This is a genomic window from uncultured Kluyvera sp. (genome assembly GCF_902485085.1).
Taxonomy (GTDB): Bacteria; Pseudomonadota; Gammaproteobacteria; order Enterobacterales; family Enterobacteriaceae; genus Kluyvera; species Kluyvera ascorbata.
Map to the genome: position 1 here is coordinate 57055 of NZ_CABTJS010000123.1, position 57671 is coordinate 114725.

Annotated in this window: 57 protein-coding genes (2 of these 57 only partly in view); 29 read left to right on the forward strand and 28 right to left on the reverse strand. The window is 55.2% G+C overall.

The annotated features are described in order from the left end of the window. The 4 genes from clpX to bolA form a co-directional block, all read right to left on the reverse strand. Nucleotides 1-1155: the 5' portion of an ATP-dependent protease ATP-binding subunit ClpX gene (clpX, locus tag RDN66_RS14300; protein WP_035894304.1), read on the reverse strand. It extends 120 nt beyond the left edge of the window; only the first 1155 of its 1275 coding nucleotides appear in the window; it begins with the start codon at nt 1153-1155; its stop codon lies beyond the left edge, outside the window. A 134-nt stretch (nt 1156-1289) separates the two neighbouring features. Continuing rightward, the gene (gene clpP / locus RDN66_RS14305) at nt 1290-1913 is read right to left on the reverse strand and encodes an ATP-dependent Clp endopeptidase proteolytic subunit ClpP (protein ID WP_035894303.1); all 624 of its coding nucleotides are present in this window, start codon (nt 1911-1913) and stop codon (nt 1290-1292) included. Nucleotides 1914-2154: 241 nt separating this feature from the next. Next, on the reverse strand, nt 2155-3453 hold the full coding sequence (tig, locus tag RDN66_RS14310; RefSeq protein ID WP_308537940.1) for a trigger factor: 1299 nt from the start codon (nt 3451-3453) through the stop codon (nt 2155-2157). 346 nt (nt 3454-3799) lie between these two features. Then, nucleotides 3800-4117, reverse strand: a complete 318-nt coding sequence (gene bolA / locus RDN66_RS14315; RefSeq protein ID WP_035894301.1) for a transcriptional regulator BolA — start codon at nt 4115-4117, stop codon at nt 3800-3802. A 297-nt stretch (nt 4118-4414) separates the two neighbouring features. Between bolA and RDN66_RS14320 the strand changes: the two genes are divergently transcribed. The 8 genes from RDN66_RS14320 (at nt 4415) to RDN66_RS14355 (ending at nt 12251) form a co-directional block, all read left to right on the forward strand. Then, nucleotides 4415-4993: a lipoprotein gene (locus RDN66_RS14320; RefSeq protein ID WP_035894299.1), complete on the forward strand. Its 579-nt coding sequence runs from the start codon at nt 4415-4417 to the stop codon at nt 4991-4993. Nucleotides 4994-5038: 45 nt separating this feature from the next. Continuing rightward, a complete protein-coding gene (gene ampG, locus RDN66_RS14325) occupies nt 5039-6514 on the forward strand; it encodes a muropeptide MFS transporter AmpG (RefSeq protein ID WP_202216334.1) in 1476 nt (491 codons plus the stop codon). 472 nt (nt 6515-6986) lie between these two features. Continuing rightward, the gene (cyoA, locus tag RDN66_RS14330) at nt 6987-7934 is read left to right on the forward strand and encodes a cytochrome o ubiquinol oxidase subunit II (RefSeq protein WP_035894297.1); all 948 of its coding nucleotides are present in this window, start codon (nt 6987-6989) and stop codon (nt 7932-7934) included. Nucleotides 7935-7953: 19 nt separating this feature from the next. Next, nucleotides 7954-9945, forward strand: a complete 1992-nt coding sequence (gene cyoB, locus RDN66_RS14335) for a cytochrome o ubiquinol oxidase subunit I (RefSeq protein ID WP_123650010.1) — start codon at nt 7954-7956, stop codon at nt 9943-9945. Beyond that, the gene (locus tag RDN66_RS14340) at nt 9935-10546 is read left to right on the forward strand and encodes a cytochrome o ubiquinol oxidase subunit III (RefSeq protein WP_035894295.1); all 612 of its coding nucleotides are present in this window, start codon (nt 9935-9937) and stop codon (nt 10544-10546) included. Before cyoB ends, RDN66_RS14340 begins: the two co-directional genes overlap by 11 nt. Beyond that, the gene (locus RDN66_RS14345; protein WP_035894294.1) at nt 10546-10875 is read left to right on the forward strand and encodes a cytochrome o ubiquinol oxidase subunit IV; all 330 of its coding nucleotides are present in this window, start codon (nt 10546-10548) and stop codon (nt 10873-10875) included. Before RDN66_RS14340 ends, RDN66_RS14345 begins: the two co-directional genes overlap by 1 nt. Before the next feature lie 11 nt (nt 10876-10886). Next, entirely contained in the window at nt 10887-11774 is an 888-nt protein-coding gene (cyoE, locus tag RDN66_RS14350) for a heme o synthase (RefSeq protein WP_035894291.1), read from the forward strand. 321 nt (nt 11775-12095) lie between these two features. After that, nucleotides 12096-12251, forward strand: coding sequence for a Hok/Gef family protein (locus RDN66_RS14355; RefSeq protein WP_202216335.1), 156 nt, complete (start codon nt 12096-12098; stop codon nt 12249-12251). Between the two features lie 76 nt (nt 12252-12327). Here the strand turns inward: RDN66_RS14355 and RDN66_RS14360 are convergent, their stop codons facing one another. Continuing rightward, the gene (locus RDN66_RS14360; RefSeq protein ID WP_202216336.1) at nt 12328-13086 is read right to left on the reverse strand and encodes an IclR family transcriptional regulator C-terminal domain-containing protein; all 759 of its coding nucleotides are present in this window, start codon (nt 13084-13086) and stop codon (nt 12328-12330) included. Between the two features lie 152 nt (nt 13087-13238). Here RDN66_RS14360 and RDN66_RS14365 point away from each other — a divergent pair, with 152 nt between their 5' ends. From RDN66_RS14365 to RDN66_RS14400, 8 genes are all read left to right on the forward strand, one after another. Then, a complete protein-coding gene (locus RDN66_RS14365; RefSeq protein WP_202216337.1) occupies nt 13239-14060 on the forward strand; it encodes a shikimate dehydrogenase in 822 nt (273 codons plus the stop codon). After that, nucleotides 14057-15751 carry an FAD-dependent oxidoreductase gene (locus tag RDN66_RS14370; RefSeq protein WP_308537941.1) on the forward strand — a complete coding sequence of 565 codons (1695 nt, stop codon included), beginning with the start codon at nt 14057-14059 and terminating at the stop codon, nt 15749-15751. Before RDN66_RS14365 ends, RDN66_RS14370 begins: the two co-directional genes overlap by 4 nt. Beyond that, nucleotides 15748-16068: an NIPSNAP family protein gene (locus RDN66_RS14375; RefSeq protein ID WP_035894285.1), complete on the forward strand. Its 321-nt coding sequence runs from the start codon at nt 15748-15750 to the stop codon at nt 16066-16068. The genes RDN66_RS14370 and RDN66_RS14375 overlap by 4 nt, the downstream gene beginning before the upstream one ends. Before the next feature lie 10 nt (nt 16069-16078). Further along, nucleotides 16079-17773: an FAD-dependent oxidoreductase gene (locus RDN66_RS14380; RefSeq protein ID WP_202216339.1), complete on the forward strand. Its 1695-nt coding sequence runs from the start codon at nt 16079-16081 to the stop codon at nt 17771-17773. A 73-nt stretch (nt 17774-17846) separates the two neighbouring features. Then, nucleotides 17847-18650, forward strand: a complete 804-nt coding sequence (locus RDN66_RS14385) for a sugar phosphate isomerase/epimerase (protein ID WP_202216340.1) — start codon at nt 17847-17849, stop codon at nt 18648-18650. Between the two features lie 13 nt (nt 18651-18663). Continuing rightward, nucleotides 18664-20028 (forward strand): aromatic acid/H+ symport family MFS transporter, encoded by a 1365-nt coding sequence (locus RDN66_RS14390; protein ID WP_308537942.1) that lies wholly within the window; start codon nt 18664-18666, stop codon nt 20026-20028. Next, nucleotides 20025-21044, forward strand: coding sequence for a Gfo/Idh/MocA family oxidoreductase (locus tag RDN66_RS14395; protein WP_308537943.1), 1020 nt, complete (start codon nt 20025-20027; stop codon nt 21042-21044). Before RDN66_RS14390 ends, RDN66_RS14395 begins: the two co-directional genes overlap by 4 nt. 158 nt (nt 21045-21202) lie before the next feature. Then, nucleotides 21203-22567, forward strand: a complete 1365-nt coding sequence (locus tag RDN66_RS14400) for an MFS transporter (protein WP_202216342.1) — start codon at nt 21203-21205, stop codon at nt 22565-22567. Between the two features lie 42 nt (nt 22568-22609). Here the strand turns inward: RDN66_RS14400 and RDN66_RS14405 are convergent, their stop codons facing one another. Continuing rightward, the gene (locus tag RDN66_RS14405) at nt 22610-23101 is read right to left on the reverse strand and encodes a YajQ family cyclic di-GMP-binding protein (RefSeq protein ID WP_308537944.1); all 492 of its coding nucleotides are present in this window, start codon (nt 23099-23101) and stop codon (nt 22610-22612) included. Between the two features lie 159 nt (nt 23102-23260). On the opposite strand from RDN66_RS14405, the gene panE reads away from it, so the two are divergent. Continuing rightward, entirely contained in the window at nt 23261-24172 is a 912-nt protein-coding gene (panE, locus tag RDN66_RS14410; protein ID WP_035894276.1) for a 2-dehydropantoate 2-reductase, read from the forward strand. Next, nucleotides 24135-24728: a protein deglycase YajL gene (gene yajL / locus RDN66_RS14415; RefSeq protein ID WP_202216343.1), complete on the forward strand. Its 594-nt coding sequence runs from the start codon at nt 24135-24137 to the stop codon at nt 24726-24728. Before panE ends, yajL begins: the two co-directional genes overlap by 38 nt. A gap of 73 nt (nt 24729-24801) precedes the next feature. Here the strand turns inward: yajL and thiI are convergent, their stop codons facing one another. Next, nucleotides 24802-26250 carry a tRNA uracil 4-sulfurtransferase ThiI gene (gene thiI / locus RDN66_RS14420; RefSeq protein WP_202216344.1) on the reverse strand — a complete coding sequence of 483 codons (1449 nt, stop codon included), beginning with the start codon at nt 26248-26250 and terminating at the stop codon, nt 24802-24804. A gap of 189 nt (nt 26251-26439) precedes the next feature. Between thiI and xseB the strand changes: the two genes are divergently transcribed. From xseB to RDN66_RS14440, 4 genes are all read left to right on the forward strand, one after another. Beyond that, complete coding sequence (gene xseB, locus RDN66_RS14425; RefSeq protein WP_035894270.1) at nt 26440-26682, forward strand: exodeoxyribonuclease VII small subunit; 243 nt, start codon at nt 26440-26442, stop codon at nt 26680-26682. Next, nucleotides 26683-27582 (forward strand): (2E,6E)-farnesyl diphosphate synthase, encoded by a 900-nt coding sequence (gene ispA / locus RDN66_RS14430; protein ID WP_123650006.1) that lies wholly within the window; start codon nt 26683-26685, stop codon nt 27580-27582. Nucleotides 27583-27600: 18 nt separating this feature from the next. After that, nucleotides 27601-29463, forward strand: coding sequence for a 1-deoxy-D-xylulose-5-phosphate synthase (gene dxs / locus RDN66_RS14435; protein ID WP_202216345.1), 1863 nt, complete (start codon nt 27601-27603; stop codon nt 29461-29463). Nucleotides 29464-29526: 63 nt separating this feature from the next. Then, a complete protein-coding gene (locus RDN66_RS14440; RefSeq protein WP_123650004.1) occupies nt 29527-30501 on the forward strand; it encodes an aldo/keto reductase in 975 nt (324 codons plus the stop codon). 145 nt (nt 30502-30646) lie between these two features. Here RDN66_RS14440 and pgpA read toward each other — a convergent pair whose 3' ends face one another. The 6 genes from pgpA to nrdR form a co-directional block, all read right to left on the reverse strand. After that, on the reverse strand, nt 30647-31180 hold the full coding sequence (gene pgpA / locus RDN66_RS14445) for a phosphatidylglycerophosphatase A (RefSeq protein ID WP_202216347.1): 534 nt from the start codon (nt 31178-31180) through the stop codon (nt 30647-30649). Beyond that, nucleotides 31131-32102, reverse strand: a complete 972-nt coding sequence (gene thiL, locus RDN66_RS14450) for a thiamine-phosphate kinase (RefSeq protein WP_308537945.1) — start codon at nt 32100-32102, stop codon at nt 31131-31133. Before thiL ends, pgpA begins: the two co-directional genes overlap by 50 nt. Before the next feature lie 74 nt (nt 32103-32176). After that, the gene (gene nusB / locus RDN66_RS14455; protein ID WP_035894262.1) at nt 32177-32596 is read right to left on the reverse strand and encodes a transcription antitermination factor NusB; all 420 of its coding nucleotides are present in this window, start codon (nt 32594-32596) and stop codon (nt 32177-32179) included. A 19-nt stretch (nt 32597-32615) separates the two neighbouring features. Then, a complete protein-coding gene (ribE, locus tag RDN66_RS14460) occupies nt 32616-33086 on the reverse strand; it encodes a 6,7-dimethyl-8-ribityllumazine synthase (protein WP_001021161.1) in 471 nt (156 codons plus the stop codon). An 85-nt stretch (nt 33087-33171) separates the two neighbouring features. Further along, nucleotides 33172-34275, reverse strand: a complete 1104-nt coding sequence (ribD, locus tag RDN66_RS14465; RefSeq protein ID WP_035894260.1) for a bifunctional diaminohydroxyphosphoribosylaminopyrimidine deaminase/5-amino-6-(5-phosphoribosylamino)uracil reductase RibD — start codon at nt 34273-34275, stop codon at nt 33172-33174. 3 nt (nt 34276-34278) lie between these two features. Beyond that, complete coding sequence (gene nrdR / locus RDN66_RS14470; RefSeq protein WP_052283888.1) at nt 34279-34728, reverse strand: transcriptional regulator NrdR; 450 nt, start codon at nt 34726-34728, stop codon at nt 34279-34281. Between the two features lie 151 nt (nt 34729-34879). Between nrdR and RDN66_RS14475 the strand changes: the two genes are divergently transcribed. Next, complete coding sequence (locus RDN66_RS14475) at nt 34880-35422, forward strand: DUF3251 domain-containing protein (protein ID WP_202216349.1); 543 nt, start codon at nt 34880-34882, stop codon at nt 35420-35422. Nucleotides 35423-35720: 298 nt separating this feature from the next. Beyond that, nucleotides 35721-36584 carry a nucleoside-specific channel-forming protein Tsx gene (locus RDN66_RS14480; RefSeq protein WP_035895152.1) on the forward strand — a complete coding sequence of 288 codons (864 nt, stop codon included), beginning with the start codon at nt 35721-35723 and terminating at the stop codon, nt 36582-36584. Nucleotides 36585-36673: 89 nt separating this feature from the next. Here RDN66_RS14480 and RDN66_RS14485 read toward each other — a convergent pair whose 3' ends face one another. From RDN66_RS14485 to queA, 7 genes are all read right to left on the reverse strand, one after another. Then, nucleotides 36674-36781, reverse strand: coding sequence for a type I toxin-antitoxin system toxin Ldr family protein (locus RDN66_RS14485; RefSeq protein WP_035895150.1), 108 nt, complete (start codon nt 36779-36781; stop codon nt 36674-36676). Between the two features lie 289 nt (nt 36782-37070). Next, entirely contained in the window at nt 37071-37418 is a 348-nt protein-coding gene (gene yajD, locus RDN66_RS14490) for an HNH nuclease YajD (RefSeq protein ID WP_035895149.1), read from the reverse strand. A 116-nt stretch (nt 37419-37534) separates the two neighbouring features. After that, entirely contained in the window at nt 37535-38506 is a 972-nt protein-coding gene (gene secF, locus RDN66_RS14495; protein WP_202216350.1) for a protein translocase subunit SecF, read from the reverse strand. A gap of 10 nt (nt 38507-38516) precedes the next feature. Then, on the reverse strand, nt 38517-40364 hold the full coding sequence (secD, locus tag RDN66_RS14500) for a protein translocase subunit SecD (RefSeq protein WP_072011411.1): 1848 nt from the start codon (nt 40362-40364) through the stop codon (nt 38517-38519). 27 nt (nt 40365-40391) lie between these two features. Next, on the reverse strand, nt 40392-40724 hold the full coding sequence (gene yajC, locus RDN66_RS14505; protein WP_123649994.1) for a preprotein translocase subunit YajC: 333 nt from the start codon (nt 40722-40724) through the stop codon (nt 40392-40394). 22 nt (nt 40725-40746) lie between these two features. After that, the gene (gene tgt, locus RDN66_RS14510; protein WP_123649993.1) at nt 40747-41874 is read right to left on the reverse strand and encodes a tRNA guanosine(34) transglycosylase Tgt; all 1128 of its coding nucleotides are present in this window, start codon (nt 41872-41874) and stop codon (nt 40747-40749) included. A gap of 55 nt (nt 41875-41929) precedes the next feature. Continuing rightward, entirely contained in the window at nt 41930-43000 is a 1071-nt protein-coding gene (gene queA, locus RDN66_RS14515) for a tRNA preQ1(34) S-adenosylmethionine ribosyltransferase-isomerase QueA (RefSeq protein ID WP_202216351.1), read from the reverse strand. Between the two features lie 91 nt (nt 43001-43091). Between queA and acpH the strand changes: the two genes are divergently transcribed. After that, nucleotides 43092-43673 (forward strand): ACP phosphodiesterase, encoded by a 582-nt coding sequence (acpH, locus tag RDN66_RS14520; RefSeq protein ID WP_035895141.1) that lies wholly within the window; start codon nt 43092-43094, stop codon nt 43671-43673. Between the two features lie 169 nt (nt 43674-43842). Further along, nucleotides 43843-44445 carry a peroxiredoxin gene (locus RDN66_RS14525; RefSeq protein ID WP_064547849.1) on the forward strand — a complete coding sequence of 201 codons (603 nt, stop codon included), beginning with the start codon at nt 43843-43845 and terminating at the stop codon, nt 44443-44445. A gap of 125 nt (nt 44446-44570) precedes the next feature. Here RDN66_RS14525 and RDN66_RS14530 read toward each other — a convergent pair whose 3' ends face one another. Genes RDN66_RS14530 through RDN66_RS14540 form a run of 3 tightly spaced genes read right to left on the reverse strand, consistent with a single transcriptional unit; the run spans nt 44571 to nt 47703 of the window. Next, nucleotides 44571-46439: an amidohydrolase gene (locus RDN66_RS14530; protein WP_035895139.1), complete on the reverse strand. Its 1869-nt coding sequence runs from the start codon at nt 46437-46439 to the stop codon at nt 44571-44573. A 20-nt stretch (nt 46440-46459) separates the two neighbouring features. Beyond that, the gene (locus tag RDN66_RS14535; protein WP_035895138.1) at nt 46460-47002 is read right to left on the reverse strand and encodes an antibiotic biosynthesis monooxygenase; all 543 of its coding nucleotides are present in this window, start codon (nt 47000-47002) and stop codon (nt 46460-46462) included. A 59-nt stretch (nt 47003-47061) separates the two neighbouring features. Then, nucleotides 47062-47703, reverse strand: a complete 642-nt coding sequence (locus RDN66_RS14540) for a hydrolase (RefSeq protein WP_035895136.1) — start codon at nt 47701-47703, stop codon at nt 47062-47064. 250 nt (nt 47704-47953) lie between these two features. On the opposite strand from RDN66_RS14540, the gene RDN66_RS14545 reads away from it, so the two are divergent. Next, nucleotides 47954-48856: a LysR family transcriptional regulator gene (locus RDN66_RS14545; protein ID WP_202216352.1), complete on the forward strand. Its 903-nt coding sequence runs from the start codon at nt 47954-47956 to the stop codon at nt 48854-48856. Here the strand turns inward: RDN66_RS14545 and malZ are convergent. From malZ to phoB, 5 genes are all read right to left on the reverse strand, one after another. After that, complete coding sequence (gene malZ / locus RDN66_RS14550; RefSeq protein ID WP_202216353.1) at nt 48850-50670, reverse strand: maltodextrin glucosidase; 1821 nt, start codon at nt 50668-50670, stop codon at nt 48850-48852. The genes RDN66_RS14545 and malZ overlap by 7 nt on opposite strands. A gap of 201 nt (nt 50671-50871) precedes the next feature. Further along, complete coding sequence (gene proY / locus RDN66_RS14555; RefSeq protein WP_202218156.1) at nt 50872-52224, reverse strand: proline-specific permease ProY; 1353 nt, start codon at nt 52222-52224, stop codon at nt 50872-50874. A 128-nt stretch (nt 52225-52352) separates the two neighbouring features. Further along, nucleotides 52353-53672 (reverse strand): branched-chain amino acid transporter carrier protein BrnQ, encoded by a 1320-nt coding sequence (gene brnQ, locus RDN66_RS14560; RefSeq protein ID WP_035895133.1) that lies wholly within the window; start codon nt 53670-53672, stop codon nt 52353-52355. A gap of 409 nt (nt 53673-54081) precedes the next feature. Next, nucleotides 54082-55377: a phosphate regulon sensor histidine kinase PhoR gene (gene phoR / locus RDN66_RS14565; RefSeq protein ID WP_035895132.1), complete on the reverse strand. Its 1296-nt coding sequence runs from the start codon at nt 55375-55377 to the stop codon at nt 54082-54084. Between the two features lie 21 nt (nt 55378-55398). Beyond that, complete coding sequence (gene phoB / locus RDN66_RS14570) at nt 55399-56088, reverse strand: phosphate response regulator transcription factor PhoB (RefSeq protein ID WP_035895131.1); 690 nt, start codon at nt 56086-56088, stop codon at nt 55399-55401. 191 nt (nt 56089-56279) lie between these two features. Here phoB and sbcD point away from each other — a divergent pair, with 191 nt between their 5' ends. Together sbcD and sbcC are read left to right on the forward strand one after the other, a co-directional pair. Continuing rightward, on the forward strand, nt 56280-57482 hold the full coding sequence (gene sbcD, locus RDN66_RS14575) for an exonuclease subunit SbcD (protein WP_202216355.1): 1203 nt from the start codon (nt 56280-56282) through the stop codon (nt 57480-57482). Further along, nucleotides 57479-57671 carry the 5' portion of an exonuclease subunit SbcC gene (sbcC, locus tag RDN66_RS14580; RefSeq protein ID WP_308537946.1) on the forward strand. The gene runs 2948 nt beyond the window's last position, so the window shows 193 of its 3141 coding nt (coding positions 1-193); its start codon is at nt 57479-57481; its stop codon lies beyond the right edge, outside the window. Before sbcD ends, sbcC begins: the two co-directional genes overlap by 4 nt.

Sequence of the window (57671 nt, forward strand, 5' to 3'; positions counted from 1 at the left end):
GTACATGGTTTCGAGCAGCGCGGCTTCTACGATGGAGCGCAGACCACGAGCACCGGTTTTACGCGCCATCGCTTTCTTGGCGATAGCATCCAGCGCTTCGTCACGGAATTCCAGATCCACGCCTTCGAGGTTAAACAGCGCCTGATACTGTTTGGTCAGGGCGTTTTTCGGCTCTTTAAGGATCTGAATCAGCGCTTCTTCGCTCAGCTCAGTCAGGGTTGCGACCACCGGCAGACGGCCGATGAACTCAGGGATCAGACCAAATTTGATCAGATCTTCTGGCTCAACCTGGGTCAGCAATTCACCTTCGCTGGCTTTGTCGGATTTTGCTTTTACCGTTGCGCCGAAACCAATGCCGGAGCCAGTTTCAACACGGTTAGCAATCACTTTATCCAGACCAGCAAATGCACCACCGCAGATAAACAGAATCTTCGAGGTATCAACCTGCAGGAACTCCTGCTGCGGATGTTTACGGCCACCCTGCGGCGGAACGGCCGCCACGGTGCCTTCAATCAGCTTCAACAACGCCTGCTGTACGCCTTCACCGGAAACGTCGCGGGTGATTGACGGGTTATCGGACTTACGAGAAATCTTGTCGATTTCATCGATGTAAACAATACCGCGCTGTGCTTTCTGTACGTCGTAGTCGCACTTCTGCAGCAGCTTCTGAATAATGTTTTCAACGTCTTCACCCACGTAACCTGCTTCGGTCAGGGTGGTCGCATCGGCCATGGTGAACGGTACGTCCAGCAGGCGCGCCAGCGTTTCTGCCAGCAGGGTTTTACCTGAACCGGTCGGGCCAATCAGCAGAATGTTACTTTTGCCGAGCTCAACACCGTTGTTGGTATCACCGTTACGCAGACGTTTGTAGTGGTTGTAGACCGCAACGGCCAGCACCTTTTTCGCCTGTTCCTGACCGATAACGTAGTCATCTAAGTGGTGGCGAATTTCGTGTGGCGTCGGCAGAGCACTGCGTTCACGATGCGGCGCCACTTCTTTAATCTCTTCGCGAATGATGTCGTTACATAAGTCGACGCATTCGTCGCAGATATACACGGATGGGCCGGCGATGAGCTTACGCACTTCGTGCTGGCTTTTGCCGCAAAAAGAGCAGTACAACAGTTTGCCCGAGCCATCTTTGCGTTTATCTGTCATGAGTCAAAACCTCTTTTTAAGTTCTTTGTGCCGCATATGACGACGCAAATGCCATTCTTAAGCGCAAGCTGCTACGCAAGCGTTGTGCCGCCCTTAGTAGTATATACCGTGCAGCGGCACGTGCCGTCATGACATTAGTTACGCTGGCTCAAAATTGAGTCAACCAGACCATACTCGACAGCTTCAGAAGCAGACAGGAAACGGTCACGTTCAGTGTCGCTCTCAATCTGCTCCAGCGATTTGCCGGTATGGTGCGCCATAAGCTCATTCATGCGTCCTTTCACCTTCAGGATCTCACGGGCATGGATTTCGATATCCGTTGCCTGGCCCTGATAACCGCCCAGCGGCTGGTGAATCATTACGCGGGAGTTTGGCAAGCAGAAGCGCTTACCTTTTGCGCCTGCGGTCAGCAGGAACGCGCCCATAGATGCCGCTTGCCCCATACAAATGGTGCTGACATCCGGCTTGATAAACTGCATGGTGTCATAAATAGACATCCCTGCTGTAATCACGCCACCTGGGGAGTTGATGTATAAATAAATGTCTTTTTCCGGGTTTTCCGCTTCCAGAAACAGCATTTGCGCCACAATCAGGTTTGCCATGTGGTCTTCGACCTGACCGGTCAGAAAGATTACGCGCTCTTTAAGCAGACGGGAGTAGATATCAAAAGAACGTTCGCCACGTGAGGTCTGTTCAATGACCATCGGCACCAGGGCCATGTGGGGTGCAAAATTATCTCGTTCGCCACTGTATGACATTTCCGTCTCCTGGATAATAAATAAAATAGCCACAGCTTGCTAATTATAGAGATGCGGCGAGTGATTCGTTCCCTCAGTTATGGGTACGATCCTACCCTATTTCAAGCATAACAATATTTTGTTGATACGCTAACACCGAAAAGCCGTTTTATCACGCAAGCTTTGGTTATTGCTGCAATAAAAAAACCCGTCACCAAAAGGCAACGGGTTTTTTCTCAAAACCGTAAACCGGTAAGCGAAATTACGCCTGCTGGTTCATCAGTTCATTGAAGGAAGTTGCTTTTTCAGTCACTTTCGCTTTTTCCAGAACCGCTTCAACAGCCTGTTCTTCCAGAGCGACACTGCGCATGTTTTCCATCAGCTCTTTGTTTTTGCTGTAGAATTCAATAACTTCTTTCGGATCTTCGTAGGCAGATGCCATTTCTTCGATCAGGGTAGCAACGCGTGCTTCGTCAGCTTTCAGCTCGTGGGTACGAATCACTTCGCCCAGCAGCAGGCCAACAACTACGCGGCGTTTCGCCTGCTCTTCGAACAGTTCGCGAGGCAGTTCCATCGCTTGCTGCTGGTTGCCACCGAAGCGCTGTGCAGCCTGACGGCGCAGAACGTCGATTTCGCTGTCGATCAGGGCTGCAGGAACGTCGATCTCGTTCGCTTTAACCAGACCTTCGATTGCCTGAGATTTAACGCGGTTACGTACCGCGCCTTTCAGCTCGCGTTCCATGTTTTTACGCACTTCAGCGCGCAGGCCTTCAACGGAACCATCTTCAACGCCGAAACGTTTGATGAATTCAGCAGTCAGTTCTGGCAACTCACGCTCTTCAACTTTCTTCAGGGTAATCGCGAATTTAGCCGCTTTACCTTTCAGGTTTTCAGCGTGGTATTCTTCTGGGAAGGTTACGCCGATAACGAACTCTTCACCTGCTTTGTGACCTTTGATACCGTCTTCAAAGCCTGGGATCATACGACCCTGACCCATTGCCAGTACGAAATCAGTCGCTTTGCCGCCTTCGAATTCTTCGCCGTCTACGGAGCCGGAGAAGTCAACGGTAACACGGTCTTCAGCGTCAACAACGCCGTCTTTGTCTTTCCAGGTTGCCTGCTGCTTACGCAGAGTGTCCAGCATGCCGTCAACGTCAGCTTCGGTCACTTCAACAACTGGTTTTTCAACTTCGATAGCGTCCAGACCCTTCAGTTCAACTTCTGGGTACACTTCGAATTCTACTGCGTAGGTGAAGTCTTCACCCAGCTTGTATTCACCTGGAACGTAGTTAGGCGCGCCAGCTGGATTGATTTTCTCTTTGATGATCGCGTCAACGAAGTTACGGCTCATCAGGTCACCCAGAACGTCCTGACGCACGGAAGCGCCATAACGCTGAGCAACAACATTCATCGGTACTTTACCTTTACGGAAACCGTCAATGCGTACTTTTTTCGCTACGTTGACCAGCTCGCTTTTTACAGCGGTCTCGATGCTGTCAGCAGCGATAGTAATCGTTACACGGCGGCCAAGGCCCTGAGTGGTTTCAACTGAAACTTGCATCTTGTTACCTCAAAAAAATCACAGTGCTCGGTCAACTCTACTCCGCAAGCTCGAAAAGCTGGCGTTGCGGACCTGGGATGCTCTCGTAATCAATCACATTCCCTGTCGTCAGAATCATCCCGAAGACATTCCGAAAAATAAGACGCAGCATTATAGCGGCATCACTTTTATGAGTCGAGAACGGTTATCACGCGTTGCTGCGGCATTTTTCACAATTCCCGGCTAATTTTTGTCTGAACGCTGTCGAATGCGCTCAAAATTCAGACAAAACAAAACGGCCCGCAGGCCGTTTTCTCATAATCTGTACGCAACATACTGGAAAAGTTCCGTGTTGCAAATGCCTTTTCTACGCGATAGTTCCCGCTCCGCGGCATGGCGGTGAGGTAATGACGGTATCTTGCAAACCTTCCCACTCTTTTCGCGTGTAAGTATGCAATGCCAGCGCATGGACGGTGGACGCAAACTCCTCTGTTAACGTTCCGTAGATCATCCGATGACGATTCAGAAAACGTTCCCCGGTAAACTTATCGCTCACCAGCACAACTTTAAAGTGGCTCTCAGAGCCGGCCGGTACGTTGTGGCGGTAGCTTTCGTCTACGACTTCCAGGAAAACAGGTTCAAACGCTGCCCTCAGTTTTTCTTCGATTTGTTCACGCATCATCATGATATTACTCCTCCGACAACGTTAAGATGCCGCCTATCCCTTTAAATGTTAGCCGCTTTTACTGATTCCATTACACGAAGGCAACAAAAAATTAGCGTTCACGCCATTTTATTTCTCAAGTAGATGAAGTTAACGTCTTTTACAATCGCTTCTCATCTTAAATCCTACTTCTATTTGTTTCCGAGTACACAAAAGCAACAACACGATGAAATTACATGCGTTGCCTACTTCCCCTGACCGATGGCGATGTTATGATGGCGGGAATTTTCAGTAAACAATGCGTTTGAGACCCCTAACATGTTAAAAAAAATCCTCTTCCCACTGGTAGCACTGTTTATGCTGGCTGGATGCGCAACGCCTCCAACCACGGTTGAAGTGTCGCCAAAAATCACTCTGCCTCAGCAAGATCCAAGCCTGATGGGCGTTACCGTTAGCATCACCGGTGCCGACCAGCGTCAGGATCAGGCACTGGCAAAAGTCACCCGTAACAACCAGCTGGTCACCCTGACCGCTTCCCGTGACCTGCGTTTCCTGATGCAGGAAGTACTGGAAAAACAGATGACCGCACGCGGTTATATGATTGGTCCGAACGGTGCGGTTAACCTGCAGATTATCGTTAATCAGCTGTACGCAGACGTTTCCCAGGGTAACGTGCGTTACAACATTTCTACCAAAGCCGACATCGCCATCATCGCGACCGCTGCTAACGGTAATAAAATGACCAAAAACTACCGTTCTAACTACTCCGTTGAAGGCGCATTCCAGGCTTCCAACAAAAACATTTCCGATACCGTTGATAGCGTGCTGGGCGATACCATCGCCGATATGGCACAAGACACCACTATCCACGATTTCATCAAGCAGAACGCGCGCTAATCTCGTCACAGACCCGGCTTCGGCCGGGTCTGAACAAAGAAAACTATGCCTGGTCACTATCTCCGCATTTTTCAGCAACCGAAATCAGCCATTCTGCTGATTCTTGGCTTTGCTTCCGGCTTACCGCTCGCCCTGACCTCAGGGACGCTGCAAGCATGGATGACGGTCGAAAACATCGATCTGAAAACCATTGGTTTTTTCTCGCTTGTCGGCCAGGCATACGTTTTTAAGTTTCTGTGGTCTCCGGTCATGGACCGCTATACGCCGCCGTTTTTAGGGCGCCGTCGCGGCTGGCTATTAACGACCCAATGTTTACTGCTTATCGCCATCGCCGCGATGGGTTTTCTTGAGCCCTCCACGCAGCTGCGCTGGATGGCGGCGCTGGCGGTGATTATCGCCTTCTGTTCCGCGTCGCAAGATATCGTCTTCGATGCCTGGAAAACCGACGTGCTTCCGGCGGAAGAACGCGGTGCAGGCGCGGCAATTAGCGTGCTGGGCTACCGCCTTGGGATGCTGGTTTCCGGTGGATTAGCGCTGTGGCTGGCGGATAAATGGCTCGGCTGGCAGGGCATGTACTGGCTGATGGCCGCACTGCTGGTGCCTTGTATTATTGCTACGCTGCTGGCACCTGAACCCAGCGACGTCATCCCCGTTCCGAAAAGCCTTGAGCAGGCGGTTGTTGCACCATTAAAGGACTTCTTCGGCCGTAACAATGCCTGGCTTATCTTGCTGCTTATCGTGATGTACAAGCTGGGCGATGCCTTCGCTATGAGCCTGACGACCACCTTCCTTATTCGCGGCGTCGGATTTGACGCAGGCCAGGTAGGGATGGTTAACAAAACCCTCGGCCTGTTTGCGACCATTGTCGGCGCACTTTACGGTGGCGTGCTGATGCAGCGCCTGACGCTGTTCCGCGCGCTGCTGATATTTGGCATTTTGCAGGGTGTATCGAACGCTGGCTATTGGGCGCTCTCGGTCACCGATAAACATATTTATTCCATGGCCGCCGCGGTCTTCTTTGAAAACCTATGCGGTGGCATGGGCACGGCTGCATTCGTCGCGCTGCTGATGACGCTGTGTAACAAGTCGTTTTCCGCGACCCAGTTTGCGCTACTGTCGGCGCTCTCCGCCGTCGGGCGCGTCTACGTTGGGCCAATTGCCGGCTGGTTTGTCGAAGCTCACGGCTGGCCAACGTTCTATCTGTTCTCCGTTATTGCCGCCGTACCGGGCATTTTGCTGCTGCTTATCTGTCGCCAGACGCTGGAATACACTCAGCAAACCGAGCAATTTATGCCGCGTGATAGCTACGCTGGTGCCTACCGCCTTGCGCTGCGACTGTTGCTTCTAGGTACCGCGCTGTTGGGTATCTGGCTGGTGATGCTGATTGCGAATGCCCTGAACCTCACCGCACTCGAATGGTCCGGAATCGTACTCGAAGTCGGGGTGCTGATTGCCTTTGTTGGCATCGTGTTCGGTTGTCTGCTGGACTATCTTGCTCTGCGAAAAACGCAGTTCCGCTAAAATAAGATGAAAATGTGAAACCTACGTTGTAATCACTATCCGTAATAATAACTCGCGCATCGTATGTAAAAAAAATATTTGTGCTTTTGTGCGCTTTAGAATTCTGGAAATTATTGGAACGTGTAAAATACGCTTTATTTCTTTAACCGATTCAGCACCAGAGTAATTAATTTTTCGTTTTTTAATTGTCTATTTTTTGATGATTAATTGTTAATTATTTGTATATTTTTGGCAATGGTTATACCAATTGCCATCTCACCCACCTCCCCATACCCCCTTTCGTTATAACGCCCGCCAGATGGGCTTTCCGCTCGAAAAACAGACACATTTAGCAACATCTGTGACAGGTGCGGCAGAACCCGGTAACACATAACTGACAGAGCCCTAATGATGTTTACAGTAATGTAACCTTCCCGTAAAATGCCCACACACTTTAAACGCCACCAACACCCCGTGGAATTGAGGTCGTTACATGAGACTCAGGAAATACAATAAAAACTTGGGATGGTTGTCATTAATCGCCGGCACTGTATTACTCAGTGGCTGTGATTCTGCACTTCTTGACCCCAAAGGACAGATTGGACTGGAGCAGCGTTCGCTGATTCTGACGGCTTTCGGCCTGATGATGATCGTCGTAATCCCGGCCGTCTTAATGGCCGTTGGTTTCGCCTGGAAGTATCGTGCGAGCAATAAAGATGCGAAGTATAGCCCGAACTGGTCACACTCCAATAAAGTGGAAGCTGTGGTCTGGACCGTGCCAATTCTTATCATCATCTTCCTCGCCGTACTGACCTGGAAAACCACTCACGCTTTAGAACCGAGCAAACCGCTAGCCCATGATGAGAAACCAATCACTATCGAAGTGGTTTCCATGGACTGGAAATGGTTCTTCATCTACCCGGAGCAGGGCATTGCTACCGTTAACGAAATCGCTTTCCCAGCGAACGTTCCGGTGCAGTTCAAAGTGACCTCTAACTCCGTGATGAACTCCTTCTTTATCCCGCGTCTGGGCAGCCAGATTTACGCGATGGCCGGTATGCAGACCAACCTGCATCTGATCGCTAACGAAGCAGGTATCTACGACGGTATCTCTGCTAGCTATAGCGGCCAGGGCTTCTCTGGAATGAAGTTCAAAGCCATTGCAACGCCGGATCGTGCCGCATTCGATCAGTGGGTCGCGAAAGCGAAACAATCTCCGAACACCATGGATGACATGGCTACCTTCGAGAAATTGGCTGCACCGAGCGAATACAACAAAGTGGAGTACTTCTCCAGCGTGAAACCTGATTTGTTTAAAGCAGTAACCAGCAAATTTATGGATCACGGCAAGAGCATGGACATGACCAAACCAGAAGGCGAACACGCATCGCACGAAGGAATGGAAGGCATGGACATGAGCCACGCGGAATCCGCTCACTAAGGGGCCGAGGAAGAATACGATGTTCGGAAAACTGACACTGGATGCAGTGCCCTACCATGAACCCATTATCATGGTTACGGTGGCTGCCATTATCGTCGGGGGACTCGCTCTCCTGGCGGCCATCACTTACTTCGGTAAGTGGTCTTATCTATGGAAAGAGTGGCTGACTTCGGTTGACCACAAACGTCTTGGCATCATGTATGTCATCGTTGCTATCGTCATGCTGCTGCGTGGCTTTGCCGATGCCGTGATGATGCGTAGCCAGCAGGTGCTGGCTTCAGCGGGCGATGCAGGCTTCCTGCCACCGCACCACTACGATCAGGTCTTTACCGCCCACGGCGTTATCATGATCTTCTTCGTAGCGATGCCGTTCGTTATCGGTCTGATGAACCTGGTGGTTCCACTGCAGATCGGCGCGCGTGACGTAGCGTTCCCATTCCTGAACAACCTGAGCTTCTGGTTCACCGTTGTCGGTGTGATTCTGGTTAACCTGTCCCTGGGCGTTGGTGAATTTGCTCAGACCGGCTGGCTGGCATATCCGCCGCTCTCGGGGATAGAGTACAGTCCGGGCGTAGGTGTCGATTACTGGATATGGGCGCTTCAGCTCTCCGGTATTGGTACCACACTGACCGGTATTAACTTCTTCGTGACCATCATCAAGATGCGTGCGCCAGGAATGACGATGTTCAAGATGCCGGTCTTTACCTGGGCATCTCTGTGCGCCAACATCCTGATTATCGCCTCCTTCCCAATTCTGACGGTTACCGTCGCGCTGCTGACCCTGGATCGTTATCTGGGCACCCATTTCTTTACCAACGATATGGGCGGCAACATGATGATGTACATCAACCTGATTTGGGCCTGGGGTCACCCGGAAGTGTACATTCTGGTACTGCCAGTCTTCGGTGTATTCTCTGAAGTTGCAGCGACCTTCTCCCGTAAACGCCTGTTCGGTTACACCTCACTGGTGTGGGCGACCGTGTGTATTACCATCCTGTCGTTCATCGTTTGGCTGCACCACTTCTTCACCATGGGTGCTGGCGCGAACGTAAACGCCTTCTTCGGTATTACCACGATGATTATCGCCATCCCTACCGGGGTTAAGATCTTCAACTGGCTGTTCACCATGTATCAGGGTCGCATCGTCTTCAACTCTGCGATGCTGTGGACCATCGGCTTTATCGTGACCTTCTCGGTCGGCGGTATGACCGGCGTTCTGCTGGCAGTGCCGGGTGCGGACTTCGTGCTGCACAACAGCCTGTTCCTGATTGCGCACTTCCATAACGTTATCATCGGCGGTGTGGTATTCGGTTGCTTTGCCGGTCTGACCTACTGGTGGCCGAAAGCCTTTGGCTTCACCCTGAACGAAACCTGGGGCAAACGCGCCTTCTGGTTCTGGATCATCGGCTTCTTCGTTGCGTTTATGCCGCTGTACGTTCTGGGCTTCATGGGCATGACCCGTCGCCTGAGCCAGCAGATTGACCCGCAGTTCCACCCAATGCTGGTTGTTGCAGCATGCGGTGCGGCGCTGATCGCCTGCGGTATCCTGTGCCAGCTGATTCAGTTCTACGTTTCTATTCGCGACCGCGAGCAGAACCGTGACCTGACCGGTGACCCATGGGGCGGCCGTACGCTGGAGTGGGCAACCTCTTCTCCTCCTCCGTTCTACAACTTTGCCATTGTGCCGCAGATTCACGAACGTGACGCATTCTGGGAAATGAAAGAGAAAGGCGAAGCGTACAAGCAGCCGGCTCATTATGAAGAAATTCATATGCCGAAAAACAGCGGTGCGGGCATTGTGATTGCCGCCTTCGCAACAATCTTTGGTTTCGCCATGATCTGGCATATCTGGTGGATGGCGATTGCTAGCTTCGCAGGCATCGTGATCACCTGGATTATCAAAAGCTTTGACGAGGACGTGGATTACTACGTGCCGGTTGCAGAAGTCGAAAAACTGGAAAATCAGCATTTCGATGAGATTTCTAAGGCAGGGCTGAAAAATGGCAACTGATACTCTGGCGCATAACGCCCACGCGCATGAACATGGGCATCACGATACAGGGCCGATGAAGATCTTCGGCTTCTGGATCTACCTGATGAGCGACTGCATCATCTTCGCCACCCTGTTCGCTACCTATGCCGTTCTGGTGAACGGCACGGCTGGCGGCCCGGCGGGTAAAGATATCTTCGAGCTGCCGTTCGTTCTGGTTGAAACTGCACTGCTGTTATTCAGCTCCATCACCTACGGCATGGCGGCTATCGCCATGTACAAAAACAACAAGAGCCAGGTCGTTTCCTGGCTCGCCCTGACCTTCCTCTTTGGTGCAGGGTTCATCGCGATGGAAATCTATGAATTCCATCACCTGATTGTTGAAGGTATGGGCCCGGATCGCAGCGGCTTCCTGTCAGCGTTCTTCGCGCTGGTTGGTACTCACGGTCTGCACGTAACCTCCGGTCTTATCTGGATGGCGGTGCTGATGGTGCAGATTTCTCGCCGCGGCCTGACCAGTACTAACCGTACACGTATCCTGTGCCTGAGCCTGTTCTGGCACTTCCTGGACGTCGTGTGGATCTGTGTGTTCTCGGTTGTTTATCTGATGGGGGCAATGTAATGAGTCATTCTAACGATCATAGCGGCGCATCCCACGGTAGCGTGAAGTCGTACATGACAGGTTTCATCCTGTCTATCATCCTGACGGTGATCCCGTTCTGGATGGTGATGACCGGCACCGCGTCGCATGCGGCGATTCTGGGTACCATTCTGGTAACCGCTGTTGTGCAGATTGTCGTACACCTTGTGTACTTCCTGCACATGAACAGCAAGTCTGACGAAGGCTGGAACCTGACCGCGTTTGTCTTTACCGTGATAATCATTGCCATCGTGGTTGTAGGCTCCATCTGGATTATGTGGAACCTGAACTACAACATGATGGTTCACTAAGAGCGGCGAGTATGTTTAAGCGATACCTGCAAGTAACGAAGCCTGGCATCATTTTTGGCAACCTGATCTCCGTGATCGGCGGTTTCCTGCTGGCCTCTAAAGGTCACATTGATTATCCGCTGTTCGCCTGGACTCTGATCGGCGTGTCCCTGGTGGTCGCCTCGGGTTGTGTTTTCAACAACTACATCGATCGTGACATCGACCGTAAGATGGAGCGAACGAAGAACCGAGTGCTGGTTAAGGGACTGATTGCGCCAAAAACGTCGCTGGTCTACGCCACTTTGCTGGGTCTCGCTGGCTTCATGCTGCTGTGGTTCGGCGCCAATCCCCTCGCCTGCTGGCTGGGGGTAATGGGGTTCGTGGTTTATGTCGGCGTTTACAGCCTGTACATGAAGCGCCACTCCGTTTACGGCACGCTGATTGGTTCTCTCTCCGGCGCTGCGCCGCCGGTGATTGGCTACTGCGCAGTGACCGGCAATTTCGACAGCGGTGCACTGATTCTGCTGGCGATTTTCAGCCTGTGGCAGATGCCTCACTCCTACGCTATCGCGATTTTCCGCTTCAAGGATTATCAGGCAGCGAACATTCCGGTTCTGCCGGTAGTGAAAGGCATTGCAGTGGCGAAAAACCACATCACGCTGTACATCGTGGCGTTTGCTCTGGCCACATTGATGCTCTCTCTGGGCGGCTACGCTGGGTATAAATACCTGATCGTTGCAGCAGCGGTGAGCGTCTGGTGGCTTGGCATGGCGCTGCGCGGTTACAAAGTGGAAGATGATAAGGTCTGGGCGCGCAAGCTGTTCGGCTTCTCCATCATCGCCATTACCGCGCTGTCCGTAATGATGTCCGTCGACTTTATGGTGCCGAATTCTCAGAACCTGCTGACTTACGTCTGGTAAAGAGACACCGTTTGATAAAAAAACCTCGCTTCGGCGGGGTTTTTTATTGTCTGAAGAAAAGCGCCAGCGCCCAATATTGATGTTTTCCTAAATAGCGGCGAAGCCAGCGTTTAGGCGGCTCATTCGAAGGGAAGAGGTATAGAATCGCGGCGGGTGCTTGAGACTGTTTGTCTTAAGCATGATATGTGAAAGGCAGATAGACAAAAGCCCCAGATAACATTCTGCGTCCGGCAAGACGCTTAACATTAATCTGAGGCCCCTAAATACCCAACAGTATTAGGTTAGCCTCTTACCGACCTTAGGGTCAAGGAGAAGTAGCCTATGAAACGGAACAAGGTAGTGATTGTTGCCCTGATTGTCCTCTGTATTACCGCCGTGATGTCGGTACTGGTCACGCGCAAAGATCTTTGCGCGGTCCGTATCCGCAGCGGGCATACGGAGGTCGCCGTCTTCACAGCCTACGAATCTGTTAAGTAAGAGACCCGGCGGGGAGTCATCCCCGCCACTCTTGATGCTGCCAGGTATTCTCAACGCACCCAATTTTTTCACCTGACTAGCCCACCAGCATCGCCTGCGCGCTATACAGCAGATCGAGATGATCCCGGCACAGCGCCTCCAGCGACGTGCGCGACTGATGGCTGGTCAGACTCAACGCCCCCCAGTACAGCCCTTCCCTATCAGCAAGTGGAACGGCGATCACCAGCATACCTATCTCAAACTCCTGCTCAATAGAGGCGTATCCCTGACGACGGACCTGCGCGATACGCTCCATCAATGTCGGTACATCCGTCACCGTGTAAGGCGTTCGCTGCTCGCGGGTCACTCGCTGTAACACAGCCTCGCATTCAGCTTCCGGCAAGGAGGCTAACCACAAGCGACCGCCCGCGGTGCAGTGAATCGGCACTCGTTCGCCGAGCCGTACAGAAGTTGAGTTAAATGGCGTGTGTTTGCTGCGGGCAATATAGACCAGCTCGTTATCATCAATCACCCCCACCGACGCATGCTCCTCTGAACGACTGGCAACATATTCAACAATTGGCCGCACCATACGCGGGAACTGCGCGGAATCGACATAGGCCTGCCCCAGACGCAGCGTTTTCGCCATCAGCCAGTAGTAGCGCCCGTCGGTATCCAGATAGCCATCATGTACCAGCGTCAGGAAAAATCGGCGAGCCGCGCTCTGCGTCAACCCGCTCATTTTTGCCGCCTGCGGCACCGTCAGCCGTGGGTTTGCCTTCGAAAAAAGCTGGATCAGCGCCAGCCCTTTTTGCAATCCCACGATCAAATCGCGCTGATGAATCTCGTTTTGCATAGCTGTTCACACTTTTGCAACAGAGGAAGTCGATTACTGCGATTATCGCACTGTCGGTGCGATTAACAACCAACCTGTCCGAATTCTGCGTTGTCGCTCACCGCTTCCATTGAAATACTCAAGCAATAGTTTATTAACAAAAGAGGTGAGCAATGGTCAGCGGATTTACTCAGGTCGTCGCCGTTATCGGGCATCCCATTACCCAGGTGAAATCACCGGAAAACTTTAACCACTACTTTGCCAGCCAGAGCATGGATAAGGTAATGATCCCGGTCGATATCGCGCCGGAAGCCGTTGCCGACTACCTGAATGCTCTACGCGGCTGGCAAAACATGAGCGGCATTCTGGTCACCGTGCCGCATAAACAGCGCGTGGCCGGGCTGCTTGATACCCTCACGTCTCGTGCTCGTCATCTCAATGCCGTTAATGTCGTACGCAAGTTGGCAGATGGTCGCTTAGAGGGTGACATGCTGGACGGCGTCGGTTTCCAGCGCGCAGCTGAAGCGCACGGCTTTAACCCCGCAGGCAAACGCGCTCTGCTTTCCGGCTGCGGCGGCGTCGGCAGCGCCATCGCCTGGGGATTGTGCGAAGCGGGCATTAGCCACCTCGCGCTCTACGATCGTGACGAAGCCAGCCGCCAGCGTCTGGAAAACCGCTTAGCAACCCATTTTCCAACCGTGCATATTTCCACTCTCCCCGATTCATTGGCAGAGGTTGATCTGCTGGTCAACGGTTCCCCCGCGGGCATGGCGGGCTTCGATGCGCTGCCGTTAAGCGAGGCGCTACTGGAGACATTAACGGCGACGACTCACGTCGCTGATGTCGTCACTGCGCCGGTTATCACTCCACTACTGGCCTTTGCCAATACACGAGGTTGCCGCACCCAGACCGGCCCGGAAATGGCGCTGGCGCAGATGCAACTTATGGGGCAGTTCATCGGCGCGATTGAACAACCTGACGAGGCCGCAGCATGAAAAGCTGGGATGTTATCGTTATCGGCAGCGGCGCGGCGGGCTTTGCCGCCGCCGTGACCGCCTGCTGCAAAGGGCTTTCGGTATTAATGCTTGAAAAAGCCCCGCACTTTGGCGGCACCTCAGCAATTTCTGGCGGGGCGGTGTGGATTAACGACACCGATCAAGCCCGAAATCTGGGAAAAAGCGGCTCACCAGAGGCCATGAAAACCTACCTGCGAGCCATTATTGGTGAAGCGAACTATCGCCCGGACATGATTGATGCTTTTGTCCATGCAGGGCGAGAAGCACTGGCCTTTCTCGAACAGGAAGGCGCGGTGAAATACAGCCTGCGCCCGCTGTCGCCAGACTACTATCCGGATGAGCCCGGTGGCGTCGATGTTGGCCGTGCGCTGGAAGTGGTGGAGTATGATGGCCGCGAGCTGGGACAGCATTTCACGACCCTGCGTTCGCCGCCGCCGGGCATGCTGCTGTTTGGCGGCATGATGGTGAACCGCGTCGATATCCAGCACTTCCTCGATATGCGTCGCTCGTGGCGCTCGTTGGCCCACTGCACAAAGCTGCTGCTCCGCTACGGGCGCGACCGTCTGCGCCATCACCGCGGTACTCGTCTGGCAATGGGCAACGCGCTGATTGCGCGCATGGCGACGCTGGCGCTGCGTAAAGGGCTGGAGCTGGAACTTAACGTCACGGTGACGTCGTTGGTTGAGCAAAACGGCCACGTGACCGGCGTTGAAATCGAGCGTGATGGCCAAACGCTCACCTTACATGCCCATCGTGGCGTCGTGCTTGCCGCCGGGGGCTTTGCTGCCGGGCGCATCGCACCACAGTTCCGTCCGGCAACGCAGCAGCATTACACCATGTCACCCGTCACCAACGACGGCGCGGCTTTCCAGTTAGGACTAAGTGTCGATGCCCGACAAGGCGCAGACCTGCCGTCGAACTTTTTCTGGGCTCCGGTCTCCGTACTGCGTCGCCCAGACGGTAGCGAAGAGCGTTTTCCCCATCTGGTCACCGACCGTGCCAAACCGGGGGTCATTGCGGTTAACCAGCGCGGCGTACGCTTCGTCAACGAATCAAACTCCTACCACCATTTCGCCAGCGCCATGCAGCAGCAGCCAGAAAACGCCCCGTGCTACCTGCTCTGCGATGCGCAGGCAATGAAGCGCTATGGTCTGGGGCTGGCGCGCCCGGCACCGGTTAACAACGATGCGCTGGTGAGTGCAGGCTATCTGCATCAGGCCGATAGCCTGAACGAACTGGCCCAGCAGTTAGGCCTGGACCCACAGCAGCTTGAGCAAACCGTTTCCCGCTACAACCAGCATGCGGCAAACGGCAGCGATCCGGAATTTCATAAAGGCGGCAACAGCTATAACCGTGCGATGGGCGACGCGGCACACGGCCCGAATGCCTGCAACGCCCCACTGTTAAGCGCCCCCTTCTATGCCATCAAACTTTTTACCGGCGACTTAGGCACATCTCGCGGGCTGATGACCACCGCCGATGCCCAGGTCATCAACCAACAGGGACAGCCCATCCACGGCCTGTATGCGGTCGGTAACGATATGGATTCCATGATGGCAGGTACCTACCCCGGCCCGGGCATCACCCTTGGCCCAGCACTTACCTTCGGCTATCTGGCCGCCGTGCATATGACAAACACATCCCCACACACTTCAGGAGAAGCAGCATGATCTACGAAAAACGCACCTACACCATCAATCCACTGAAAATGGCCGACTGGCTGGCACTGTACAAAAGCGACGCCTTTGCGGTGCAAACCGAACATCTCGGCAAGCTAATTGGCTTTTTCTTTACCGAAATCGGCGTGGTCAATCAGGTGGTACATATCTGGGCCTACGAGAGCCTGGATGACCGCCTGGTGCGCCGGGCGCGTATGTCTCAGGACGAGCGCTGGCTAACCTTCTCGCGGAAAAACCGCGAACTGGCAGCGGTTGAGCGTCTGGAATCGGTGCTGATGCGTCCCACCGATTTCTCGCCGCTGCAATAAGGAGTGACCCATGAGCAGGCATGTAGAGGTAGATATGCTGGTGATTGGCTCCGGTGCAGCCGGGCTTTCTGCCGCCGTCACCGCCGCGTTGCACGGCGCGCGGGTGCTCGTCGCCGAAAAGGAATCGACGATCGGCGGCACTAGCGCATGGTCGGGCGGATGGCTGTGGATCCCGCAAAACCCGCTGGCCCGTGAGGAAGGCATAATGGAGGGCGATGCCGCCCCACTGCGCTATCTGCAATCCGAGATGGAGGGCCGCCCCGCCGATGCACGCCTGCGCACCTTTTTACGCTACGGCCCGGAAATGGTGGATTTTTTCCGGAAAAACACCGCCGTGCAGTTTCTGTCCGGCAGCAAAATGCCCGACTTTCATAACAGCCCAGGCTTTGCCACCGGTGGCCGCTCCGTTACCGCACAACCGTACGATGCTCGTGGGTTAGGCGACTGGCTTCACCGACTGCGCCCGCCACTGGAGACCATCAGTCTTGCCGGCATGGGCATTGCGGGCGGCGCTGATATGGCGCACTTCTTTAACGCCACGCGCTCGCCGCGATCGGCACTGTATGCCGCCCGCCGCCTGATGCGTCACGGCTGGCAACGCCTGTGCTATGGCCGCGGTCGTCATCTGGTCAACGGCAATGCGCTGGTCGCGCGTCTTCTTCGTTCTGCGCTGGACGCTAATGTGAACTTCCAGCTCAATGCACCGGTGACGCGTTTATTGCAGGATAGCCACGGCGTGACCGGCGCCATCCTCAATAGTGATGACGGCGAAATTCAGGTTAACGCCCGTGCGGTAGTGCTGGCCTGCGGCGGTTTTCCGCACGATAAACAGCGGCTAGCCGAACAGGTGCCGCACGCGGCGCAGGGCTACGGCCATTTCTCCGCCGCGCCTCCGGGAAATCAGGGTGACGGCATTCGCCTTGGTGAAACCGCGGGCGGACAGTTTGATAGCTCGCTTAAGCACCCCATGGCGTGGGCCCCCGTCTCCCGCGTCTCGCTCGCCAGCGGGCTACAGTTAGCATTCCCTCACCTGGTTGAGCGCGCCAAACCCGGTTTTATTGCGGTACGCAGCAACGGCAAACGCTTCGTCAATGAAGCCGACTCCTACCACGACTTTATCGCCACACTGCTGGACGCCACGCCGGAAGGTGAAAAGCCGGTAGCCTGGCTGATTGCCGACAGCCGCGCGCTGCACCGCTACGGGCTGGGTCATGCACGCCCCACGCCGTTCCCGGTGAAAGCCTGGCTTCGAACCGGCTATCTGCAAAGCGCCGACACGCTGGAAGCCCTGGCACAAAAATGCGGCATCGACGCGTCAACGCTCAGCGACACCGTGAATCGCTTTAATGGCTTTGCCCGTCAGGCCCACGATGACGACTTCCAGCGCGGCGCATCGGCCTATAACTGCGCGCAGGGTGATGCCAGCCACCAGCCCAACCCAACGCTGGGCGAGCTGCAACAGGCACCTTACTTCGCGGTACGCATTCTGCCCGGCTCGCTTGGCTCATTCAGCGGCCTGAAAACCGACGAACGGGCGCGCGTTCTGGACGCCGAGCAACATCCCATCCCAGGCTTGTTCGCCGTGGGCAACGATATGTCGAGCGTGATGCAGGGGTTCTACCCCAGCGGCGGCATCACGCTAGGCCCCGCCATGACCTTTGGTTATCTGGTGGGGAAAAATCTGTCCGCAAATATAACCTCATAAAAAACTCGCATTTAGCCAGGGAAAGGCACCAAACATAACAACAAACCTCACCTGCAACTGTACTGGAGTCTGTATGAATATGCGTTCTCTCTCCCTTGCGGCACTGACCGTGCTGGACGTTTCACCGCCGGAACAGGTGCGCATCGCCGCGCTCACCGGCTACAGCCACGTCGGCATTCGCTTGCTGCCCGCAACACCTGATGACCCCGATTACGACATGCTTGGCGATACGCGTACGGTACGTGAAACGCTGGCTGCACTCCGCGATACCGGCATTCGCGTCTCCGACGTGGAAATTGTCCGCCTGACGCCGGATTTCAACCTCGATGCGCTGCGCCCGTTCCTGGAAACCGCTGCACGGCTGGAAGCCCAGCAGGTGCTGGTCGCTGGTAATGACGATAACCTTTCTCGCTGTGCAGAGAACCTGGCGAAGCTGGCACAGACGGGGGAAGCCTACGGCCTGACCATGAACCTGGAGCCGATGCCGTGGACCCATCTACCCACGCTTGCCAGCGCGCAAAAACTGATTACTGAAAGCCGGCAGCGCAACGTTGGCATTCTGGTAGATGCCATTCACTTCTGGCGTGCGGGCGAGTCGCTGGAAGCACTGAGCGCGCTCGCGCCAGAACAACTGAACTATATGCAGCTCTGCGATGCCCCGGCGCAAATACCCACGGATACCCAGGAGTTGATTTATCAGGCCCGCAGCGCGCGTCGTGTCCCGGGCGAGGGTGAGCTGGATCTCCGCGGTCTGCTTGCGGCGCTCCCGTCGACTATCCCCGTCTCGGTAGAGGTGCCATTGGCCGGCGAACAGGGAGCACTTCCGGCACAACAACGCGCTCAGCTGCTGTTTAACGCTGCACAATCCTTCCTGTAAACGGGAGCTCGCCATGTCACAGACACAACGCCTGGATGTCAGAGAATTAATTAACACCAACCCGCTCAGCCGCTACCAGAAGCTGGTCATTTTTCTCGGTTTTTGCGTCATTGCACTGGACGGTTTTGATATCGCCATCATGGGTTTTATCGCCCCAACGCTGAAGCAGGAATGGGGCGTCAGCAACCATGAGCTCGGCTTTGTTATCAGTACCGCGCTGATTGGCCTCGCACTCGGCGCGCTCTTCTCCGGTCCGCTTGCCGACTGGCTTGGGCGCAAAAATATCATCATTAACAGCGTCTTCTTCTTCGGTTTCTGGACCATCGCTACGGCGTTTTCCCAGAACATCGAACAGATGATCTTTTTCCGCTTTATGACCGGACTCGGGCTGGGCGCAGCCATGCCTAACATGAGCACGCTAGTCTCGGAGTACGCGCCGGAGCGTCAGCGCTCGTTTATTATCACCGTCATCTTCTGCGGCTTTACCTTTGGTGCGGCTATTGGCGGGTTTGCCGCCTCATGGCTTATTCCACAGTTTGGCTGGCACTCACTGATGGCGCTGGGCGGCGTGCTGCCGCTGTTATTCGCACCGGTACTTATCTGGAAGCTGCCGGAATCGGCGCGCTTCCTGGTGATTAAGCAGGCCCCCGCCGCGCGAATACACGCCATCCTTCAGCGGTTTTTCCCAGGCCAGGTCAGCGAAAATGTCAGCTTTATTCTGCCCCAGCAGCCTATTAAGAGCAGCGCCATGCGCATTGTGCTGTCACGCGAGTATTTGTTCGGCTCGCTGATGCTGTGGCTGGTCTATTTTATGGGGCTGTTCCTGGTTTATATCCTCGGTAGCTGGCTGCCGACGCTGGTAAAAGAGATAGGTCTGACCGTCAGTCAGGCGGCGATAATGACCGCCATTTACCAGGCTGGCGGCACCGTTGGCTCGTTGTTCGCAGGCTGGCTGATGGACCGCATCGATCCGCATCGGGCGCTGGGGGTTATCTTCGCCGTGGGCGGTCTGTTCACCATGGCGATTGGCTACGCGGGGGTGAACTTCCCGCTGCTGTGCCTGCTGGCCTTCGTCAGCGGCGCCTGCCTTAACGGTGCGAATACCGGTATGAATGCCCTTTCCGCCCGCTTCTATCCCACCCAGGCCCGTGCTACCGGCTCAAGCTGGATGCACGGTGTCGGGCGAATCGGCGCCATTCTAAGCGCCTTCGCCGGTGCGGAAATGCTGGCGCTGGGGCTCGATTTTAAATCGGTATTCCTGATCCTCGGTATTCCCGCAGCCCTGACCGTCATCGGTCTGGCCGCAAAAGGTTACTGGGCGGCAAGCCCGGCCAAGGCGAAATCCACCATCACAACCACTCTGAGGAGCCCATCATGAATCGCATCCGTCTTGCCGTTATCGGCGCGGGCGCTATCGGCCGCAAGCATATTGAAGTTATTCAGCAGACGCCTGAAGCGGAGCTGGTTGCGCTGGCCGATCCTTCACCTCAGGCTCAGGCGCTGGCGGCATCGCTGGGTCTCGCGTGGTATGCCGATATCAATAACATGCTGGATCGGGCCAACCCACAGGGGGTGATTAACGCTACGCCAAATACCCTGCACGTACCGTGCACTATCGCCTGCGTGGAACGCGGCATTCCGGTGCTGGTGGAAAAACCGGTCGCCGAATCACCAGAACGCGCGCAGGAGCTAGTCGACGCTGCGGCACTGCGTGGGGTTCCCGTCCTGGTGGGCCACCACCGGCGGCACAACGCGCTAACGGCAGCGGCAAAGTCGCTTATCGACAGCGGTGAGCTGGGCAACATCGTGGCGGTTTCGGCGCACTGGATCCTGCAAAAGCCCGATGACTACTTCGACGTCGCCTGGCGTCGTGAACCGGGCGCCGGGCCTCTACTGGTTAATCTGGTGCACGATATCGATCTGCTGCGCTATCTTCTCGGTGAAATTGAAGAGGTACAGGCAATGACCAGCAATGCCGGACGCGGGTTCGCTAACGAAGACAGTGCGGTAGTGAATCTGCGTTTTGCCTGCGGAGCGCTCGGAAGCGCTGTGCTAAGCGACTGCGGCGTCAGCCCGTGGAGCTGGGAGATGAACTCGGCAGAGAATGAAATTTACGCCCATACCCCAGAAAACTGCTATCTGATTTCCGGCAGCAAAGGCGCGCTGGCGATTCCGCAAATGCGCTGGTGGCGCTACGGTGAACAACGTGGCTGGCACGCGCCGTTATTACAGGAAACGCTCGCCGTTGAACCTATCGATCCCTTTATTCTACAGTTGCGCCATTTCCTGCAAGTGATCGTCGGTGAGGCCGAACCAATCATTGATGCGGCGGATGCTTTACGTTCACTGGAAGTGATCGACGCCATTCGTCAAATATCGCAGAAAGCCGCCTGACCAGGCTTTGCTCCCGGCGGCCCCGGTGCCGCCGGGTTATTGTTTATGTCTCTATTCCGCACAAATGATTCAATAATGTAATATTTGTTAATTAAGCGTCTGTTTACCCTGCCCTCTCCCCGCACTACACTACTCCCAGCTTTTATATTGAGGTGGGAATGAACGATTACAAAATGACGCCTGGTGAGTTACGCGCCACCTGGGGTTTAGGGACCGTATTTTCTTTGCGTATGCTCGGTATGTTTATGGTCCTTCCGGTTCTGACCACATACGGCATGGCATTGCAGGGCGCAAGCGAAGCGCTGATTGGCCTGGCGATTGGTATTTACGGACTGGCGCAGGCGGTATTTCAGATCCCCTTCGGGTTAATCTCCGATCGCATTGGCCGCAAACCGCTGATTGTCGGCGGCCTGGCTATTTTCGTCCTCGGCAGCGTGATTGCCGCAATGTCGGATTCTATCTGGGGCATTATCCTTGGTCGCGCGCTGCAAGGTTCTGGCGCAATTGCCGCTGCGGTCATGGCGCTGCTTTCCGACCTTACCCGTGAACAAAACCGCACCAAGGCGATGGCGTTTATCGGCGTCAGCTTCGGCGTAACCTTTGCGATTGCCATGGTGCTGGGTCCGATTATTACCCACAAGCTCGGCCTGCACGCGCTGTTCTGGATGATTGCCGGGCTGGCGACGCTTGGCATCCTGCTCACCCTCTGGGTAGTGCCGGACAGCAAAAACCACGTGCTCAACCGCGAATCAGGAATGGTCAAAGGCTGCTTTAGCAAAGTGCTGATGGAGCCGAAATTGCTGAAGCTGAACTTCGGCATTATGTGCCTGCATATCCTGCTGATGTCGACCTTCGTGGCGCTTCCGGGTCAGCTGGAATCCGCGGGCTTCCCGGCTTCCGAGCACTGGAAAATCTACCTGGTGACCATGGTCGTCTCGTTTATCGCCGTCGTCCCATTTATTATTTATGCCGAAGTGAAGCGCCGCATGAAGCGTGTGTTCGTGCTGTGCATCGCCTTGCTGCTGATTGCAGAAATCGTGCTGTGGGGTTCCGGTAATTACTTCTGGGAACTGGTCGCTGGCGTACAGATTTTCTTCCTCGCGTTTAATCTGATGGAAGCGCTGCTGCCCTCGCTTATCAGCAAAGAAGCGCCTGCGGGCTATAAAGGTACAGCGATGGGGATTTACTCCACCAGCCAGTTCCTTGGCGTCGCCATCGGCGGTTCGCTGGGCGGCTGGATTGACGGCCTGTTTGACTCGCAAACGGTGTTTCTCGCCGGAGCGCTGCTGGCAACCGCATGGCTGTTGGTCTCGATGACGATGCAGGAACCGCCGTACGTTAGCAGCCTGCGCGTGCAGATCCCGGACGATGTGAATGCTGACGACGCGCTGCGCGAGCGCCTGCTGGCGACCGAGGGCGTAAAAGAGGTGTTGGTGGTGGCGCAGGAGCACTCCGCTTACATCAAGATTGACAGCAAAGTGACGAACCGCTTTGAGGTTGAGCAGGCGATTGCCGCCAGATAAGACGAGACTGCCCGCACCGGAGTGTGGGCAGCACTTTCACGATTAGTCGCGGAAGTTTTTAAACTGGAACGGCTGACCGAGGTCGCCACCGCGCACCAGCGCCATTACGGCCTGCAGATCGTCGCGGGATTTCCCGGTGATACGAATCTCTTCACCCTGAATCTGCGCTTGCACCTTCAGCTTGCTGTCTTTAATCAGCTTCACAAGCTTCTTCTGAACGCTGCTTTCAATACCCTGTTTCAGCTTGGCTTCCACAAACCAGGTTTTGCCGCTGCGTACGAACTCTTCAGGTACATCAAGTGATGCGCCTTCGATGCCGCGCTTAAGCAGCTTGGCGCGCAGGATATCCAGCAGTTGGTTGACCTGGAAGTCAGACTCGCTCAGCACCTTAATGGTCTTATTCGCTTCGTTCAGCTCAATTTTCGCTTCTACACCGCGAAAATCGAAACGTGACTCAACCTCACGGGCTGCGTTATCCACGCCGTTACGCGCTTCCTGAAGATCGACTTCAGAGACAATATCGAAAGATGGCATCTTTTCCCCTCCCTTAGTTTCGTTTGCGTTGCATAATACCTGCAACGCGGCATAACTCAACTTGTTATCCCCGGAAGCTTAGTTGATAACGCTATACTTATTCGAGTTATCGCGTGAAGTATGACATACCAGCAGCATCTGGTGTGGTAAGGAGGATGTTTGAAAATTACCGTATTGGGATGTGGTGCGCTAGGCCAGCTATGGATGACGGCGCTCCATAAAAAAGGATTTGAAGTACAGGGATGGTTACGTGTACCTCAGCCCTATTGCAGCGTAAACCTTATGGAGCTGGACGGTAGCGTATTCAACCAATCACTTATCGCCAACGATCCCGATTTCCTGGCGCAAAGCGATTTGCTGCTGGTCACGCTCAAAGCCTGGCAGGTTTCTGATGCCGTCAGAAGTCTGGCGGCCACGCTTCCGGCGACCACGCCGATTTTACTGATTCATAACGGTATGGGCACGCTGCTGGAGCTTAACGGTATCCAGCAGCCCATTTTACTGGGTGCAACCACTCAGGCCGCACGTCGCGACGGCAATATCATTATCCACGTCGCCAACGGTACCACTCATATCGGTCCTGCCAAACGCTACGACCACGATTACAGCCAGCTTGCGGAAACGCTCCAGAACGTGCTCCCGGACGTCGCCTGGCATGACAATATTCACTCCGCCATGTGGCGTAAACTCGCCGTGAACTGCGTGATTAACCCAATGACCGCGCTGATGAACTGCCCGAACGGTGAACTGCAACATCATCAGGAGCAGGTGGCACGCATTTGCGACGAAGTGGCGATGACCATGACGCGGGAAGGATTTCATACCTCCCCGGAAAGTCTGTTATTTTATGTTAATCAGGTCATTGACCTGACGGCGGAGAACATTTCCTCCATGCTGCAGGACATCCGCGCGCAGCGGCATACGGAAATCGACTACATTACCGGTTACCTGCTCAAACGCGCGCGGGCGCACGGCATTCCGGTGCCGGAAAATACTCGCTTGTATGAACGGGTTAAACGTAAGGAGAGTGAATATGAGCGCGTCGGCACTGATTTGCCTCGCTCCTGGTAGTGAAGAGATGGAGGCCGTCACCACTATCGATCTGTTAGTGCGTGGCGGCATCAGCGTCACCACCGCCAGCGTCGCCAGCGATGGCAACCTGACCATTACCTGCTCACGCGGCGTTAAGCTACTGGCCGATGCTCCGCTGGTCGAAGTCGCGGACGGTGACTTCGATATCATCATTCTACCCGGCGGCATTAAAGGTGCAGAGTGCTTCCGCGATAGCCCGCTGCTGGTCGAGACGGTGAGACAGTTCCATCACTCCGGGCGCATTGTTGCCGCTATCTGCGCGGCGGCAGCTACCGTGCTAGTGCCACACGAGCTCTTCCCTATCGGCAATATGACCGGTTTCCCGGCGCTGAAGGACCAGATCCCTGAAGGCCAGTGGCAGGATAAGCGTGTAGTCTGGGACCCACGCGTCAACCTGCTGACCAGCCAGGGGCCGGGCACATCGATTGATTTCGGGCTGAAGATTATCGACCTGCTGGTCGGGCGTGAGAAGGCGTATGAGGTTGCATCGCAGCTGGTGATGGCGGCGGGGATTTATAATTTTTACGAAGCGTAGGTGAAAACCCGGCGTCGCTCTGTTCAGCCGGGCTACCTGATATAAAAAAAACCGGCCAGGCCGGTTTTTTTATTTATGGGCGGTAAACCTTAACGTTGGTGAAGCCCTGCTCGCGCAGATAAAGCGCCTGCAAACGGCTCATCACGCCACGCTCACACCACAGCAGGTAGGTCTTGCTCTGGTCGAGGTCGCCGAACTGGGTGCTCAGCTTGTAGAATGGCAGAGAGGCAATCTCCACGCCTTCCAGCTTCAGCGGTTTATCGTCCTGCTCATCAATGGAGCGAATATCAAGAATCACGTCGTTGTCGCTAAAACCGCTGACGGTTTCAACTTCAACCACCTCTTGCTGCGTCTGCTGCGCAATTTCGCGGATGTCGACGTTGTTCGCTTCGGCAACCACTTTATCCAGAATCGCAAAATCGAAATTCGCTTCTTCCGCTTCGATTTTCGCCTTCACCGCTTTGATGGTTGGGCTCTTCGAGATCACGCCACAGTATTCCGGCATGGTGCGGGCAAAGTCTTCGGTGCCGATTTCTCGCGCCAGGTTGATGATGTGCTCTTTATCGTGAGAAATCAGCGGACGCAGGATCAGGGTATCGGAGACGTTATCGATAAGACGCAGGTTGGTCAGCGTCTGGCTAGACACCTGACCCAGCGCTTCGCCGGTCACCAGCGCCTGTACGCCGTAGCGCTCAGCCACTTGCGATGCCGCGCGGACCATCATGCGCTTCAGCACGACGCCCATCTGGCCGTCTTCCACTTTCTCCAGAATTTCACCGACTACCGGCTCGAAGTTGATCGCTACGAAACGTACGCGGTGTGAGCTACCGAAACGGTTCCACAGGTAGTGCGCCACCTGACGAACGCCGATTTCATGCGCCGCGCCGCCGAGGTTGAAGAAGCAGTAGTGTACGCGACAGCCGCGACGCATCAGCATATAGCTGGAAACGCCGGAGTCGAAGCCGCCAGAAATAAGCGACAGCACGTCTTCCTGAGTACCAATCGGGAAGCCGCCAATGCCTTCGTAGCGCCCTTTCACCAGCAGCAGACGGTCGTTCTCAATTTCGAGGTTAACGGTCACGTCCGGGTTGGTCAGCTTCACGCGTGCCGTCTCGATGTGCTGATTCAGACCGCCGCCAACGTAACGCTCGACTTCAATAGACGTAAATTCGTGCTTACCACGACGCTTAACGCGTACGCAGAAAGATTTACCTTCCAGCGTTTCACGCCACAGCGGCAGCGTCTGCTCAAAAATATTGTGCAGCGAGGTAAACGGAACGTCTTCGACTTCCAGAATATGGTGGATCCCCGGGATGCGGGTCAGCGCATCGCGCAGCACCAGACGTTTGTCTTCATCTTTAGAACGCACTTCGATGTGGTCCCAGTGGCGGACGACAGCAAGCGTTTCATCATGGTTTTTAAGAACGTTACGAATATTCCCGGTTAAAATTTTAATAAAGCGCAAACGCACAGTTTGGCTTTTGATGGTGATTTCCGGGAACAATTTAATGATAAACTTCATGGCGGCAATGGTTCGTTGACAAGCCCGACGGGCTTTAGGCAAAAGATGTATCGCAGTGTACCCATGGCATCTGCGTCCAGATGCGCGGAGTATACCATCATCCCGCTTACCATTGCGTGTTATTTGCTTCACACCCAGACTCCGTTACCATAGACGCAGTCGCGACATAACAAGAGCCAAACATTCACTATGCCAAAGAAAAACGAAGCCCCGGCCAGTTTCGAGACCGCTTTAACCGAGCTGGAGCAAATTGTTAACCGTCTGGAAAGCGGTTCCCTTCCACTGGAAGAGGCGCTGAACGAATTCGAACGCGGCGTGCAGCTGGCACGTCAGGGGCAGACGAAGCTGCAACAAGCGGAACAACGCGTGCAGATCCTGTTAGCCGATAACGAAGATTCCCCCCTTGAGCCTTTCACGCCGGACGCCGAATAAATGGATTTTTCGCAACAGCTGAATGCCTGCGTTGAGCAGGCAAATGACGCGCTGCGCCGTTTTATCGCTCCGCTGCCGTTTCAGAACACTCCACTGGTTGATGCCATGCAGTATGGCGCACTATTAGGCGGTAAACGCCTGCGCCCGTTCCTGGTATATGCCACCGGTCAAATGTTCGGCGTCAGCCTCACGACGCTGGACGCGCCCGCTGCGGCGGTCGAGTGCATTCACGCCTATTCGCTGATGCATGATGATCTCCCGGCGATGGACGATGATGACCTGCGCCGTGGTCAGCCGACCTGCCATATTAAATTTGGCGAGGCGAGCGCCATTCTGGCCGGTGATGCGCTACAAACGCTGGCGTTTTCTATACTGAGTGATGCGCCGATGAACGAGGTCTCAGACCGCGATCGTCTGGCGATGCTGTCCGAACTGGCAACCGCCAGCGGCGTAGCCGGCATGTGCGGTGGTCAGGCGCTGGATCTGGAAGCTGAAGGACAACAGGTTAATCTGGAAATGCTGGAGCGCATTCACCGTCATAAGACCGGTGCGCTGATCCGCGCCGCCGTACGCATGGGCGCACTCAGCGCGGGTGAGCAAGGCCGCAAGGCGCTACCACTGCTGGATAAGTATGCCGAAAGCATCGGCCTGGCGTTCCAGGTTCAGGATGACATTCTGGATGTGGTGGGCGATACTGCGACCCTCGGAAAGCGCCAGGGTGCCGACCAGCAGCTCGGCAAGAGTACCTATCCTGCATTACTGGGCCTTGAGCAAGCCCGGAACAAAGCCAGTGACCTTATTGCCGATGCCCGTCAGTCCTTAACCGAACTGGCTGCGCAATCACTGGATACCACAGCACTGGAAGCGCTAGCGAACTACATCATCCTGCGCGACAAATAAACTATAAATGAGTCTCAGATGAGTTTTGATATTGCCAAATACCCGACCCTGGCGTTGGTCGATTCCACTCAGGAATTGCGCCTGCTGCCAAAAGAGAGCCTGCCGAAGCTGTGTGACGAGCTGCGTCGTTACCTGCTCGACAGCGTGAGCCGTTCCAGCGGACACTTCGCCTCCGGGCTTGGCACGGTGGAGCTCACCGTGGCGCTGCACTATGTCTATAACACGCCGTTCGACCAGCTTATCTGGGACGTCGGTCACCAGGCCTATCCACACAAAATTCTGACCGGTCGCCGCGATAAAATTGGCACCATCCGTCAGAAAGGTGGCCTGCATCCGTTCCCATGGCGCGGTGAGAGCGAGTATGACGTGCTGAGCGTCGGTCACTCCTCGACGTCTATTTCCGCTGGCATTGGTATTGCGGTTGCCGCAGGCAAAGAGAACAAGCAGCGTCGTACCGTCTGCGTGATTGGCGATGGCGCCATTACTGCGGGTATGGCGTTTGAAGCAATGAACCACGCAGGCGATATCAAACCCGATATGCTGGTGGTGCTGAACGACAACGAGATGTCTATCTCTGAAAACGTCGGCGCGCTGAATAACCATCTGGCGCAGCTGCTTTCCGGCAAGCTCTACTCTTCCCTGCGCGAAGGTGGCAAGAAAGTCTTCTCTGGCGTCCCACCAATTAAAGAACTGCTCAAACGTACCGAAGAACATATCAAAGGTATGGTGGTGCCTGGCACGCTGTTTGAAGAGCTGGGCTTCAACTACATCGGGCCGGTTGACGGTCACGACGTGCTGGGGCTGGTCAATACGCTCAAGAACATGCGCGACCTGAAAGGCCCGCAGTTCCTGCACATCATGACCAAAAAAGGCCGTGGCTATGAGCCTGCCGAGAAAGACCCAATCACCTTCCACGCGGTGCCGAAATTCGATCACACCAGCGGTAAGCTGCCAAAAAGCAGTGGCGGCCTGCCGTCATACTCGAAAATTTTTGGCGACTGGCTGTGCGAAACCGCAGCGAAAGACAGCAAGCTGATGGCGGTCACCCCGGCAATGCGCGAAGGCTCCGGCATGGTGGAGTTTTCGAAAAAATACCCTGACCAGTATTTCGACGTGGCCATTGCCGAGCAACACGCGGTGACCTTCGCCGCAGGACTGGCGATTGGCGGCTATAAACCGATTGTGGCTATCTACTCCACCTTCCTGCAACGCGCCTATGATCAGGTTATCCACGATGTAGCTATCCAGAAACTGCCGGTACTGTTCGCGATTGACCGCGCGGGTATTGTCGGCGCCGACGGTCAGACGCACCAGGGGGCATTCGATATTTCTTACCTGCGTTGCATTCCTGATTTTGTCATCATGACGCCAAGCGATGAAAACGAATGCCGTCAGATGCTCTATACCGGCTATCACTATAGCGACGGCCCAAGCGCGGTGCGCTATCCGCGCGGCTGCGGTACCGGCGCTGAACTTCAACCGCTGGAAAAACTGCCGCTGGGTAAAGGGGTAGTGAAACGTGAAGGCGAGAAGCTGGCGATCCTCAACTTCGGTACTCTGCTGACCGAAGCGGAAATCGTCGCCGAGAAGCTTAACGCCACGCTTGTGGATATGCGCTTTGTGAAACCACTCGATCAAAGTCTGATCCTCGAGATGGCCTCGCGCCACGACTCGCTGGTGACGCTGGAAGAGAACGCCATCATCGGCGGTGCGGGCAGCGGCGTGAACGACGTGCTGATGGCGCATCGTAAACCGGTGCCGGTACTAAACCTCGGCCTGCCTGACTTCTTCGTCCCACAGGGTTCTCAGGAAGAGGCGCGCGCCGACCTCGGTCTCGATGCCGCCGGTATCGAAGCGAAGATCGCGGACTGGCTAGCATAATCCTCCCCCTCGCTCCTGCTATGCTTAAAGGTAAACCGCTTACCCGCTAGCAGGAGCTGATTCATGCAATACGATACGTTAGGACACACCGGCCTTCGGGTCTCTCGTCTTTGCCTTGGCTGTATGACCTTCGGCGAACCGGATCGGGGTAAACACGCCTGGACGCTTCCGGAAGACAGCAGCCGCCCCATCATTCAGCGTGCCATTGAAGGCGGCATCAACTTTTTCGACACCGCAAACAGCTACTCTGACGGCAGCAGCGAAGAGATCGTCGGCCGCGCGCTGCGCGACTTCGCTCGCCGTGATGACGTCGTGGTAGCCACCAAGGTTTTTCACCAGGTAGGCGACCTTGAAGAGGGACTTTCCCGCGCGCAAATTCTTCGCTCCATCGATGACAGCCTGAAGCGCCTTGGGATGGACTATGTCGATCTGCTGCAAATTCATCGCTGGGACTATCGCACGCCAATTGAAGAAACGCTGGAAGCGCTGGATGAGGTGGTGAAATCCGGTAAGGCCCGCTTTATTGGCGCGTCGTCGATGCACGCCCGCCAGTTTGCGCACGCGCTGGCGCTGCAAAAAACCAACGGCTGGGCACCGTTCGTCACCATGCAGGATCACTACAATCTGATCTACCGGGAAGAAGAGCGCGATATGCTGCCGCTCTGTTCTCAGGAAGGGGTGGCGGTTATTCCGTGGAGCCCGCTGGCGCGCGGTCGCCTGACGCGTCCGTGGGGAGAAACGACGGCAAGACTGGTCTCCGACGAATTCGGGCAAACGCTGTATAGCTCAACCGAAGAAAACGATGAGCAGATTGCCGGTGAACTGGAGCGGGTAGCGCAAGAGGTGGAAGCTAGCCGCGCGCAAACGGCGCTGGCGTGGTTGTTGAGTAAACGGGGCGTTGCGGCACCGATTATTGGCGCGTCGCGTGAGGATCAGTTAGATGAACTGCTGAACGCGGTGGATATAACGTTAACGCCGGAGCAGATTGCGTCAATGGAAGCGCCGTATCAGCCGCATCCGGTGGTTGGGTTTAAGTAACGCGCCGGATATCCCCTCACCCTAACCCTCTCCCCAAAGGGGCGAGGGAACCGTTTGGTGCAATTTTCGCACTCACCATCAAAAGGCAGCACGCGGTTTTCTCCCTCTCCCTTTCAGGGAGAGGGCCGGGGTGAGGGTTAACGCATCACAGAATGTAATGTCCTACCACAAACAGTATCGCCGCTGAAATCACCCCTGCGATGATATCATCGACCATAATCCCCATTCCGCCGTGGACGTTACGGTCAAACCAACGGATCGGCCAGGGCTTCCACATATCAAAAATACGGAACACCACAAAGCCAGCCAATACCCATTGCCAACTAATGACCGGAATCGCCATCAGCGTAATCCACATACCGATAAACTCATCCCACACGATACTGCCGTGGTCATGCGTCCCCATATCGCGCGCCGTGCGGCGGCAGATATAAACGCCGATGCAGATGCCGAACATCACCACCAGTGAATAGAGCTGCAGCGGCAAAAACGTTAGCACATACCAGAAGGGAATGGCGGCAATCGAGCCTGCCGTACCTGGCATTATCGGGCTCAGGCCGCTGCCAAACCCCGTTGCCAGCAGATGCCAGGGATTGCGTAGATTAAGACGACTTTTTGCTTCGTCACGCTTAGCCAAAATGATCGTACCCCTTCCAGTCGAGCTGCACCGCTTTCCCATCCTGGGTGAAATGCAGTCCCTCTACATCGGCACTGATTTGTCCGATGCAGGTAAACGATGTACCCAGTTGACCCAGCGCCACTTCTAGCGCGCCGCGGTTCAGTTCTGGAACGGTAAAGCAGAGTTCATAGTCTTCACCGCCGGAGAGCGCCCAACGGCATGCCTGCTCTGGCTGCACGTGACGGCGCAGCGCATCAGAGTACGGCAGCAGATCGAGGTCAACGCGAGCCCCTACGCCGCTGGCATTCAGAATGTGGCCCAGATCGGAAATCAGACCGTCAGAGATGTCGATAGCCGAGTTTGCCAGGTCACGCAGCGCCTGTCCTTGCAGGATACGCGGCGTCGGGCGAAGATGACGCTGGCGCAGATAGGCCGCATCCTCTGGGTTATCAATCGTTAACTGATTCAGAATCAGCGCCAGACCCGCGGCGCTGTCGCCAGGCGTGCCGGTCACGTAAATCCAATCACCCGGTTTTGCGCCCGAGCGCTTCAGCGCACGTCCAACCGGTACATAGCCGTGAATACCCAGCGTCATCGACAGCGGCCCTTTGGTGGTGTCGCCGCCAATCAGCTGCATATCGTAATAGTTTAACAGTTCAAACAGACTGTCACTGAACGCCGCCAACCACGCTTCATCAACCGCAGGTAGCGTCAGCGCAAGCGTCAGCCAGGCCGGGTCCGCGCCCATTGCCGCTAAATCGCTAAGATTGACGGCCAGCGCTTTATGAGCCAGGTCAGCCGGGTCGATATCAGGAAGGAAATGATTACCCACCACCAGCGTATCGGTGCTGATAGCCAGAGTCTGTTTTTCGGGAATATTGAGTAACGCGCAGTCGTCGCCGATTCCGGTTTCTACATCGAGACGGGCGTTTCGTACTCGGTCAAAATAACGGGCAATCAGGGAGAATTCGCCGCATGCCATACGTTATGCCTCAGCAGAAGGATAAAACAAGGCCGGACCTGCCAAATGAAATTCGGCAAAATCCGGCCTGGAGATTACTTTTTGTGGGGACGAATGACAGGAGCGGCTTTATCCAGCACGCCGTTGACAAACTTGTGGCTGTCTTCAGCGCCAAAGGTTTTTGCCAGTTCGATAGCTTCGTTGATAGCCACTTTATATGGCACATCATCACGCTTCGACAGCTCGAACAGCGCAATGCGCAGTACGGCTTTCTCTACCTGGCCCAGCTCTTCGAGCATACGGGACAGGTACGGCTTCATCAATCCGTCGAGGTATGCGCTGTTAGTCGCCACCCCGGACAGCAGCTCACGGAAGTACAGGACGTCGACATCTTTAACGTCTTGTTCTGCCAGGAACTGGTATTCAACATCGGAGATGTCGTTCTGGGACAACTGCCAGGAGTAAAGCGCCTGGACGGCACACTCACGGGCGCGGCGACGAGCAGCAGGTTTCACGGATTTCCCCTTACAAAAATCAGGCCTTGATGGCTTTCAATACATTAATCATTTCAAGCGCGGTCAGTGCAGCTTCTGCACCTTTGTTACCGGCTTTTGTGCCAGCACGTTCGATGGCTTGTTCAATACTTTCGGTGGTCAGAACACCAAAGGCTACCGGGATTTCGCTGTCCTGAGCGACGTGCGCCAGGCCATTGCTTGCCCCGCCAGCGACATATTCGAAGTGCGCAGTACCGCCACGGATAACCGTACCCAGCGCGATCACTGCATCGTATTTACCGGTTTTCGCCAGTGCGCCAGCCGCCAGAGGCAGTTCATAGGCACCTGGAACCCAAACAACGGTGATGTTTTCATCTTTAACCTGACCAATGCGCTTCAGGGCGTCGATAGCACCTTCCAGCAGGCTGTCATTGATAAAGTTGTTGAAACGCGCGATGGTGATGGCGACGCGAGCGTCCGGGGTAGCAACGTTAGCTTCAATAATGTTCATACTCTTCCTTTGGGTTCATTTGCCCCGCAGGGGGGCGGATTTTATCATAATATTCTGGGCGCTGCTTCCTCTAATTCGGAAAGCCTCACGCAGTCGTTAAATGCAGGCAAACATCCGGGCCTACCTGTCGTATCTCATTGAATTTGAAATGGGGCGCATCGGCCAGTTTCTCAAGGCCTGGCAGCATACATAATCCGCGCGCATCGCTTCCTAACAGTTTAGGCGCGATATAGACGATAAGCTCGTCAACCAGCCCCGCTTGAATCAATGCACCGGCAAGCGTTGGCCCCGCTTCCACCCAGATACTGTTAATCTGCTGTTTGCCCAGCTGCATCATCAGCAGCACCAGATCGAGATGCCCGTTGTGTTCCGGCACTTTCAGCGTTTGTACGCCTTCCGGCCAGTCGCGGGTATCATCTTCGGTACGCGCAAACAGCGTTTCACCGGGCTGCTGCACGATACGGTGCTCCGGCGTCACGCGGTTGCCGCTATCAATCACAATGCGCAGCGGCTGGCGCAGATTTTCCTGCGGGTAGAGCGCCTGCGTTTCGACATTGAGCTCATCCCATCGCACGGTCAGCGCCGGATTGTCCGCCAACACCGTAGCACTGCTGGTTAAAATCGCGTGGCTTTCCGCCCGCAGGCGCTGAACATCGCGACGCGCCTGCGGCGAGGTGATCCATTGGCTTTCACCGCTGGCCATTGCCGTACGGCCATCCAGCGACGCACCCAGCTTCAGTTGGATATACGGGAAACCGGTACGCATCCGCTTGAGGAAGCCTTTGTTCAGCGCTTCGGCTTCGCTCATCATCAGCCCGTGGCTGACCTCAATACCAGCCTGCTGTAAGCGGTACAGTCCACGCCCCGCAACCTGCGGGTTTGGATCCTGCATGGCGGCGACCACACGGGAGACACCCGCGGCAATTAATGCGTCGCAGCACGGCGGCGTGCGCCCATGGTGACTGCACGGTTCCAGCGTAACGTAGGCGGTGGCGCCTTTGGCTTTATCGCCCGCCATGCGCAGCGCGTGCACTTCCGCATGGGGTTCACCGGCGCGATAGTGGAAGCCCTCGCCGACAATTTCGCCCTGATTCACAATCACACAGCCCACACGCGGGTTGGGATGTGTGGTAAAGCGACCACGTTGCGCCAGCTTCAGCGCACGCGCCATGTACATTTCATCGTGCATAGCTTAGTCCTGTAAGCGGGCGATCTCTTCGCCAAATTCTTTAATGTCTTCGAAGCTGCGGTACACCGAGGCAAAGCGGATATAGGCCACTTTATCGAGCTTTTTCAGCTGCTCCATGACCAGGTTGCCCAGCAGTTTGCTCGGCACTTCCCGCTCGCCGGTGGCGCGCAGGTGTGATTTGATATGGTTAATCGCCATTTCCACATCATCGGAGCTGACCGGGCGTTTTTCCAGCGCACGCAGCATACCGCTGCGCAGCTTATCTTCATTGAACGGTTCCCGCACATCGTTGCTTTTCACCACGCGCGGCATTACCAGTTCAGCCACCTCAAACGTGGTGAAGCGCTCATTGCACACCAGACATTGCCGGCGGCGGCGAACGGAGGAACCTTCTCCCACCAGGCGGGAGTCAATGACTTTAGTATCTACGGCGAAACAGAATGGGCAGTGCATACAACGTCCTGACGATGAGGGTGATGGGAATCTATTTTACCCTGAACTGCGGATACAACAAAGAAACAGCGCTTTTTGAGACAAAGGATCGATGTCAGATGCCGCATAGCACGCTACCATTGCGTTATCCGAAGAAAAGGAAACAGACAGCATGACAAGACGTTACCTAAGAATCGCCCTGCTGGGAAGCCTCGTCAGCCTGAGCGCCTGCGCGCAGCAGTCCGAGGTGAAGCAGATGCATCAAAACATCAGCGCCCTCAGTACCGAGATGACGCAGCTCAATAAAGAGACGGTGAAAATCACTCAGCAAAATGCGCTGAATGCGAAATCAACGCGCGGTGTTTACCTGCTTCCTGGTGCGAACACGCCAGCACGTCTGAACAGCCAGATTGGTACGCTGCGCATGTCGTTACGCAATATCGCCGCTAACGCGCAGGGTACGGCGATGACGCTGCATATTCAGGGCGAGTCAAACGATGCGCTGCCTGCCTTCACCGGCACCGTTGAGTGGGGCCAGATTCAGGGTACGACCGAGCAATATCAGGAGGTCAACGTGCAAAATCAGCTCTTCTCCGCCCCGGCGAGCGTGCTGGCGCCAAGCGATGTCGATATTCCGCTTCAGCTTAACGGCGTGACCCCGGAACAGCTTGGCTTCGTACGCATCCACGACGTACAGCCTGCCAACGCGCAATAACATTTCAATCGAGGGAGAATGGTAACAACATTCTCTCTCAAATTCTGTCCTCTCCCTCTGCCTGAAACACATTTCGCGTATGTAAACATTTGCATTAATTCACTCCATCAGTACAATCGCGGCGTCTAAACTACGCAAACGTGAACGCAATCGATTACGCGATTGAAAAATGTGTGAACCATGACTGATTTTCGTGAGCAAGGATTCATATAATAGGCACGCAGAAACACGAAACATTTAGAAAAACTTCGGTGATAAAAATCACTCTCTTTCGATTTTTTTTATTAGTGGCAGAAATATGAAAAAAACATTATTAGCAGCCGGTGCTGCACTGGCGCTCTCCGCTTCTTTCACTGCTAACGCAGCGGGCGATTCTCAACCTCAGTATGTCTCCGACTGGTGGCATCAGAGCGTAAACGTGGTGGGTAGCTATCACACCCGCTTCTCACCGAAGCTGAACAACGACGTTTACCTGGAATATGAAGCATTTGCCAAAAAAGACTGGCTAGACTTCTACGGCTACATCGATATTCCTAAAACCTTTGACTGGGGTAACGGCAACGATAAAGGCGTATGGTCTGACGGTTCTCCTATGTTCATGGAAATCGAACCACGCTTCTCTATCGATAAGCTGACCGGCGCTGACCTGAGCTTTGGTCCGTTCAAAGAGTGGTACATCGCGAACAACTACATCTACGATATGGGTGACAACAAGGCCAGCCGCCAGAGCACCTGGTATATGGGTCTGGGTACCGATATCGACACCGGCCTGCCAATGGGTCTGTCCCTGAACGTCTATGCCAAATACCAGTGGCAGAACTATGGTGCCGCGAACGAAAACGAGTGGGATGGCTACCGCTTCAAAGTGAAATACTTTGTGCCAATCAGTGACCTCTGGGGCGGTAAGCTGAGCTACATCGGCTTCACCAACTTCGACTGGGGTTCAGATCTCGGCGACGAACCAAACCGTACCAGCAACTCTATCGCATCCAGCCACATCCTGGCGCTGAACTACGATCACTGGCACTACTCTGTCGTTGCCCGTTACTTCCATAACGGCGGTCAGTGGCAAGGCGGCAATACCCTGAACTGGGGCGAAGGCGACTTCAACGCGAAATCTACCGGTTGGGGTGGTTACCTGGTTGTAGGTTACAACTTCTAAGTTTGACACCGCAAAAAAGGCCAGAGGTTACCCTCTGGCCTGTTTCGGGCGCATGCTGCCACGCGGGCGGCAGGTTCGCCCACCTCGCCTTATCTCTGACTATGCCACCAGCCTAAAAACAGACCTGTCGCAATACCGACCAGCGTTGGTGCTGCCAGATCGTGCCAGACAATAATGCAAACTTCCGTGAGCGTCATACAGCCGCCTTGGTTGCAATGGCAACGGTTCGCGGCTATCCTCAACTTGTCTAGGGTCAAGTTAGCCCCCGTTATGTTGCCGGTGAATACCGAACAATGTGCGGGGGTTTTCTCTTTCCAGCGACAAGGCCACCGGGGATCAAGCCCCCGCAACACTGCGCCTCACCGGAATAAACCGGCTTGCCGCTGATTCTACTCTGCTCATTGATTTCGACATGGCCTAAAAACGAAAAAATCCCGACCTTACGGTCGGGATTCCAGTAACCATGTACGCGTTACATCACACCGGCTATTTCTTCTTATTCAGCATCGCTTTCAGGTCCGCAAACGGGTTGTAGGTCGCCTCGCCCACGTCTTTTTGCGCATCTTCCCCGGCCACGACCGTCGAACCGTACTGATCCGCCTCGGTGTACTTCGAGTGCTCATGATCGTGACAGAACAGGCACAGAAGCTCCCAGTTGCTGCCATCTTCCGGGTTATTGGTATGGTCGTGATCCATATGGTGAACCGTCAACTCACGCAGGTTGGAGTAGACGAACTCGCGCGAACAGCGTCCGCATACCCATGGGAACAGTTTCAGCGCTTTTTCACGGTAGCCGCTTTCCAGCCGCACGTAGTTTTTTGGGATGATGGCCATAATGACTCGATATGTCGTGTTCAATGTAAGGGAATACGCACAGTCTAAATGGGCAATAAAAAAGCCGCAACACCCTACGGCGTTGCGGCTTTTATTCGTGCCCTAAGTGCGGCAGATTACGGCAGAATTGACGGCTGATCCGCCCCTTCTTTCTCCACTTTCTGCTGCAGCATGTGCTCGCGTTTCATACCCAGCTTCAGCGCCAGCGCCGAGGCTACGTAGATAGACGATGCAGTACCGATGGAAACACCGATAAGCATAGTCAGCGAGAAGCCTTCCAGTACCGGACCACCGAAGAGGTACAGCATCAGAATAACCACTAACGTCGTACCGGACGTAATCAACGTACGGTGCAGCGTCTGGGTCAGCGACACGTTAAAGATTTCGTATGGCGTACCGCGGCGAATCTTGCGGAAGTTTTCACGAATACGGTCAGATACCACGATACTATCGTTCAGTGAGTAACCGATAACCGACATCAACGATGCCACGATAGTCAGGTCAATCTCGATATGGAACAACGAGAGTATACCCACAGTAATGATCACGTCGTGCGCCAGTGAGATAACCACACCCGCCGCCAGTCGCCACTCAAAGCGGAAACCGACGTACACCAGAATGGACAGCAAAGCCACCATCAGCGCCATCGCACCGGTTTGCGCCAGATCGGCGCCCACGCTTGGTCCGACGAATTCGATACGCTTCACGGCAGCATTCTGACTGGTGGCTTCGTTAATCACACTCAGCACTTTGCTACCCAGTACCTGGCCACCATCCGCACCTTTGGTTGGCGGCATACGTACCATAATGTCATGGCTGCTGCCGAAGTTCTGCAGGAGCGGATCAACGAAGCCCGCTTTCTCCAGCGCATCGCGCATTAAGTCCATGTCCGCCGGTTTTTCCAGCGTAATTTCAATTACCGTACCGCCGGTGAAATCGAGACCCCAGTTAAACCCGCGTACGCCCATCACCACGATGGCCGCAATCAGCAGGAAACCCGAGATACCGAAAGCCCAGTAATCCCAGCGCATAAAGTCATAGACTTTACGGCCGTGGTTTAGTTGTTCAACGCTATATTCCTGTGCCACATCGCACTCCTCAGATTGACAGCTTTTTGACGCGCTTGCCGCCATACAACAGGTTTACGATGGCACGCGTACCGACAATCGCGGTAAACATCGACGTCGCCACACCGATACCGGTAGTAATCGCGAACCCTTTAATTGCCCCGGTGCCGACTGCATACAGGATCAAGACTTTAATCAGCGTCGTGATGTTCGCATCGAAGATGGAACTGAACGCGCCAGCATAGCCTTCGTTGATTGCCTGCTGTACCGAACGTCCGTTACTCAACTCTTCTTTGATACGTTCGTTGATCAGTACGTTAGCATCGACGGCAACCGCAAGGGTTAACACAATCCCCGCAATACCCGGCATACTCAACGTCGCGCCCGGCAGCAGTGACATGATACCGACGATCAGTATCAGGTTAGCCAGCAGTGCGCTTGTCGCAATCAGACCGAACTTCTTATAGAAGACGAGCATGAACAGGATAGAGACCACCAGACCGGCCAGACACGCTTCCAGGCCCTGCTTGATGTTCTGCATACCCAAGGTTGGACCGATGGTACGTTCTTCAACAATCTGAATCGGCGCAATCAGCGCACCGGCACGCAGCAGCAGAGAGAGCTGACGCGCTTCGTTCGGGTTGCTGATACCGGTAATACGGAAGCTGTTACCCAGGCGAGACTGGATGTTGGCGATGTTAATCACCTCTTCCTGTTTCACCAGAATGGCGCGACCGTTAGCATCTTTCTTACCGCTGTCTTTGTACTCCACGAACAGGGTCGCCATCGGCTTACCGATGTTGTCCTTGGTGAAGTTAGACATGATGTTACCACCCGCGCTATCGAGCGAGATGTTAACCTGCGGCTGGTTGTACTCGTCCTGGCTTGAAGTGGAGTCGGTGATATGGTCACCGGTCAGGATCACACGCTTGTACAGCACAACCGGCTGGCCTTCACGAGTATCTTTCACTTCAGAGTCGCCCGGCACGCGGCCAGATGCGGCAGCAGCCTGGTCAACGTTGGTGTTTACCAGACGGAATTCCAGGGTTGCAGTGGCACCCAGAATTTCTTTCGCACGCGCGGTGTCCTGGATACCAGGCAGCTCAACCACGATGCGGTCAGCCCCCTGGCGCTGAACCACTGGCTCAGCAACGCCCAGCTGGTTTACACGGTTACGCAGAATGTTGATGTTCTGCTGAACGGCGTATTCACGGGCTTCGCTCAGACGAGCATCGGTCATCACCGCACGCAGCGCGGTGCTACCCTGGCTGGAAATCACCAGATCCTGATGACGCTTGCTCAGATAAGAGACGGCTTCATCACGCGCATTGCTGTCACGGAAAGCGATGCTCAGACCGTAGTTGTCTTCTTTGCGAACGGTAGTATAAGGAATGCCTTTTTCACGCAGGTCACTGCGCAGGCTATCGATATTTTGTTCCTGCAGTTTGCCCAGCGCAGTGTCCATATCCACTTCCATCAGGAAGTGCACACCACCACGCAGGTCAAGACCGAGCTTCATCGGCTCTGCGTTAATCGCAGCCAGCCAGCGCGGCGTTGCCGGAGCAAGGTTAAGCGCCACGACGTATTTGTCACCCAGCACGTTTACCAGCGCTTCACGCGCACGCAGCTGGATGTCGGTGGTGTCGAAGCGCGCAAGAATAGCGCCCTCTTCCAGTGCCACAGACTTAGCGGTAATTTTTTCTTCTTGTAACGTTTTCTGGACCTGGATCAGCGTTTGCTCACTGGCGGCGACACCGCGCACGCCAGTGATTTGAACGGCCGGATCCTCACCATACAGGTTGGGAAGCGCATACAGCAGGCCGACGACAATCACGACGACCAGCATGACATACTTCCACAAAGGATAACGGTTTAACACGGCAGTTCCCTTTGGGAAAACGAATTATTACAGCGCCTTCATGGTGCCTTTCGGCAGAACGGCAGCTACGAAGTCACGTTTGATAACCACTTCAGTGGTGTCGTTCAGTGCGATAGCAATGTAGCCAGTTTCTGCTACTTTGGTCACACGACCAACCAGGCCACCGTTAGTCAGCACTTCATCGCCTTTCGCGATGGAGCTCATCAGGTTTTTATGTTCTTTGGTACGTTTTTGCTGTGGACGCAGGATCATGAAATAGAAGATCAGGCCGAAAACCACCAGCATCAGAATCAGAGACATCGGGCTGCCCTGCGACGGAGCCCCGGTTGCTGCTACCGCATCAGAAATAAAAAAGCTCATTCAAATTCCCTCATTATTAAAATTAATCAACGTTCAAAGGTGGAACGGTACGCCCCTGGCGTTGGTAGAAATCGGTCACGAAGCTCTCTAATTTACCCTCTTCGATAGCCTTGCGTAAACCAGCCATTAAGCGCTGATAGTAGCGAAGATTATGAATGGTATTGAGGCGCGCGCCCAGTATTTCGTTGCAACGGTCAAGATGATGCAAGTATGCACGCGAATAATTGCGACAGGTGTAGCAATCACACTCGGCATCAAGCGTGCTGGTATCGCTCTTATGTTTGGCATTACGGATTTTCACCACACCGTCGGTCACAAACAGATGACCGTTACGGGCGTTACGCGTTGGCATAACGCAGTCAAACATATCGATACCGCGACGAACGCCTTCAACCAGGTCCTCTGGTTTGCCGACGCCCATCAGGTAACGCGGTTTGTCAGCAGGGATCTGCGGGCAAACGTGCTCCAGGATACGGTGCATGTCTTCCTTCGGCTCACCTACCGCCAGGCCGCCGACAGCGTAGCCATCAAAGCCAATCTCCACCAGACCTTTGACGGAGATATCACGTAAATCTTCGTAAACGCTGCCCTGAATGATGCCAAAAAGCGCATTTTTGTTGCCGAGGCCATCAAAACGGTCGCGGCTGCGTTTGGCCCAACGCAGAGACATCTCCATAGAGCGCTTAGCGTAGTCCCAATCCGCCGGGTACGGCGTACATTCGTCGAAAATCATCACGATATCGGAGCCGAGATCGTACTGAATTTCCATCGATTTTTCTGGATCGAGGAAGATCGGGTCGCCGTTAATTGGGTTGCGGAAGTGCACACCCTGCTCGGTGATTTTGCGGATATCGCCCAAGCTGAAGACCTGGAAACCGCCGGAATCGGTCAGGATTGGGCCTTTCCACTGCATGAAATCATGCAGGTCGCCGTGCAGCTTCATGATTTCCTGACCCGGGCGCAGCCACAGGTGGAAGGTGTTACCGAGAATGATTTGCGCGCCGGTGGCTTCGACTTCTTCCGGCGTCATGCCTTTAACGGTGCCGTAGGTACCTACCGGCATAAAGGCAGGCGTCTCCACTACGCCACGATCAAAAACCAGGCGGCCGCGGCGGGCGCGACCGTCTGTGGTGTCCAGTTCAAATTTCATCTTCACTCCTGCGTCAGAAAAACAGTCCGACGTTTTAAACACTCATGCCGGAAATTTATTCCCCGACACGCTCAGAAATAGCCTGCGGATTGTACGTGATAAACATGGCATCACCGTAACTAAAAAAGCGATATTTTTGTTCTACAGCAGCCTTATAGGCGTTCATGGTGTGCTGATAACCGGCAAAAGCGGACACCAGCATAATCAGCGTAGATTCCGGCAGGTGGAAGTTGGTGACCAACGCATCAATCACCTGGTATTGGTAGCCTGGGAAAATAAAGATTTGCGTGTCGCCGAAGAACGGCGCAATCAGCTCATCTTTTGCCGCCTGCGCCGCGCTTTCCAGCGAGCGAACGGAGGTGGTACCGACCGCAATCACGCGGTTGCCGCGAGCTTTCGCCGCCAGCACTGCATCCACCACCTCTTGCGGCACTTCCGCGTATTCGGAGTGCATGATGTGGTCTTCAATGCTGTCAACGCGCACCGGCTGGAAGGTACCCGCGCCCACGTGCAGCGTAACAAACGCCATCTCGATGCCTTTCTCGCGAAGCTTCGCCAGCAGCGGTTCGTCGAAATGCAGGCCCGCGGTCGGTGCCGCAACGGCACCCGGTTTTTCGCTGTACACGGTCTGATACAGCTCGCGGTCGGCGTCTTCGTCCGGACGGTCGATGTACGGCGGCAGCGGCATGTGGCCGATAGCGTTCAGAATGTCCAGCACGCTGCGTTCGTCGTCGAATTCGACTTCAAACAGCGCGTCATGGCGGGCGACCATTGTTGCTTTAATGCTTTCATCATCGCCCAGCAGCAGCTCGGCACCAGGTTTCGGCGCTTTAGAGGCGCGAATATGTGCCAGAATACGTTTATCATCCAGCATACGCTCGACCAGTACTTCAATCTTGCCGCCGCTGGCTTTACGGCCAAACAGGCGCGCCGGGATCACGCGGGTATTGTTAAAGACCAGCAGATCGCCAGGGTTGAGCTTATCGAGCAAATCGGTGAAAGTACCGTGCGTCAGCGCGCCCGTCGGCCCGTCCAGCGACAGCAAGCGACAGCTGCTACGCTCGGCTTGCGGATAGTGGGCAATCAGGGATTCTGGTAGTTCAAAGGAGAAATCGGCAACGCGCATGACTGTGACTCTGGGCTTAATAATGAGGCGGGTAGTCTAGTGCCGGGGAGACATCCCTGCAACCCTTACCCCTCTGGATAAACGTTTAACAATGAATTTTCTCGCTCACCTGCACCTTGCTCACCTCGCCAATAGCTCGCTTTCGGGAAATCTGCTGGCGGATTTTGTTCGCGGTAACCCAGGGCAAGATTATCCGGCCGCCATCGTTGACGGCATCCATATGCATCGCCGTATTGACGTGATGACCGACAATTTGCCGCAGGTAAAAGAAGCGCGCGAATGGTTCCGCCCCGAAACGCGCCGCGTGGCACCCATTACCCTCGACGTGATGTGGGACCATTTCCTTTCCCGCCACTGGGGCCGTATCTCACCGGACATCGCATTACCGGACTTTACCCGCTATGCCCGCGCCGAAGTCACCACGATTCTTCCGGATGCGCCAGCACGCTTTCTCACGCTGAACGAGCACCTGTGGACGGAACGCTGGCTGGAGCGGTACGCCGAGATGGATTTTATCCAGCGGGTACTGAACGGCATGGCCAGCCGTCGACCGAAGCTCGATGCGCTGCGCGACTCCTGGCATGATCTCGACGCGCACTATGATGCGCTGGAGACCCGTTTCTGGCAGTTCTATCCGCAGATGATGGCGCAGGCGAAAAACAAAACGCTGTAGGACTTGCATCGGGCCACGGAACGGCTATGCTTATTCCTTTGATAAAATAATAATTGATAGGTGAATCCTATCTTATTAATCGTCATAGTCTTTTTGTGTTCCTCGCTTACCCTCCCTATACTGGCCCGCGTTGCGTTCCATTAACCTTATAAATTCAAAGGAGAACCCCATGGTTCTGGTTACTCGTCAAGCGCCTGACTTCACCGCAGCAGCGGTACTGGGCAACGGTGAAATCGTTGAGAAATTCAATTTCAAACAGCACACCCAGGGTAAAGCCACCGTTCTGTTCTTCTGGCCGATGGATTTCACCTTCGTCTGCCCGTCCGAGCTGATTGCCTTCGACAAACGTTACGAAGAGTTCCAGAAGCGCGGCGTTGAAGTGGTTGGCGTTTCTTTTGACTCTGAGTTCGTCCACAACGCATGGCGTAACACCCCTGTCGACAAAGGCGGCATCGGTGCAGTGAAATACGCAATGGTTGCCGACGTTAAGCGTGAAATTCAGAAAGCGTACGGTATCGAACACCCGGACGAAGGCGTTGCGCTGCGCGGCTCCTTCCTGATCGACGCTAACGGCGTGGTTCGCCACCAGGTGGTTAACGACCTGCCGCTGGGTCGTAACATCGACGAAATGCTGCGTATGGTTGATGCGCTGCAGTTCCACGAGCAGCACGGCGAAGTGTGCCCGGCCCAGTGGGAAAAAGGGAAAGAAGGCATGAACGCGTCTCCGGACGGCGTTGCTAAATACCTGAGCGAGAACGTTTCCAGCCTGTAATCGGCTGACGTTCCGGCAAAAAAAGGCTCGCACTGCGCGAGCCTTTTTTGTTTCCCCTAAGTCAGCGACGCCTCGCCCGGGCTACATCCTGTAGCCCGGCCAAGCGAAACGCCGCCGGGATCGTTTTAGAACGAGAAGCAAGAACAGCCCAGCGCGCCCCAGAAGGCACGGTCATCCGATACCGGAATACCGGACTGGCGCGCAATATCGTGCTGATGCCCATGCACACCGCAGCTGCCGCAGCACTGATGCATCTGCACCACTGCACCAATATGCTCTGAGCCCGGAGGCGCGGAGCGATAGTGGCCCGGCACTTTCACCACCGGTGACCAGTCCGGCACCACCGGAATCGACGGCGGGGCGATCGGCGTGAAGTGTCCGGCGGCGTAGACTACGCGGCCATCAACAATCGTCATCACCGACTCAATGCCTTTAATCTCCTCTTCCGGCACGCTGAAGTAGTCCTTCGACAGCGCCACCAGATCCGCCAGTTGCCCAGCAGCAATACGACCTTTTTTGCCCTGCTCGCTGGAGAACCAGGCGCTACCCGCCGTCCACAGTTCCAGCGCCACATCGCGCGGCAGACGGTTTTCATCGTCATACATCGCCATGCCGCCGACGGTACGCCCGGAAACCAGCCAGTACAGCGCCGTCCACGGGTTGTAGCTCGCCACGCGGGTGGCGTCCGTCCCCAGACCGACAGGCACCTCCATCTCCAGCATTTTCGCCACCGGCGGCGTATGTTTCACCGCATCTTTACCGTAGCGATCGACAAAGTACTCGCCCTGGAAGGCCATACGGTGCTGCACCGCAATCCCGCCGCCCAGCGCCTTCACGCGCTCAATGTTGCGCTCGGTGATGGTCTCGGCGTGGTCAAAGAACCAGTGCAGACCGTTGAACGGAATATCACGGTTAACCTTCTCGAACACATCCAGCATACGGCTAATCGACTCGTCGTAGGTGGCGTGCAGGCGGAACGGCCAGCGATGCTCAACCAGATGACGGACGACGCGTTCAAGTTCATCTTCCATACCCGGCGGCAGATCCGGGCGCGGCTGCAGGAAATCTTCAAAGTCAGCCGCCGAGAAGACCAGCATCTCGCCTGCACCGTTAGCACGGTAGAAATCAGTGCCCTGCCCCGGTTTCAGCATATCGGTCCAGCGTTCGAAATCCTCAACTTCCTGCTTCGGACGCTGGGTAAACAGGTTATAAGCAATGCGGATGGTCATCTGCTTATTGGCATGCAGCTGCTCAATAATTTCGTAATCTTCCGGGTAGTTCTGGAAGCCGCCGCCCGCATCAATGGCGCTGGTCAGCCCCAGTCGGTTCAGCTCGCGCATAAACTGGCGGGTGGAGTTGACCTGCATCTCCAGCGGCAGCTTCGGCCCCTTCGCCAGGGTCGCGTAGAGGATCATGGCGTTGGGTTTGGCAATCAGCATCCCGGTCGGGTTGCCGTTGTTATCACGGACAATCTCACCGCCCGCTGGAGCTTGCGTATCCTTGGTGTAGCCCACCGCCTTCAGCGCAGCGCGGTTGAGCAGGGCGCGGTCGTAGAGGTGCAGGACGAACACCGGCGTATCCGGCGCGGCATCGTTAAGCTCCTGCAGCGTCGGCATCCTGCGTTCGGCAAACTGGAACTCACTCCAGCCCCCCACCACGCGCACCCACTGTGGCGATGGCGTACGATCGGCCTGCTCCTTGAGCATGCGCAGCGCATCCGCCAGCGACGGTACGCCTTCCCAGCGCAGCTCCAGGTTGTAGTTCAGCCCGCCGCGAATCAGGTGCAGGTGCGAGTCGTTAAGGCCAGGGATCACTGTATGGCCGTGAAGGTCAACAATCTGCGTGCCTTCACCCGCGTAGGACAGCATCTGCGCGTCGCTACCGACGGCGAGAATTTTGCCATCAGCGATGGCCACCGCTTCGGCGATGGGCTGTTGCGGGTCAAGAGTGTGAATCTGCCCCTGCGTTAAAATCAGGGTAGCGGTTTGTGACATAGCGTTCTCCTCGCGTCGATTCAGGCTTTTTTCAGCCAACCGGCAAACAGGCGGGTCACGATGGGCATCCAGAACCAGACCACCAGCGCGACCACACAAGCATCATTAATAAAATGCAGTAACAGGGTTCCCTTTAACGACGGCAGCAGCGCGCCGGTAATCGCGGGGACCAGGTTAGTACTGGGGAAAATCACCAGCAGCGTTATCAGAAACTGTTTCCAGCGCTTTGGCTGGCGAACGTTAGCGGCAGGCGGGGTGAACCAGAAAGCGGCTTCGGTGCGCACCTCGGTGCGGTCGCCGTCCCCCAGAACCGGGGCGATTTCCTCCACCAGCTTGCGTCGCACGTCAGACTGGGTCCAGGCGTAGAGGTGCTCGATGGTGTCGAAGCGGATGATAATATTCCAGGCCGTCTGTCCATCGACCGGACGAATAACGTTGGCACCCAGATGACCGGGATAGCTAGCGGCAATAGGCATAATTTCGCCAAGCCAGGCTTCGTACTGCGCAACGTGTTCGGGACGAATAGCGTGAGTAATAACCAGCGTGACATGCTTTTGCGTCATGAAGATGGGTTCCTTGCGCTTGCAACCGGTGGGGTCGACGCCCCACCGGGTCGCGGACCTTAAGCTTTGCGCTCTGGCGCGCCGTGCACCATGGTATAGGCATAGTCCACGCCCATCCCATACGCGCCGCTGTGTTCACGCACCAAATCCATCACCGCGTCGTAAGTTTCTTTGCGTGACCAGTCGCGCTGGTACTCAAGCAGCACCTGCTGCCAGGTCACCGGCACCGCACCAGCCTGCACCATGCGGTCGATAGAACGCTCGTGGGCATCAACAGAGGTGCCGCCGGAGGTATCAGTCACGACATAAACTTCATATCCCGCTTCCAGCGCCATCAGTGCCGGGAAGGTCAGGCAAACTTCAGTCCACAGCGCCGAGATAATCAGTTTTTTACGCCCGGTCGCTTCTACCGCTTTCACAAAAGCAGCGTCTTCCCAGGAGTTCATTGAAGTACGTTCGATAGGCTTAACGTCGGGATGAACAGCGAGTAATTCTGGCCAGATATAACCGCTAAAACTTTTCGTTTCGACGGAAGTGTAAATTACCGGAACATTAAATATTTTACCGGCCTTCGCTAATGCTACGGTGTTATTTTTCAGCGTCTGGCGATCAATATTCGCCACCCCGAATGACATTTGTGGCTGATGGTCAATAAAAATAAGCGCAGAGTTTTGAGGGTCAATCAGTTCCCGGATAGACATAACACACCTTCTTAATCAATAAGTTAAAAGGTAACGGTCTTAAACTGCCGTCAGCAGCAGGATCCTGAATCAGAAAGCTTGTTGAGTATAGCGGGAAATTTCTAACGAGTTATTAAAGAAAACTTACCATCCCGTGACGGTAATAAATCAGCATCAAAAAAATGCGACAGTTTTATCTAATTTATTCACTGGCTTTGTTTTTCGCTATTCGTTACAACGTAGTGGTTTAATTTTCAGGATATTTTTTATTATGCGACTCAATCTGGACGTACTGCTCATTCTTGATGCCCTTGATAAACACGGGTCTTTCGCCGCCGCCGCTGATTCGCTGTTCAAAACGCCCGCCGCGCTTAGCTATATGATTCAAAAGCTGGAAAGCGACCTGGAAATTACGTTGCTGGACCGCTCCGGGCATCGGGCTAAATTTACCGATACCGGGCGAATGGTGCTGGAAAAGGGCCGTCTGCTGCTTAACGCGGCAAAAGATCTGGAAAAACAGGCGGTACAGCTGACCTCTGGCTGGGAGAAAGAGCTGGCGATAGCACTGGACGACTCGTTTCCCTTTGCCGCGCTATTGCCGACGATCGACGCCTTTTACGCCCTGAATAAACAAACGCGCCTCAACTTTACCCATCATACGCTGGCCGGTTCCTGGGAAGAACTCACCCATAACGGCGCGGATATTATCCTCGGTGCGATTAACGAACCGCCCACCTCCGCCGCCTGGTCGTACCGTATGCTCGGCACGCTGGATAACGTGTTTGTGGTCGCGCCAAGTCACCCGCTGGCCACCGCGTCAGAGGGCTTAACCAACGAGCAGCTCTGTTTACATCGCGCGGTAGTGATAAGCGATAGCGCACGGGTATGCCATCCCTTGCAGACCAACCTGATGGATGAACAGCCGCAGATTCGCGTTGACGATTTTCACAGTAAGGTGACGCTGCTGCGCGCCGGTATGGGCTGCGGATTCCTCCCCCGCCATATTGCCAGCCCGTGGCTGGCGACAGGAGAGTTAGTGGAGAAAACGGTAAACTCGTTTCGGCAAAAAGACGTCGCCTATATGGCCTGGCGCAACGGCAGCGACGGGCTCGCCCAGCGCTGGTGGCGTGAAACCCTGCTCGCCAGCGCTGAAATTCGCCGTCTCTATCAGTGACCGGTCCACACCGACGCGGAGATAGCCGGTAGCGTCAAGCGCATCCCCTCAAGCTGCGCATCGCCCTCCCTTCGCTGCCAGTGAGCCACGTGCAGCAGCGGGGAGTCAGGGAGCGTGACGTCGCAGGCTTCCCCACGGTTAATCGCCACCAGCACGCGCTCTGCACCAAGCACGCGCAGGAACACCACCACGTCTCCCGCCGCATAGAGCACCTGGCAAGCGCCATGGCGCAGCGCAGGCGTCGCTTTACGCAACGCAGCCAGACGCTGGTAGAGCGCCAGCAGATTTTTATCCTGCTTGCTTTCATCCCACGGGAACGGCTTGCGGCAGAGCGGGTCGTTATCGCCGTCCAGCCCCACTTCATCGCCATAGTAGATACAGGGCACGCCAGGCCAGCTAAATAGCCAGACCACGGCCAGCGGCAGACGCGCCACATCGCGACCCAGCAGCGATTTAAAACGCGCCGTATCGTGGCTATCAAGCTGGTTAAACATGCGTAGCTGCTGCTGATGCGACAGCCCGGCGCGGTAGTCTTCCATCCACGCGATACAGGTTTGTGCATCAATCTTCTGCGGGTCGTAGGAGATATCGGTATTCGCAAGGAATCCCCACAGCGGGAAGGTAAAGCCGCGATAGTTCATCGCCGCGTCTTCCGCATCCTGCTGTAACCACTGACGCGCATCGCCAAAATGTTCGCCGAGCACGTAGGCGTCCGGTCGCGTGGCTTTCGCCGCCTGGGTTATCCCTGCTACATGCTTCAGGTTGTTCTTTGCGCCACCCGCTTCGCCGAGCATGTGCACCACGTCCAGTCGCCAGCCGTCCATATTCCACGGCGCTTTCAGCCAGTGGCGAACGATGCTGTCTTCACCGCCGTAGATTTCGTCAATCAGCGCCTGAGACCGGTAATCCAGCTTCGGCAGGCTCGCGTAGCCTAACCAGTCGAGCGCTTTACCCTCCGGTGAAAAACTGTATTGGTCGCGCCACGGAGAGTCCGGGTGATGGCAGGCCCCGCTCGGTGTGCGGTTGTGGCGGTCAAACCAGGCGTGGGTATCGCCGCTGTGGTTAAACACGCCATCGAGGACGAGGCGCATCCCCTCGCGCTGGGTGTTATGGCGCAAGCGCAGCAGTGCGTCGTTGCCGCCGAACTGTGGGTCGACCTGACGATAATCTTCAGTATCGTACTTGTGTACGCTGGGTGCGGTAAACACCGGGTTCAGGTACAGCGCGGTGACGCCAAGCGCTTTCAGGTACGGCAGTTTTTCGCTGATACCGTCGAGGTCCCCGCCGTAAAAGGTCGAGCCACCCGCTTCGGCAGTGAGAGGGTCATTCCAATCGCGCAGGACGATGTCGTGCCCGGCGGCGTGATGATGATAGACCTTATCTTGCTGGTCGCTGCGCGATGGGCTGCGGGCGAAACGGTCCGGGAAAATCTGATAGAAAACCTGTTCGGTCACCCACTGCGGGCCAGCGTCCGGGCAGTCAAAGGCAAAGAGTTCAAGCTTGGCCGGTGGAAAGGCGCTAAAGCCTTTTGGCGAAAACCACTGCTGGCGGTCATCCCACAGCAGCTTAAAGGCGTAACGGCGACGCGGCTGGCCTTCATGCAGGCTGATTTCCGCGCGCCATTGCACGATATCGCGGCTCGGCGCTTTTCCGCTGCGGCGCATCGGTAGCGCCATCTCTTCGTTATCGACTTCCGAGCGCATCGTCACCCGCTGCGGCAGATCATCGCCACGAAGCCACAGCGTGATAATGAGTTTGTCCTGTTGCTGTTTAATAAAGGGAGCAACAGGAAGGTGCCAGGCATTCAACATCATCTATCCCCTATCCTCAAAGTGAGCTCACCTTGCCATACGACTATTGCACCCTACTCATCTTTTGAACATTTTTGTAGGGAGGAGGACGGGGGCGGAGAATAGAGAGGCAAAAACGTTGTAACCCGGCCAAGCGAAATGGTGCCGGTAAAGCTCCCGGAGTCGGTGCTGACGCACCTCGTCCGGGCTACTAAATAGAGTAGATTATTTGCGGCGACGGGTTTTAAATGCCCAGCCGACTAACAGCAGCAGGATCCACGCAAAGCCCACGTACAGCGAAATACGCGTGTCCGGGTGGTAACCAATCAGCGCGATGATAAAGACCAGGAAGACGATACCGACAATCGTTGTCGCCACGCCGCCAGGCACTTTAAACTTCAGCGCTTTGATTTCATCAGCCGACAGGCGGCGACGGAAAGCCACCTGCGAGAGCAGAATCATAATCCACACCCACACCGTCGCGAAGGTCGCCAGCGACGCAATCACCAGGAAGACGTTTTCCGGCATGATGTAGTTGAGGTAAACCGCAAACAGCAGCGCGATGGTCATTACCATCACCGTCACCCACGGAATACCGCGACGGGACGTTTTAGCGAATACCTTCGGTGCGCTACCCTGCTCCGCCATCCCGTGCAGCATACGACCCACGCCGAACACGTCGGAGTTAATCGCCGACAGCGATGCCGTCAGGACCACAAAGTTGAGGATGCTGGCCGCGAAGGTGATCCCCAGATGCTGGAAGGTCATCACAAACGGGCTGCCGTTGGTACCAACCTGGTTCCACGGATAAATAGACATAATGACGAACAGCGTACCCACGTAGAACACCAGAATACGCATCGGCACGGAGTTAATCGCGCGCGGAATCGAAGTCTCAGGGTCTTTCGCTTCACCGGCGGTAATACCGATAATTTCGATACCGCCGTAGGCAAACATCACCATCTGCAGCGACATCACCATGCCAAGCAAACCGTTGCTAAAGAAGCCGCCGTTGCTCCACAGGTTATGAATCCCCGTCGGCTGCCCGCCGTTGCCAATACCCCAGATGATGATGCCAAAACCGGCGATAATCATGATGATAATGGTGGCAACTTTGAAGAACGAGAACCAGAACTCCAACTCACCGAATACCTTCACGCTCATCAGGTTGATGGCGCAGATAATCAGCACCACGCTGAGCACCCATATCCAGTGCGGCACCGCCGGGAACCAGACGCCCATATAGATACCAAAGGCGGTCACATCCGCAATGGCTACAATCAGGATCTCAAAGCAGTAGGTCCAGCCGGTGATGTAGCCCGCCAACGGGCCCAGGTTATCCTGCGCGTAGCGAGAGAAGGAGCTTGCAGACGGGTTATGCACGGACATTTCGCCCAGCGCACGCATGATGATATACGCGGCAACGCCGCCAATAATGTAGGCCAGCAGAACGCTTGGCCCGGCCATCTTGATCGCATCGGCGGAGCCGTAGAACAGCCCCGTACCAATGGCCGATCCGAGGGCCATAAAGCGAATGTGTCGGGTGCTTAACCCGCGCTTCAGCTTGTTGTTTTCCATCGTTTCCAGTGCCATGTCATACCCATCATCATCGCGCCGCAGCGCGAACGACTTAGGTGAAAGTACCCAAAATAAAAAACCACGGAACATCACGTTCCGTGGTTAAAACACCTTGATGTCAACGCCGGTTAGTGGGCGCTTGATGTCACCTGACGACCTGCTGTGCGGTCCCAGATTATGGCCAGAACCGCCATCACAACCGTCGGCATCAGCCATGCAAGGCCTTGCTCGGCCAGCGGTAAACGGGTCGTCCACGCTGGCAGCACATCTGCAAAGGCAGAGGCTTTGATGCCGTCAAGGATACCAAATACCAGGCTGATAAACATCGGTGGTGCAATAACGCGGCCCGAATTATGCCACCAATTGCGGGTAAAACTCAGCACTACGAGTGCGATACATGGCGGATAAATCGCGGTCAGCACCGGAATGGAGATTTGAATCAGGTGGCTCAGCCCCAGATTCGACACCGCCATCGAGAACAGGCCGAGGATAAAGACCAGTGAACGGTAGGAGAACGGCAGGTACTGCGCAAAGAACTCAGCGCACGCACAGGTCAGGCCCACCGCCGTCACCAGACAGGCAATGAAGATCAATGCCGCCAGCAGGAAGCTGCCCGCGCCACCGAAGGTGTGCTGTACGTATGCGTGCAGAATTGCTGCACCGTTCGCGTTCTGATCGACAAGCGTCGCGCTGTCTGACCCCAGGCGGAACAGCGCCAGATACAGTAGCGTCAGGCCCACGCCGGCCATCAGGCCAGCCCAGATGGTATAACGGGTCAGCAGACGCGCTTCGGTCACACCGCGGGAACGCGCGGCGTTAACGATAACGATACCAAACACCATCGCACCCAGCGTATCCATGGTCAGATAGCCGTTCACAAAACCGTTTGAGAACGCGGCGGTTTCATAGGCTTCCATCGCGTGGCTGATAGGGCCAGCTGGCCACATCACGGCAGCAACGGACAGCACAATCAGCGCCAGGATTTTCAGCGGCGCCAGGAAATTACCCACGGTATCCAGCAGTTTGCCCGGATAGAGCGACACCAGAATCACCAGCGCAAAGTAGACAACGCTGTAGATAAACAGCGGCAGTTCACCGCTGCCGGTCAGCGGCGCGATACCAATTTCAAACGACACGGTCGCGGTACGCGGGGTCGCAAACAGCGGGCCAACCGCCAGGTAGCAGACCGTAGCGAGCAGTACGCCCGCCACTTTACCAATTGGCGTGCTCAGGCTATCAACGCCGCCGCCCACTTTCGCCAGCGCGACGACGGTCAGCACAGGCAGACCTACCGCAGTAATCAGGAAGCCGATAGCCGCAGTCCAGACGTGTGGACCGGCCTGCAAGCCAACCATAGGAGGGAAAATGATGTTGCCTGCGCCAACAAACAACGCGAAGGTCATAAAGCCCAGAGCGATGATGTCACGCGATTTTAATTGATGGGTCATATGTAACTACAGCCTGTGGATGTGGTGTTGTAAAACAAATTTATTGTGTCAGCGCCTGTGGAATGATGCAGAGGAAACTGACAATAAACTCAGCGGGATATGCTCCCTTCGCGGCGTAGAGAAGAATAGTTTTTTGATTTACCGCGTATATACAGTCTGTTTACGACTGCATGGGGGCCAATTTAAACGCTTATAACGTTTTAAAGCAACACGGGATCGCAAAACCAGATGATTATATTGATAGTGAAAAAATAAGCAGACGGATTAACTGGATTTAAGAAAAACATCCGGCTAATCATGCGAACAAAAAATAATCAGACGTTCGTAAATCACGCGGGGGTTACTTGACTGCAAAGCAAACAGACCAGCCGAGGCTGGTCTGTGGAAAGTTAAGCTGACAAGCGTGAAATTACTCGCTATTTTTGGCAATTAAACGTTCCGGCAGCAGAAAGCTGAAACACGAACCTTTGCCGAGCTCACTGGTAATATCCAATCGGCTATCGTGATGATTAACCGCATGTTTAACAATTGCCAGCCCCAAACCGCTACCGCCGGTCTGCCGTGAACGCGCTTTATCCACGCGATAAAAACGCTCGGTCAGCCTTGGCAGATGCTCAGGCGAAATTCCCGGTCCGTTGTCCTCCACGCTGAACAATGCCCCGTGCGGCGCATGCTGCCAGCGCACGGTAATCAGCGTCCCTTCTGGCGTATGATTCACCGCGTTGTAGACCAGATTCGACATCGCGCTACGCAGCTGATCCTCATTGCCCAGCACTTTTAACGTCTCATCAATTTCAAAATGGAACTGATGCTTATGCTGACTGAGCGTTTGCGCCTCGCGCTCGACTACCCGCAGCATCATCGGCACATCAATTTTTTCATTGAGCGCCAGCGTCGGTGAAGCCTCAATCTTAGAGAGCGTCAGGAGTTGGCGCACCAGCCCTTCCATCCGCTGCGTCTGCTCACGCATGGTGTGCAGCGCTTTTTCACGCACGTTCCCTTCCAACACCTGCTCCTGCATCATCTCCAGATAGCCCTGCAACACGGTTAACGGCGTGCGCAGTTCATGGCTAACGTTGGCAAAGAAGTTGCGTCGAGCGCCTTCCAACTGGTGCATCTGCGTCACATCACGCGCCACCATCAAAAGCTGACGGTCGGTGTAGGGCATGACGCGGATCTCCAGATGGCGACCGCTGTTCAGCACCAGATGCAGTGGCTTTAAGAACTCACGTTTTTTGAGGTGTTGGGTAAATTCGGGGTAGCGCAGCAGGTTGAGGATGTTTTGCCCGCTATCGTCGGGCCAGCGAAGCCCCAGCAGCTGCTGGGCCAGGCCATTACACCAGAAAATAGCGCCCTCTTCGGTGGTAAGCACCACCGCATCCGGCAGCGACTCCGCGCCGCTGCGAAAACGTTTAATCAGATTACCCAGTTCGCGGCGGCGTTTTTTATTACGCAACTGCATCTGGTTGAGCCCGTATAGCAAGGGCTCCCAGCTACCGCGTCCCGGCGGCGGGGTCATACTTCTGTCAACCCAAAGCCACCATGAAAGTCGCAGTAAATTCCAGAAATGCCAGATAAGCAGCCCGGTCACCGCCGCCAGTAAAAACCACGGCAGATAACCAAAAATCAGTCCCAGTATCACGGCCGGGAGACAGCATAACACCAGCTCCAGTACCAGCCTTTTCCATGACAGCCGTTCCAGCACGCGTCACACTCCTGTCAAAATTTAGAAACGGGCGGAAAAACGATAACCCGTGCCGCGAACGGTTTGCACCATGCGGTCATGACCACTGTGTTCCAGCGCTTTACGCAGACGACGGATATGCACGTCGACGGTACGGTCTTCAACATAAACGTTAGTGCCCCAGACGTGGTTCAGCAGCTGTTCGCGGCTGTAAACGCGCTCCGGGTGCGTCATAAAGAAGTGCAGCAGTTTAAATTCAGTTGGGCCCATGTCCAGCGGGTTTTCACCGGTCATCACGCGATGAGAGGTCGGGTCAAGGCTCAGCCCCTGCATCTCAATCACCTCTTCCACCGCCATCGGCGAAATGCGGCGCATCACCGCTTTAATGCGGGCGACCAGCTCTTTTGGTGAGAATGGCTTGGTAATGTAATCGTCAGCGCCCGTTTCCAGGCCACGCACGCGGTCTTCTTCTTCACCGCGAGCGGTGAGCATTACCACCGGAATGTCACGCGTCAGCGCTTCACGTTTGATATGCTTAATAAATTGCAGTCCCGAACCGCCCGGTAACATCCAGTCGAGCAGAATAAGGTCGGGCCAGGGTTCATTCAGTTTACTGACAGCGGTGTCGTAGTCTTCAGCTTCTACCGGCTGGAAACCATTTTGTTCCAGTACGAAGCAGACCATCTCGCGGATTGGCGCTTCATCTTCAACGACCAGAATACGTCTTGCCATTATTTGCCCTGTTTTTAGACATCAGTATTATATACGGCGTCATTATGCGTCAGATTTATGACAGATTTATGAAAAACATGACCGTTAGATGATCGCGGTTTGCCGTTTATGACACTGCCGAAACGCGCTCATCGACCTCAACGTAGGCTGATGTTTATAATCAACTTTACGCCACTTCTCACGGAACCGCTATGCGCATCATCCACACATCGGACTGGCACCTCGGCCAGAACTTCTACAGCAAGAGCCGCGCGGCTGAACATGAGGCTTTTCTGCACTGGCTGCTCGCGACCGCCGAAACCGAACGAGTCGATGCCATTATTGTGGCGGGCGATATCTTCGATACCGGCTCCCCGCCGAGCTACGCGCGAGAACTGTACAACCGATTTGTGGTTAATCTGCAACAAACCGGCTGCCATCTGGTCGTGCTGGCGGGCAACCACGACTCTGTGGCAACGCTGAATGAATCCCGCGATATCCTTTCATTTCTGAATACCACGGTGATCGCCAGCGCGGGCCATGCCCCCTTTATCCTGAACCGCCGCGACGGCACGCCCGGCGCGGTATTCTGCCCGGTGCCGTTCCTGCGCCCGCGCGACATCATAACCAGCCAGGCCGGGCTTTCCGGCAGCGAAAAAGTCCAGCAGGTACTGGCGAGCATTACCGATTACTACCAGTTGCAGTACCAGCAAGCCTGCACGCTACGCGGTGACGCCACGCTGCCGATTATTGCCAGCGGTCATTTGACGACCGTCGGTGCCAGCAAAAGTGACGCGGTACGCGACATTTATATTGGCACACTGGACGCGTTTCCGGCGCAAAACTTCCCGCCGGCCGACTACATCGCGCTGGGCCATATTCACCGGGCGCAGAAAATCGGCGGCAGCGAACATATCCGCTACAGCGGTTCGCCTATCGCCCTCAGCTTTGATGAAACCGGCAAAGCCAAAAGCGTCAATCTGGTGAACTTCGCAGACGGCAAGCTTGCCGAGGTCACACCGCTTACCGTTCCGATCGCTCAACCGCTGGCGGTGATCAAAGGCGATTTTGACGCTATCAGCGCCCAGCTCGCTGAATGGCGCGATGCTGCCGCAGAGCCGAGCACCTGGCTGGATATCGAAATCACCAGCGATGAATACCTGCATGATATTCAACGTAAAATTCAGGTTATCACCGATGACCTGCCGGTAGACGTGCTGCTGGTGCGCCGCAGTCGTGAACAGCGCCAGCGCATTCTGGCAAACCTTGAGCGTGAGACCTTGAGCGAGCTGAGCGTCGAAGAAGTATTCCAGCGTCGTTTGTCGCTGGAAACGCTGGAGGAGGAGCAGCAGCAGCGTCTGCATGCGCTGTTTAATGACACGCTCCAGAGCCTTGGCGAGGAGGAACAGCCATGAAAATTCTCAGCCTGCGTCTGAAAAACCTCAACTCGCTAAAAGGCGAGTGGAAAATCGATTTCACCCAGGAGCCGTTTGCCAGCAACGGTCTGTTTGCCATTACCGGCCCCACCGGCGCGGGCAAAACCACGCTGCTGGACGCCATCTGCCTGGCGCTGTACCACAAAACGCCGCGCCTAAGTAACGTCT

Bases quoted from the DNA above. Each gene is read 5' to 3' on its own strand.
- RDN66_RS14340 (WP_035894295.1), top strand. From the start codon at position 9,935: ATGGCAACTGATACTCTGGCGCATAACGCCCACGCGCATGAACATGGG.
- malZ (WP_202216353.1), bottom strand. From the start codon at position 50,670: ATGATGTTGAATGCCTGGCACCTTCCTGTTGCTCCCTTTATTAAACAG.
- RDN66_RS14390 (WP_308537942.1), top strand. From the start codon at position 18,664: ATGTCACAGACACAACGCCTGGATGTCAGAGAATTAATTAACACCAAC.
- RDN66_RS14395 (WP_308537943.1), top strand. From the start codon at position 20,025: ATGAATCGCATCCGTCTTGCCGTTATCGGCGCGGGCGCTATCGGCCGC.
- ribE (WP_001021161.1), bottom strand. From the start codon at position 33,086: ATGAACATTATTGAAGCTAACGTTGCTACCCCGGACGCTCGCGTCGCC.
- nrdR (WP_052283888.1), bottom strand. From the start codon at position 34,728: ATGCACTGCCCATTCTGTTTCGCCGTAGATACTAAAGTCATTGACTCC.
- RDN66_RS14365 (WP_202216337.1), top strand. From the start codon at position 13,239: ATGGTCAGCGGATTTACTCAGGTCGTCGCCGTTATCGGGCATCCCATT.
- queA (WP_202216351.1), bottom strand. From the start codon at position 43,000: ATGCGCGTTGCCGATTTCTCCTTTGAACTACCAGAATCCCTGATTGCC.
- thiL (WP_308537945.1), bottom strand. From the start codon at position 32,102: ATGGCATGCGGCGAATTCTCCCTGATTGCCCGTTATTTTGACCGAGTA.
- tgt (WP_123649993.1), bottom strand. From the start codon at position 41,874: ATGAAATTTGAACTGGACACCACAGACGGTCGCGCCCGCCGCGGCCGC.
- cyoB (WP_123650010.1), top strand. From the start codon at position 7,954: ATGTTCGGAAAACTGACACTGGATGCAGTGCCCTACCATGAACCCATT.
- RDN66_RS14405 (WP_308537944.1), bottom strand. From the start codon at position 23,101: ATGCCATCTTTCGATATTGTCTCTGAAGTCGATCTTCAGGAAGCGCGT.
- yajL (WP_202216343.1), top strand. From the start codon at position 24,135: ATGAGCGCGTCGGCACTGATTTGCCTCGCTCCTGGTAGTGAAGAGATG.
- RDN66_RS14440 (WP_123650004.1), top strand. From the start codon at position 29,527: ATGCAATACGATACGTTAGGACACACCGGCCTTCGGGTCTCTCGTCTT.
- RDN66_RS14355 (WP_202216335.1), top strand. From the start codon at position 12,096: ATGAAACGGAACAAGGTAGTGATTGTTGCCCTGATTGTCCTCTGTATT.
- RDN66_RS14400 (WP_202216342.1), top strand. From the start codon at position 21,203: ATGAACGATTACAAAATGACGCCTGGTGAGTTACGCGCCACCTGGGGT.
- RDN66_RS14380 (WP_202216339.1), top strand. From the start codon at position 16,079: ATGAGCAGGCATGTAGAGGTAGATATGCTGGTGATTGGCTCCGGTGCA.
- cyoE (WP_035894291.1), top strand. From the start codon at position 10,887: ATGTTTAAGCGATACCTGCAAGTAACGAAGCCTGGCATCATTTTTGGC.
- RDN66_RS14525 (WP_064547849.1), top strand. From the start codon at position 43,843: ATGGTTCTGGTTACTCGTCAAGCGCCTGACTTCACCGCAGCAGCGGTA.
- RDN66_RS14375 (WP_035894285.1), top strand. From the start codon at position 15,748: ATGATCTACGAAAAACGCACCTACACCATCAATCCACTGAAAATGGCC.
- RDN66_RS14360 (WP_202216336.1), bottom strand. From the start codon at position 13,086: ATGCAAAACGAGATTCATCAGCGCGATTTGATCGTGGGATTGCAAAAA.
- RDN66_RS14480 (WP_035895152.1), top strand. From the start codon at position 35,721: ATGAAAAAAACATTATTAGCAGCCGGTGCTGCACTGGCGCTCTCCGCT.
- RDN66_RS14320 (WP_035894299.1), top strand. From the start codon at position 4,415: ATGTTAAAAAAAATCCTCTTCCCACTGGTAGCACTGTTTATGCTGGCT.
- tig (WP_308537940.1), bottom strand. From the start codon at position 3,453: ATGCAAGTTTCAGTTGAAACCACTCAGGGCCTTGGCCGCCGTGTAACG.
- RDN66_RS14370 (WP_308537941.1), top strand. From the start codon at position 14,057: ATGAAAAGCTGGGATGTTATCGTTATCGGCAGCGGCGCGGCGGGCTTT.
- cyoA (WP_035894297.1), top strand. From the start codon at position 6,987: ATGAGACTCAGGAAATACAATAAAAACTTGGGATGGTTGTCATTAATC.
- acpH (WP_035895141.1), top strand. From the start codon at position 43,092: ATGAATTTTCTCGCTCACCTGCACCTTGCTCACCTCGCCAATAGCTCG.
- RDN66_RS14345 (WP_035894294.1), top strand. From the start codon at position 10,546: ATGAGTCATTCTAACGATCATAGCGGCGCATCCCACGGTAGCGTGAAG.
- RDN66_RS14530 (WP_035895139.1), bottom strand. From the start codon at position 46,439: ATGTCACAAACCGCTACCCTGATTTTAACGCAGGGGCAGATTCACACT.
- ispA (WP_123650006.1), top strand. From the start codon at position 26,683: ATGGATTTTTCGCAACAGCTGAATGCCTGCGTTGAGCAGGCAAATGAC.
- RDN66_RS14485 (WP_035895150.1), bottom strand. From the start codon at position 36,781: ATGACGCTCACGGAAGTTTGCATTATTGTCTGGCACGATCTGGCAGCA.
- RDN66_RS14475 (WP_202216349.1), top strand. From the start codon at position 34,880: ATGACAAGACGTTACCTAAGAATCGCCCTGCTGGGAAGCCTCGTCAGC.
- thiI (WP_202216344.1), bottom strand. From the start codon at position 26,250: ATGAAGTTTATCATTAAATTGTTCCCGGAAATCACCATCAAAAGCCAA.
- ampG (WP_202216334.1), top strand. From the start codon at position 5,039: ATGCCTGGTCACTATCTCCGCATTTTTCAGCAACCGAAATCAGCCATT.
- RDN66_RS14535 (WP_035895138.1), bottom strand. From the start codon at position 47,002: ATGACGCAAAAGCATGTCACGCTGGTTATTACTCACGCTATTCGTCCC.
- ribD (WP_035894260.1), bottom strand. From the start codon at position 34,275: ATGCACGATGAAATGTACATGGCGCGTGCGCTGAAGCTGGCGCAACGT.
- proY (WP_202218156.1), bottom strand. From the start codon at position 52,224: ATGGAAAACAACAAGCTGAAGCGCGGGTTAAGCACCCGACACATTCGC.
- xseB (WP_035894270.1), top strand. From the start codon at position 26,440: ATGCCAAAGAAAAACGAAGCCCCGGCCAGTTTCGAGACCGCTTTAACC.
- phoB (WP_035895131.1), bottom strand. From the start codon at position 56,088: ATGGCAAGACGTATTCTGGTCGTTGAAGATGAAGCGCCAATCCGCGAG.
- dxs (WP_202216345.1), top strand. From the start codon at position 27,601: ATGAGTTTTGATATTGCCAAATACCCGACCCTGGCGTTGGTCGATTCC.
- pgpA (WP_202216347.1), bottom strand. From the start codon at position 31,180: ATGGGAAAGCGGTGCAGCTCGACTGGAAGGGGTACGATCATTTTGGCT.
- clpP (WP_035894303.1), bottom strand. From the start codon at position 1,913: ATGTCATACAGTGGCGAACGAGATAATTTTGCACCCCACATGGCCCTG.
- yajC (WP_123649994.1), bottom strand. From the start codon at position 40,724: ATGAGCTTTTTTATTTCTGATGCGGTAGCAGCAACCGGGGCTCCGTCG.
- RDN66_RS14540 (WP_035895136.1), bottom strand. From the start codon at position 47,703: ATGTCTATCCGGGAACTGATTGACCCTCAAAACTCTGCGCTTATTTTT.
- sbcD (WP_202216355.1), top strand. From the start codon at position 56,280: ATGCGCATCATCCACACATCGGACTGGCACCTCGGCCAGAACTTCTAC.
- RDN66_RS14385 (WP_202216340.1), top strand. From the start codon at position 17,847: ATGAATATGCGTTCTCTCTCCCTTGCGGCACTGACCGTGCTGGACGTT.
- bolA (WP_035894301.1), bottom strand. From the start codon at position 4,117: ATGATGATGCGTGAACAAATCGAAGAAAAACTGAGGGCAGCGTTTGAA.
- RDN66_RS14545 (WP_202216352.1), top strand. From the start codon at position 47,954: ATGCGACTCAATCTGGACGTACTGCTCATTCTTGATGCCCTTGATAAA.
- yajD (WP_035895149.1), bottom strand. From the start codon at position 37,418: ATGGCCATCATCCCAAAAAACTACGTGCGGCTGGAAAGCGGCTACCGT.
- brnQ (WP_035895133.1), bottom strand. From the start codon at position 53,672: ATGACCCATCAATTAAAATCGCGTGACATCATCGCTCTGGGCTTTATG.